The organism is Micromonospora sp. NPDC057141 (assembly GCF_042670805.1).
GTDB lineage: Bacteria > Actinomycetota > Actinomycetes > Mycobacteriales > Micromonosporaceae > Micromonospora.
The window spans coordinates 1-41,430 of record NZ_JBHUVA010000062.1 but is presented as its reverse complement, the minus strand read 5'-3'; the positions used below and the strand labels follow the sequence as shown (position 1 = coordinate 41,430).

General features: G+C 69.5%; 47 protein-coding genes. 25 read left to right on the top strand and 22 right to left on the bottom strand.

Features of this window, described 5'->3' with window-relative positions; all coding sequences use genetic code 11:
• The first annotated feature begins 133 nt into the window (after nucleotides 1–133).
• The 14 genes from ACFT41_RS24670 (at nucleotide 134) to ACFT41_RS24605 (ending at nucleotide 12,569) form a co-directional block, all read left to right on the top strand.
• Nucleotides 134–1,495, top strand: a complete 1,362-nt coding sequence (locus ACFT41_RS24670) for a hypothetical protein (protein ID WP_377587457.1) — start codon at nucleotides 134–136, stop codon at nucleotides 1,493–1,495.
• 62 nt (nucleotides 1,496–1,557) lie between these two features.
• Nucleotides 1,558–3,090, top strand: coding sequence for a type IV secretory system conjugative DNA transfer family protein (locus ACFT41_RS24665; protein WP_377587456.1), 1,533 nt, complete (start codon nucleotides 1,558–1,560; stop codon nucleotides 3,088–3,090).
• Nucleotides 3,091–3,152: 62 nt separating this feature from the next.
• The gene (locus ACFT41_RS24660; RefSeq protein WP_377587455.1) at nucleotides 3,153–3,968 is read left to right on the top strand and encodes a replication-relaxation family protein; all 816 of its coding nucleotides are present in this window, start codon (nucleotides 3,153–3,155) and stop codon (nucleotides 3,966–3,968) included.
• Entirely contained in the window at nucleotides 3,956–5,008 is a 1,053-nt protein-coding gene (locus ACFT41_RS24655) for a M23 family metallopeptidase (protein WP_377587454.1), read from the top strand. Before ACFT41_RS24660 ends, ACFT41_RS24655 begins: the two co-directional genes overlap by 13 nt.
• Before the next feature lie 432 nt (nucleotides 5,009–5,440).
• Nucleotides 5,441–6,544, top strand: coding sequence for a MarR family transcriptional regulator (locus ACFT41_RS24650; RefSeq protein ID WP_377587453.1), 1,104 nt, complete (start codon nucleotides 5,441–5,443; stop codon nucleotides 6,542–6,544).
• A gap of 84 nt (nucleotides 6,545–6,628) precedes the next feature.
• Nucleotides 6,629–7,261, top strand: a complete 633-nt coding sequence (locus ACFT41_RS24645; RefSeq protein ID WP_377587452.1) for a hypothetical protein — start codon at nucleotides 6,629–6,631, stop codon at nucleotides 7,259–7,261.
• On the top strand, nucleotides 7,258–7,830 hold the full coding sequence (locus ACFT41_RS24640; protein ID WP_377587451.1) for a hypothetical protein: 573 nt from the start codon (nucleotides 7,258–7,260) through the stop codon (nucleotides 7,828–7,830). Before ACFT41_RS24645 ends, ACFT41_RS24640 begins: the two co-directional genes overlap by 4 nt.
• A gap of 169 nt (nucleotides 7,831–7,999) precedes the next feature.
• On the top strand, nucleotides 8,000–8,986 hold the full coding sequence (locus ACFT41_RS24635) for a DUF932 domain-containing protein (RefSeq protein WP_377587450.1): 987 nt from the start codon (nucleotides 8,000–8,002) through the stop codon (nucleotides 8,984–8,986).
• 1 nt (nucleotide 8,987) lies between these two features.
• Complete coding sequence (locus ACFT41_RS24630) at nucleotides 8,988–9,611, top strand: hypothetical protein (RefSeq protein ID WP_377587449.1); 624 nt, start codon at nucleotides 8,988–8,990, stop codon at nucleotides 9,609–9,611.
• 93 nt (nucleotides 9,612–9,704) lie between these two features.
• On the top strand, nucleotides 9,705–10,172 hold the full coding sequence (locus tag ACFT41_RS24625; RefSeq protein WP_377587448.1) for a hypothetical protein: 468 nt from the start codon (nucleotides 9,705–9,707) through the stop codon (nucleotides 10,170–10,172).
• Nucleotides 10,173–10,238: 66 nt separating this feature from the next.
• Entirely contained in the window at nucleotides 10,239–10,658 is a 420-nt protein-coding gene (locus ACFT41_RS24620; protein WP_377587447.1) for a hypothetical protein, read from the top strand.
• Nucleotides 10,658–11,323, top strand: a complete 666-nt coding sequence (locus ACFT41_RS24615; RefSeq protein ID WP_377587446.1) for a hypothetical protein — start codon at nucleotides 10,658–10,660, stop codon at nucleotides 11,321–11,323. Before ACFT41_RS24620 ends, ACFT41_RS24615 begins: the two co-directional genes overlap by 1 nt.
• Entirely contained in the window at nucleotides 11,320–11,715 is a 396-nt protein-coding gene (locus tag ACFT41_RS24610) for a hypothetical protein (protein WP_377587445.1), read from the top strand. Before ACFT41_RS24615 ends, ACFT41_RS24610 begins: the two co-directional genes overlap by 4 nt.
• A gap of 209 nt (nucleotides 11,716–11,924) precedes the next feature.
• Nucleotides 11,925–12,569: a hypothetical protein gene (locus ACFT41_RS24605; RefSeq protein ID WP_377587462.1), complete on the top strand. Its 645-nt coding sequence runs from the start codon at nucleotides 11,925–11,927 to the stop codon at nucleotides 12,567–12,569.
• A 62-nt stretch (nucleotides 12,570–12,631) separates the two neighbouring features.
• Here the strand turns inward: ACFT41_RS24605 and ACFT41_RS24600 are convergent, their stop codons facing one another.
• Nucleotides 12,632–12,799 carry a hypothetical protein gene (locus ACFT41_RS24600; protein WP_377587444.1) on the bottom strand — a complete coding sequence of 56 codons (168 nt, stop codon included), beginning with the start codon at nucleotides 12,797–12,799 and terminating at the stop codon, nucleotides 12,632–12,634.
• Between the two features lie 251 nt (nucleotides 12,800–13,050).
• On the opposite strand from ACFT41_RS24600, the gene ACFT41_RS24595 reads away from it, so the two are divergent.
• A complete protein-coding gene (locus tag ACFT41_RS24595) occupies nucleotides 13,051–13,620 on the top strand; it encodes a transposase (protein WP_377587443.1) in 570 nt (189 codons plus the stop codon).
• Here ACFT41_RS24595 and ACFT41_RS24590 read toward each other — a convergent pair.
• Nucleotides 13,564–15,288 carry an IS1182 family transposase gene (locus ACFT41_RS24590; protein ID WP_377587461.1) on the bottom strand — a complete coding sequence of 575 codons (1,725 nt, stop codon included), beginning with the start codon at nucleotides 15,286–15,288 and terminating at the stop codon, nucleotides 13,564–13,566. The two genes, ACFT41_RS24595 and ACFT41_RS24590, sit on opposite strands and share 57 nt — an antisense overlap.
• On the opposite strand from ACFT41_RS24590, the gene ACFT41_RS24585 reads away from it, so the two are divergent.
• Nucleotides 15,173–16,312 (top strand): IS1380 family transposase, encoded by a 1,140-nt coding sequence (locus ACFT41_RS24585; protein ID WP_377587442.1) that lies wholly within the window; start codon nucleotides 15,173–15,175, stop codon nucleotides 16,310–16,312. The genes ACFT41_RS24590 and ACFT41_RS24585 overlap by 116 nt on opposite strands.
• 123 nt (nucleotides 16,313–16,435) lie before the next feature.
• On the opposite strand, the gene ACFT41_RS24580 is transcribed toward ACFT41_RS24585, so the two are convergent.
• The 16 genes from ACFT41_RS24580 to ACFT41_RS24505 all read right to left on the bottom strand — a co-directional run bounded on the left by ACFT41_RS24580 (nucleotide 16,436) and on the right by ACFT41_RS24505 (nucleotide 30,727).
• A complete protein-coding gene (locus ACFT41_RS24580; protein WP_377587441.1) occupies nucleotides 16,436–17,746 on the bottom strand; it encodes a hypothetical protein in 1,311 nt (436 codons plus the stop codon).
• Nucleotides 17,747–18,086: 340 nt separating this feature from the next.
• A complete protein-coding gene (locus tag ACFT41_RS24575; protein WP_377587440.1) occupies nucleotides 18,087–18,467 on the bottom strand; it encodes a DUF6907 domain-containing protein in 381 nt (126 codons plus the stop codon).
• Nucleotides 18,468–18,516: 49 nt separating this feature from the next.
• The gene (locus ACFT41_RS24570) at nucleotides 18,517–19,428 is read right to left on the bottom strand and encodes a DUF2637 domain-containing protein (RefSeq protein WP_377587439.1); all 912 of its coding nucleotides are present in this window, start codon (nucleotides 19,426–19,428) and stop codon (nucleotides 18,517–18,519) included.
• Nucleotides 19,425–22,256 (bottom strand): BTAD domain-containing putative transcriptional regulator, encoded by a 2,832-nt coding sequence (locus tag ACFT41_RS24565; protein WP_377587438.1) that lies wholly within the window; start codon nucleotides 22,254–22,256, stop codon nucleotides 19,425–19,427. The genes ACFT41_RS24570 and ACFT41_RS24565 overlap by 4 nt, the downstream gene beginning before the upstream one ends.
• 28 nt (nucleotides 22,257–22,284) lie before the next feature.
• Nucleotides 22,285–22,740, bottom strand: coding sequence for a pilus assembly protein TadG-related protein (locus ACFT41_RS24560; RefSeq protein ID WP_377587437.1), 456 nt, complete (start codon nucleotides 22,738–22,740; stop codon nucleotides 22,285–22,287).
• Nucleotides 22,737–23,198 carry a TadE/TadG family type IV pilus assembly protein gene (locus tag ACFT41_RS24555; protein WP_377587436.1) on the bottom strand — a complete coding sequence of 154 codons (462 nt, stop codon included), beginning with the start codon at nucleotides 23,196–23,198 and terminating at the stop codon, nucleotides 22,737–22,739. The genes ACFT41_RS24560 and ACFT41_RS24555 overlap by 4 nt, the downstream gene beginning before the upstream one ends.
• Nucleotides 23,195–23,674, bottom strand: a complete 480-nt coding sequence (locus ACFT41_RS24550; protein ID WP_377587435.1) for a TadE family protein — start codon at nucleotides 23,672–23,674, stop codon at nucleotides 23,195–23,197. The genes ACFT41_RS24555 and ACFT41_RS24550 overlap by 4 nt, the downstream gene beginning before the upstream one ends.
• Before the next feature lie 3 nt (nucleotides 23,675–23,677).
• Entirely contained in the window at nucleotides 23,678–23,869 is a 192-nt protein-coding gene (locus ACFT41_RS24545; RefSeq protein ID WP_018803909.1) for a hypothetical protein, read from the bottom strand.
• Between the two features lie 67 nt (nucleotides 23,870–23,936).
• A complete protein-coding gene (locus tag ACFT41_RS24540) occupies nucleotides 23,937–24,836 on the bottom strand; it encodes a type II secretion system F family protein (protein ID WP_377587434.1) in 900 nt (299 codons plus the stop codon).
• A complete protein-coding gene (locus ACFT41_RS24535) occupies nucleotides 24,833–25,738 on the bottom strand; it encodes a type II secretion system F family protein (protein ID WP_377587433.1) in 906 nt (301 codons plus the stop codon). The genes ACFT41_RS24540 and ACFT41_RS24535 overlap by 4 nt, the downstream gene beginning before the upstream one ends.
• The gene (locus tag ACFT41_RS24530) at nucleotides 25,729–27,117 is read right to left on the bottom strand and encodes a CpaF family protein (protein ID WP_377587432.1); all 1,389 of its coding nucleotides are present in this window, start codon (nucleotides 27,115–27,117) and stop codon (nucleotides 25,729–25,731) included. Before ACFT41_RS24530 ends, ACFT41_RS24535 begins: the two co-directional genes overlap by 10 nt.
• Nucleotides 27,114–27,923, bottom strand: a complete 810-nt coding sequence (locus ACFT41_RS24525) for a hypothetical protein (RefSeq protein ID WP_377587431.1) — start codon at nucleotides 27,921–27,923, stop codon at nucleotides 27,114–27,116. Before ACFT41_RS24525 ends, ACFT41_RS24530 begins: the two co-directional genes overlap by 4 nt.
• Before the next feature lies 1 nt (nucleotide 27,924).
• The gene (locus tag ACFT41_RS24520; RefSeq protein WP_377587460.1) at nucleotides 27,925–28,530 is read right to left on the bottom strand and encodes an SAF domain-containing protein; all 606 of its coding nucleotides are present in this window, start codon (nucleotides 28,528–28,530) and stop codon (nucleotides 27,925–27,927) included.
• Between the two features lie 156 nt (nucleotides 28,531–28,686).
• A complete protein-coding gene (locus ACFT41_RS24515; protein WP_377587430.1) occupies nucleotides 28,687–29,565 on the bottom strand; it encodes a hypothetical protein in 879 nt (292 codons plus the stop codon).
• A 20-nt stretch (nucleotides 29,566–29,585) separates the two neighbouring features.
• Nucleotides 29,586–29,954 (bottom strand): hypothetical protein, encoded by a 369-nt coding sequence (locus ACFT41_RS24510; RefSeq protein ID WP_377587429.1) that lies wholly within the window; start codon nucleotides 29,952–29,954, stop codon nucleotides 29,586–29,588.
• A gap of 506 nt (nucleotides 29,955–30,460) precedes the next feature.
• Nucleotides 30,461–30,727, bottom strand: coding sequence for a hypothetical protein (locus tag ACFT41_RS24505; RefSeq protein ID WP_377587428.1), 267 nt, complete (start codon nucleotides 30,725–30,727; stop codon nucleotides 30,461–30,463).
• Nucleotides 30,728–30,968: 241 nt separating this feature from the next.
• On the opposite strand from ACFT41_RS24505, the gene ACFT41_RS24500 reads away from it, so the two are divergent.
• Nucleotides 30,969–31,286 carry a winged helix-turn-helix transcriptional regulator gene (locus tag ACFT41_RS24500; RefSeq protein ID WP_377587459.1) on the top strand — a complete coding sequence of 106 codons (318 nt, stop codon included), beginning with the start codon at nucleotides 30,969–30,971 and terminating at the stop codon, nucleotides 31,284–31,286.
• 5 nt (nucleotides 31,287–31,291) lie between these two features.
• Nucleotides 31,292–31,966, top strand: a complete 675-nt coding sequence (locus tag ACFT41_RS24495; RefSeq protein WP_377587427.1) for a prepilin peptidase — start codon at nucleotides 31,292–31,294, stop codon at nucleotides 31,964–31,966.
• Nucleotides 31,967–32,322: 356 nt separating this feature from the next.
• Here the strand turns inward: ACFT41_RS24495 and ACFT41_RS24490 are convergent, their stop codons facing one another.
• From ACFT41_RS24490 to ACFT41_RS24480, 3 genes are all read right to left on the bottom strand, one after another.
• Complete coding sequence (locus ACFT41_RS24490; protein ID WP_377587426.1) at nucleotides 32,323–33,051, bottom strand: helix-turn-helix domain-containing protein; 729 nt, start codon at nucleotides 33,049–33,051, stop codon at nucleotides 32,323–32,325.
• Nucleotides 33,048–33,467 (bottom strand): multiprotein-bridging factor 1 family protein, encoded by a 420-nt coding sequence (locus tag ACFT41_RS24485; RefSeq protein ID WP_377587458.1) that lies wholly within the window; start codon nucleotides 33,465–33,467, stop codon nucleotides 33,048–33,050. Before ACFT41_RS24485 ends, ACFT41_RS24490 begins: the two co-directional genes overlap by 4 nt.
• Nucleotides 33,468–34,484: 1,017 nt before the next feature.
• Nucleotides 34,485–34,727, bottom strand: a complete 243-nt coding sequence (locus ACFT41_RS24480; RefSeq protein WP_377587425.1) for a hypothetical protein — start codon at nucleotides 34,725–34,727, stop codon at nucleotides 34,485–34,487.
• A 403-nt stretch (nucleotides 34,728–35,130) separates the two neighbouring features.
• On the opposite strand from ACFT41_RS24480, the gene ACFT41_RS24475 reads away from it, so the two are divergent.
• Entirely contained in the window at nucleotides 35,131–35,988 is an 858-nt protein-coding gene (locus ACFT41_RS24475; protein ID WP_377587424.1) for a helix-turn-helix transcriptional regulator, read from the top strand.
• Complete coding sequence (locus ACFT41_RS24470; protein WP_377587423.1) at nucleotides 35,975–36,175, top strand: DUF397 domain-containing protein; 201 nt, start codon at nucleotides 35,975–35,977, stop codon at nucleotides 36,173–36,175. Before ACFT41_RS24475 ends, ACFT41_RS24470 begins: the two co-directional genes overlap by 14 nt.
• Before the next feature lie 91 nt (nucleotides 36,176–36,266).
• Here ACFT41_RS24470 and ACFT41_RS24465 read toward each other — a convergent pair whose 3' ends face one another.
• A complete protein-coding gene (locus ACFT41_RS24465) occupies nucleotides 36,267–36,632 on the bottom strand; it encodes a hypothetical protein (RefSeq protein WP_377587422.1) in 366 nt (121 codons plus the stop codon).
• A gap of 140 nt (nucleotides 36,633–36,772) precedes the next feature.
• On the opposite strand from ACFT41_RS24465, the gene ACFT41_RS24460 reads away from it, so the two are divergent.
• From ACFT41_RS24460 to ACFT41_RS24440, 5 genes are all read left to right on the top strand, one after another.
• Nucleotides 36,773–37,822: a radical SAM protein gene (locus tag ACFT41_RS24460; RefSeq protein ID WP_377587421.1), complete on the top strand. Its 1,050-nt coding sequence runs from the start codon at nucleotides 36,773–36,775 to the stop codon at nucleotides 37,820–37,822.
• A complete protein-coding gene (locus ACFT41_RS24455) occupies nucleotides 37,819–39,198 on the top strand; it encodes a B12-binding domain-containing radical SAM protein (protein ID WP_377587420.1) in 1,380 nt (459 codons plus the stop codon). Before ACFT41_RS24460 ends, ACFT41_RS24455 begins: the two co-directional genes overlap by 4 nt.
• Nucleotides 39,195–39,626 carry a hypothetical protein gene (locus ACFT41_RS24450; RefSeq protein ID WP_377587419.1) on the top strand — a complete coding sequence of 144 codons (432 nt, stop codon included), beginning with the start codon at nucleotides 39,195–39,197 and terminating at the stop codon, nucleotides 39,624–39,626. Before ACFT41_RS24455 ends, ACFT41_RS24450 begins: the two co-directional genes overlap by 4 nt.
• Nucleotides 39,626–40,357, top strand: a complete 732-nt coding sequence (locus ACFT41_RS24445) for an SDR family NAD(P)-dependent oxidoreductase (RefSeq protein ID WP_377587418.1) — start codon at nucleotides 39,626–39,628, stop codon at nucleotides 40,355–40,357. Before ACFT41_RS24450 ends, ACFT41_RS24445 begins: the two co-directional genes overlap by 1 nt.
• Nucleotides 40,358–40,366: 9 nt before the next feature.
• A partial coding sequence (locus ACFT41_RS24440) for a hypothetical protein (protein ID WP_377614002.1) occupies nucleotides 40,367–41,430 on the top strand: 1,064 nt, incomplete at its 3' end.

Here is a 41,430-nt window from a genome sequence, read left to right as displayed (position 1 = left end):
CACGGCCGGGTCGGCGCGGGTGGCCTTCCACAGCCACGCCTCACCCGCCGAGCACGAGTTGATCGTCACTGGCCCGGTCACCGGCCGCCGCTGACCCGCCCTGGTCTCCCTCCCACCACCGATCGGAGTTTCGATGGTTATCTCCTTCACGCTGTCCGCATCCCCGCCGCCATCTCCTGCGACCCCCGCCGGGTGCGTGCCCGGCCAGGCCGGCGTGCCCGACTCGGTGGTGGGCGAGCTGCTGTGCGGTTCCTGGGGCGCCGACGCCACCAACGTCCTGTGGCCGCTCGTCCGCGACCGATGGCCGTTGCTCCTCGCCGCCCTGGCGGCGCTCGTCGCCGTGCGGGTCGGATGGATGCGGTGGCGGCGGCGCGTCTGGCGACGGCACGCCGCCGCAGCGCGGTGGCTGCAGATCATCCCGCCCGTGACCGCCACGCCGGCCGCGACGATCGGCCTGTGGCGACTGCTCGCCACCCTGCTGCCCGCGCCGCGCCGGTGGGCGCTGTGCCCGGCCCGGCTCGTGTGGGAGGTCGCCGCCGACCCCGACGGGATGCGTTGCGGGCTGTGGCTGCCACCGGGGGTCAACCCGACCGCCGTGGTGCGGCTGCTGCAACGCGGCTGGCCCGGCGTCCGTGCCGAACAGACCCGCCCACCGATCGTGCCCACCACCAGGGCCGTTGCCGCCCTCGCGGTCTGGCCCACCCAGCCGGAATGGCTACCCCTGGTCGAAGACACCACGCCTACCCACCGCCGAGGCATGGACGCGAGTGCCCCCGAAGAGGACCGGCTCCGGGGGGTCTACGGCGGGCTGGCCTCGGCCGGGCGCACCGGGGGCGCGATCCTGCAAGTCCACCTCGGCCGAGCACCCGCCCATCGCCTACGGCTGCTCCGCCGCGCGATGACCAACCCACAACGCGCCCGCCGCCCCCGAGGAACCGTCCGCGCCGCCGGGATGCTCGCCGATGGACTACGAGCGCTGATCCTCGGCGTCCTGGACGTTGTCACCCCCGGCCCGTCGAGCCCGAGGCGGCACACCAGTCCAACCGACCCGTACACCGCTGAACTGGCCCGGCAGGCGCGGGCGAAGTACGCCGACGCCCCCCACCTGCTCGTCGCCGTCCACACCGTCGCCGCCGGCCCCACGAAGGCCGCTGCCATCGCGGCGGCGGCTGATGTCAGCTCCGGGTTCGGACTGCTGTCGGCCCACTTCACCCGCCGCCGGCTCCGTTCCGGCGCGCTCGCGGCGGCCGACCGGTGGGTGTCCGAGGCCCGGATGAGCCTCGTCTCCGTCGCGGAAGCCGCCGCGCTCGCCGGGCTGCCCGCCGAACCGGCCGCCTACGGCCTCCCCGGTGCGGCGTCACGGCGTCGGCCTGCCACCCGCGAGATCTTCCGCGCCGTCCCGGCCCCGCGCCACCGGCCGCTCGCCGACCCACCAGCCCCGATGCGGCGGCGCGACGAACACGACGACCCACCGACCATCTGGAGCCCGGCATGAGCCGCACCTACACCAAACCCGTACCGGACAGGAGCGCTACCAATAGGCGCAGGCTCAATCTGGTGCCACTCGACCAGCGGCACGGCCTAGGCGGCAAAGTCATCGGCGTCGCTAACGCCGGCCCCGCGATGCGGGTCGGCATCTCCCTGACCGACTGCCGGTACCACATCCACGCGCTCGGACCGACCGGCACGGGCAAGACGACCCTGCTGATGCGCATGATCCTCGACGACGTCGAAGCCGGGCGCGGCGTGGCGGCGTTCGACCCGGCCAAGGGCGACCTCATCCGAGACCTCCTGGCCCGGCTGCCCAAATCCTGCGGTGACCGGCTCGTCCTGATCGACCCGGACGAGCGGGCCGCGCCACCGGCGATCAACCTGCTCGACCCGGCCGTTCACGGCGGCAGCGCACACGACGTGGCCGCGAACCTCACAGCGGTGATGGCGAAGGTGTGGTCACGCTGGTGGGGCCACCGCACCGCCGACATCTGCTACCACGGCCTGCTAACCCTCGCCCACGTCGAAGGCGCCACCCTCGCCCAGCTACCGCGGCTGCTGTCCGACTCGAAGTGGAGAACCGCACGGGTCAACGCTGCCACCAGCAAGCTGAACGCGTGGGAGGGCAACACCCTCGGCGAGTTCTGGGAAGGGTTCAACGAACTGCCCGCCACGCAGCGCTCCGGCCTCGTGGCCCCGCTGCTGTCCCGGCTACGTCTCGTGTTGGCGCATCCGATGGCGGCGTCGTTGTTCGGGGTGCCTGCTACCACGTTCTCCTTCGCCGACATCCTCGATGGCGGCATCATGCTCGCGCGGCTACCCAAGGGTGTCATCGGCGAGGACGGAACCCGCTTGGTCGGCTCGTTGCTGCTGGCCGGGTTGTGGCAGGCCACTACCGCCCGCGCCCGCATCCCCGAGGACGAGCGTCCCGACGCGATGATCGTGCTGGACGAGTGCCACAACTTCCTGCACCTGCCCATCGGGATCGATGACGCCCTCGCTGAGGCCCGCGGCTTGCACACCTCGTTCGTCCTCGCGCACCAGTACCTCGGGCAGTTGTCCGGGGACATGGTGGAGGCGATCGACGCCAACGCGCGCAACAAGGTGTACTTCGCCCTCGCGCCCCGCGACGCCATCGACCAGGCCCGGCACCTGCGGCCGTACCTCGATGACGGGGACCTGATCCGACTCGGCGGCTACGAGGTCGTCCTCCGTCCGGTCGCCGGTGGCCGGGTCGTGCCACCGGTCACCGCCGACACCGAGCCCCCACCACCGGCCGTGCCAGGCCGAGCCGGCGAGCTGCGCCACGCGGCCCGCGACCACACCGGCCTCGCCATCAAGGAACGTCACCGGTTGCTCGGCGAGACCGCAACCGCTGCCCCCAAAGCTGAACCCTCGGCACCCGTAGAGGACACGGCGGTGGACCTGGTGGGTCGCAACACCTTCGCTGTTCAGGGCGAGGGTTCTAACGAGAGGTCTAACGAGCGATCCAACGAGGAACGCAACGACCACGAACAGCCGGGTGAACACACCCCCTTGAACACGCCCTACGCGCACGTGGACGGGGGTGAGGAGGACCGGTGGACCGGAACCAACTGATAAGAGATATCCCTCCTACCCGCACATCTGCCACCGGCAGTCTCCGCCTCACGGCGTCCGTCGTGGCCGCCGAACTCGGCCGACTCACCCCCCGAGACCGACTCCTGCTCGACCTGCTCGACCAACACCGAACCTTCACCACCGACCAACTCGTCGACCTCGCCTTCGGCTCCGTCGGTCGTGCCCGCAACCGCCTCAACACCCTGCATGATCGAGACATCCTCGACCGGTTCCGCCACTACCAGCGGCCCGGCTCGCAAGCGTGGAGGTGGACCCTCGGCCCGGTCGGCGCGGCCCTGATCGCGGCCGGACGAGGCGAGACGCTGCCCCGTCCGGCCGTTGTACGTGACGCCACCGCCCGACTCGCCATGTCCCCGAGACTGGCGCACCTGCTCACGATGAACGGGTTCTTCGTCGCGCTCACGGCTCACGCCCGCACGCACCCCGGGGCGCGGTTGGTGCGGTGGTGGAACGAGGCACGCTGCCGTGAGGCGTGCGGCAACCTGGTACGCCCGGACGGACACGGCGTGTGGGCCGACAACGGCCCGGCGGTGCCGTTCTGGATCGAGGCCGACCTCGGCACCGAAACCCTTTCTCGGGTGGTGGGCAAGCTGACCGGCTACGCCGCACTACCGCCCCGCCGCGCGTATCCGGTGCTGTTCTGGCTACCCACCACCGCCCGTGAGACCAACCTGCACGCCCACCTACGCCGCGTCGGGGTGCCGGACGGGGTGACCGTGGCCACCGCCGCCGCCGACCACGCCGCCGCGTCCGGCGGCCCGGCGGGGCCGGTGTGGCGCATCGTGGGGCACCCCGACCGGGTACGTCTGGCCGACCTGCCCGCACCGACCGAGGACGGCGCGGCGTGGGACGGGTAGCCCTATGGGTCGCGGCCGGGGCCGCTGTGGCGCTGCTGCTGCTCACCTCGGCCACGGCCGGTGTCGTCTCGTCCGTGTTCGGCGGGGGCGGGGGCGGGGGTAGCTGCGTCGGGGCGGTCACCGCGCCGGGTGCGACTCCGGCGGGGTTGTCGGCTGAGCAGGCCCGTAACGCCTCGGTGGTCGTGACCGTGGGTGAGCGGTTACGGGTACCGGTGCGCGGGTGGGTGATCGCGGTTGCCACCGCGCTCCAGGAATCCTCGTTGATCAACCACGGGCACCTCGGTCCGAACAACGATCATGACTCGTTGGGGCTGTTCCAACAGCGACCGTCGCAAGGATGGGGCACCCCGGAACAGATCATGAACCCCGAATACGCCGCCGGGATGCTCTACGAGGCGTTGCTGCGGGTGCCTGGGTGGGAACGGCTACCGCTCACCGAGGCCGCACAGAAGGTGCAACGGTCCGCCTATCCGGACGCCTATGCCAAACACGAGACACGGGCAACCGAGATCGTCGCCGCGTACACCGGCGGAACGCTGCCCGTGTGCGACGGTGCGCCGATCAGTGCCTCCGGGTGGACCCGCTCCGTGGCGGGCGCGGCCGGCTCCGGCTTCCGCACCAGCGACCGGCCCGGCCACGACGGGGTCGACATCATGGCCCCGAAAGGCACCGTCATCCGTGCCGCGTCCGGCGGCGTCGTGGTGCGCGTCCGGTGCAACATCGGGGGCAACTCGTGGGAACCCACCGGCGGGCCGATGCCGTGCGACAGCGACGGCTACCCGGGCCTCGGCGGGTGCGGCTGGTATACGGAGATCCGCCACGCGGGCGACATCGTTTCGCGGTACTGCCACATGGTGCGACAGCCGATGGTGCGGACCGGGCAGACCGTGATAGCGGGGCAGCCTATCGGCCAGGTCGGGAGTTCCGGGAACTCGTCCGGTCCACATTTGCACTACGAGATCCACGAAGGCTATCCCGCCGCCGAGAACAACGCCGTTGACCCCGTTCCTTTCATGCGCCAAAAGGGCGTGGTCCTGTAGATTCGTGAAGTGATTTTTCGCACAATTCAAGAAGGCCCCCGTGGGTTGCCGTGAGCGCCGCGCGTCCGGTCCGCCGGGCGCGCGGCGTAGTCGTTTCAACCCGAAAACCGCGACCCCGTAAGACGGTGTGAGCGGCCCCCGTATCGCCGACCCTATGCGGCACCAGGGAGCCGCACCGAACGTGCCGCAGCGTCGGGCATGGGGCCGTCAAATGGCGTTTCGGGCTGCGGTAGCGGTTCCTGAATCGAGGACGGAAGCGGCGCGGGGCGGTCCCCGTAAAGAGTCTTGCGCGACGGGGTTGACAATCGTCGCGTGCAGAGGGTCCATGGACGTGGGCAACAAAAACCGCCCCGGCGGAACCGCAAAACAATGCGCACCACGCGCACGCGGAATCGCTATTGCCGACCCCTATTGCGCGGAGGTTTATTCGCCATGTCCACCAACGCCAACACTGCCCCGACCGCCACCGCCACCGCCACCGCCACCGCCACCGTCGCCCGGACCCTCGCCAACCACCCCGACGGCATCACCGTCCGTGACCTCGCCGCCGAGGCCGGGGTGGGACAGTCCACGGCCTCCAAGGCCCTCGCCGCGATGGAGGCCGACGGCACCGCCACCCGCACCCCCGGCCCGACCAACGGCAACCGCAAGAGCGCCGACGTCTGGCACCCCGCCACCACCGACGAGCCGACCCCGGCCGACGACACCACCGACGCGGCCCCGGACGCGACCGGCGAGGCGACCCCCGCCGACGACGCGAACGGGGGCGGCGGGGCGGACGAGTCCGCCCTCCCGGAGGCCCCCGTGTCCGGTGCGCCGGTGTCGGGGGTGCCGGTCGCCCCGCGTCAGCCTGACCTGAAGGTGTTGATCATGGCCGGTGTGTTGGGTGGGCACCCGGACGGCATCACGGCAGACGCGGCGATCAACGAGAGCGGCCTGTCGGTGGCGATGGGTGACACGATCCTCGCCGCGATGGAGGTTGCCGGTGCTGCCCGTCGCCTGCCGGTCACCGAGGATGGTGACGAGCTGTGGGTGATCGGGGACGGTGACCTCGCCACGGTGGACCCGGCCAACGCGCCGACGCACTCCACGTGCCCGACGTGCGGGCACACCCGCAAGATCCGCCGCCCCTCGGCCCGCCGCGCCACCGGCACCGGACGCGCCACGGGTGAGATCAACAGCGACGGGTCGGCCAAGTTGGGCAAGAACGAGTTGCGTAACCGGGTCGAGGCGTTCATGCGTGACCTCGGCCCCGGCCACGATGTCACCCCCGGCACCGTCGCCCGTGAGATCGGCGGACGTAGCCCCGGTGCGGTCCGCAACGGCATGGAAAAGCTGACCGGGTTCGGGGTGCTGATCCTGACCCGTGAGGCCCCGGAAACCTACGCCCTCGCCGACAACCCGCCCGCCCCGACCGCCGAGGTCCGCGCGTTCATGGCCGCGTCGCAGACCGACACCGCCCCGCCCGCCGGTGACGAGACCAGCACCGACGAGGCCGGCACCGACGAGACCACCGCCGCGCCGGTAGCGGCCTGACCTACCGCCCCGCCGGGGCCGGGCACCCATGCCCGGCCCCGGCACCCGCACGCCCACCCACCAGCCCCACGGAAGGAACAGACCATGACCACCCCCCACAAACACCCCCACGGCCCAACGGCCGCGCCGGGGTCGCTGCGCTGCCCCGAATGCGGCGAATCGGCCCGGCCCGTGCCGCCGCGTCGCTGGCCCCTCGACGGGTTCGCCTCACGCCCGGCCACGTCCCACCACGACGGCACCCCGCTATGCCCGGTGCCCGGCCCGCACGGCTCACAACCGGCGGACCCGATCAGCGCTCCGGCACGCCTGACCATGTGGCAGGCCGTACGGCAATCGTGGCTCATCCATCCTGACTGGACCGTCGCCGATCACCTCGCGTGGCTCGATGGCGAGGGCTACGACACCGGCACCCTGACCGGCGACCCGACCGAGGTGGTCGGCCGGTGGCTGACCGAACACCGCCGCACCGCCCCGGTGCCCCGGCCCGCCGATGACCCCCGCGTCTACATGGTTGCCGGGGGCGACATGGTGGCCGTGTTCGACTCGGCGGAAGAGGCCGACATCATGGCCGTGACGATGACCGCCGCGAACCTCGAACCGGTCACCCTGCCCCTGACCGAGGCGCAATGGGAACAGGCACACGCCGTACTGCGGTCACAGCTACCGCACGTCACCGTGACCGACGCCCGGTCCACCCGCGCGGACGGTGCCTCGTGACCGGCTCATCGGCCACCGGCCCGGCCGCCAACCGGCCCGACATCCCGCCCTCGCTGGCCGCGCGTCCTCACGACGCGCGGCGCGGCCTACCCATCCCGCCGGTCAACATCCACCCGGACTCCACGGGCGGCGGGTCGCACGTGGACTTCACCACGATCAACACCACCGTCTCGACCCGCCTCGCGGTCGAACGACGATGCTCGCTGTGCGGTGAGCCCATGGGCTACTGGGTGGCGTTCCTCGGCGGCCCGAGGGCCGCCGAGCTGATGCGCTACGCCGACCCGCCGGGGCACCCCGAGTGCATGACCGCCGCCCTGTCACTCTGCCCACACATCGCGCTCGGTCGGCACCGCCGCGCCCGTGCCGACCGGCCCGGGGCGGGCATCATCCCGCCAGGGTCGCACGGCGACAAACCCGACCGGTACCTGTTGGGCATCACCCGCGCCTACCAGACCCGGTTCATCCCCGAACACGGGTTCACCGTGTACCTACCGGCCCCGTTCAAAACCGTCCGCGTGTACCTGTACGGGACGGACGGGCGGCTACACCCGGCCACCGACACCCGATAGGCCACGCCGCGCGGCGGGCGTCAGATTCGCCACAGAAACCTTCATCGACTCGAACCGATCATCTTGATCGGCGGATAGAGGCAGGAAACATTGTTAGTGACGGCGCGGCCGGGGTGGCAACCCCCGGCCCGCCGCCCGCCCGAAATTACAAGCTGGAAGGGGTGCCACGATGGCACACGAACTCGAAACTCTCGCCAACGGGCAGACGGCCTTCGCCTCCGCGCGGTTGACCGCCTGGCACCAACTCGGCACCGTCACCGACGCCTGCATGACCGCGCAGGAGGTCATGAGCAAGGCGTGGCTCGGCGGGTGGGAGGTCCGCAAGATCGCCCTTCAGGGCATCGAGGTGACCGAGCGGGGGGTGACGAAGGTCGACTGCCCCGACAAGTACATGACCGTTCGCACCAACCCGGCCACCGGCGAGACCGAGTATCTCGGGGTGGTCGGTGAGGACTACAGCGTGGTGCAGAACGAGCAGGTCGCCGAGACCCTCAACCTCCTGGTCGACGCCTCCGGCGCGCACTTCGAGACCGCCGGCTCGATGCGTAAGGGCCGGTCGGTGTTCGTCACCATGAAGCTGCCGACGGCGATGCGCATTGCCGGGGTGGATGACATGGACCTGTACCTCGCGGCCACCACCTCCCACGATGGCACCGCCGCGCTTCGCCTGGACGCGACGCCGGTGCGGATCGTGTGCGCGAACACGCAGGCCCTCGCTTACCAGCGGTCGCGTAGCTCGTACACGTTTCGGCACACCTCGAACGTGACCAGCAAGATTTCTGAGGCGCGGCAGGCCCTCGGGCTGATGTGGAAGGCGTTCGACGCCTTCGAGGCCGAGGCCGAGAAGATGATCAACGAGTCGTTGACCATGGGTGAGTTCGAGAAGATCGTCGCGCAGGTGTGGCCCCTCGCCGACGACGCCTCCGACACGGCGCGCAACAACGCGAAGCAGCGCACGAACACGTTGCGGTACTTGATCCGGGACGCGGACACGCAGAAGGCGATCAAGGGCACCCGGTGGGCCGGCTACCAGGCCATCACCGAGTACATCGACCACTTCGCCCCCGCCAAGACCGACCTCGTCCGGGCGAGCCGGGCGCTGACCGGTGCCGGTGCTGACCTGAAGGCCCGCGCGTTCGAGCTGCTGGCGGTCTGAGATGCGCTGGCCATGGTTCCGACGCCAGAAGAAGAGGAACAAGCCCGGCCCCGCCACCGGGGCGCACAGCGCCACCGGCACAGCGAAAGTCCGCACCGAGCCGGTCGTCGCGCCACCACCCGCCTCGGTGCCCACCGACTCGGCCGTGATCGCGCTGGCCAACGAGGTGTGCGCCCAGTTCGCGCGGGCTGAGGTCGCCCGCGCGCTGGCCGAACACTCCACCAGCCACGCTGAACACGCCACCCTGACCGAACGCGCCGCCCGATTCGACGCACTCGTCGACGAGCGTTGGCGGGAACTGGTCACGGCGATCCGCGCGGGACTGCCCCGCGCGGCGCAGGTCGAGCGGTTCATGCCGGTCCGGCCGCTGACCAACGGCCACGTCGAGCTGCACGTGCACGACACCTCGGACCGCCGCCTCGTCGTCCTGCTCACCGGCGCGCAGGCCCTCGCCGTGGGCGCGCACCTGACCGCCAACGGGGCGATCAGCCTCGACCGAATCGGTCAGAAGCTCGAACCCGGCCTGCCGCACGTGAAGGCCGCACCCCCGTTCGCCCCTACCGGGGTCACCGGTCGGCAGGCCACCCCGGACGGTGCCGCCGGCCCGCCGGTCGCCCGTTCCTGACCATCGCCCGGTACGCCGCGCGGCCACCGATCCGACCCGGGACCGCGCGGCACACCGGGCGACGCCCCCCTCTGACTCACACGGAGTATCCGCATGAACCCAGAACGACTGTTCGACCTCGCCGCCGAGTTCGCCCAGGCAACCGGCAACGCCGAACGATTCCACGCCCGCGCGGCCTCCTGCGCCGGAGACGACCACACGGCGCACACGAAGAAGGCGTCGGACTGGCAGGCAATCGCCGCTCGCCGACGCGAGCACCTGCGCGCCGCACTGCGGGAGGCACTACGCGGGACCATGACCGCCGTACCGGACACCGACCTTCCCGTAGCCACCTGGCAACGAGGCCGCGTCGAGGTCCGCGCCACCACCCTCGACGGCACCCGCGCCGTCCGCGTGCGGTACACCCCGGCCCAGGCCCTCGCCGCCGGAGCCGCACTCATCGCCTGCGCCGCCATCACCGACGAGCAGACCGGCGGCACCCTCACCAGCATCCTCCCCGCCTTCCCACCCCACCCGGCCACCGGCGACGAGCCGGCCAGCGACGAAGGGCGGCAGGCATGACGAACCGGACGCCCTCCTCGAAGAACTCCATCCGCTGACTTTGCCCACACTGTGAACGGAGTACCGATGTACTGGTCTATGGAGTGTGGCGACACGGCCCGGGTGGTCACACCGGCCGACGCCATCGAGCAGCGCCTGGGCACCGTCACCGACGTTGTCTACTCCACCCCGCACACCACCTACGCCCTGCGCTACACCCTGCGGTTCCCCACCGGGACCGAGCGCACCTACCCGGCCGATGACGTGGTGTCGTGCACCCGCGCCGACGACCGCGCCGCCTTGGAGGCCGCGTTCACGAAGGCTGGGGTGGCTCTCCGCGATGCCTGCCGCATCGCGCACGACTACGACGCTGAATTCAGCACCGGAACGGCGAGCCTGCTGCGGCGGCTGATCGACCTCGCGAGCCTGCGCCTCGAACTGACCATCGACCTCGCCGACCCCACCCGGCCGCAGACCACCCGCCCTCAGGACGGAGGCGACCAGTAATGCCATCGCGCTCCCCGCACCCCGAGGAATCCGCCCGACTCCCCGAGGCGGCAACGCTCAACGCGAGCACGGCGCCCGTTCCGGAGTCGCTCTACTGCCGCCGCTGCCGCCGAGCCCTCAACATCCGCTACAACAACCTGGGCATCGTCGTGGAGTACCTGCACGCGGCCGAGCAGCGCGGCCAACGCAGCGACCACCGCCCCGAGCCCGCACCCATCACGGAGGTCCTCGACCCGATCATCGAGTGCGACTTCTGCTCCGCACCCGACGCCGCCTGGATCTATCGGTGCGCCAACCAGATCACCGACGCCCGCCGAGTCACCGCACAGGTCATCGCCGTAGGCGACTACCAGTCTCAGCACCACGCGGCACGGGTACGCCGCACCGACACCGAGCACGCCTTCACCCAGGCGTGGGGCGAAGGCTGGTCCGCGTGCGACGGTTGCGCCCACCTCATTGAGAGCCGTGACCTGTATGGGCTGATCGGCCGGGTGGTCGAGTCCCTGCCCCCGAAGCTCACCCGAGGCAAACACCTCATGCGCACCCGAGGACAGCTCCACGAACGGTACTCCGACGTGTTCGACACCCTCGCCCCCGGACGAGGCCGCATCGCGCCGGGTCACCCACTCGGCATCTGGACCCACCCGACGGGAGAGGCACCATGACCGACACCACGGGGCGGCACGGATGGCCCGCCCTCACGCACGCGAAGGCCCGCCGCCGAATGGGGCCGGTGTGTGGCGCAGCCGACGTGCCGCTGAGCCATGTCACCGAGGACCCGCACCTCGTGACCTGTCCCGACTGCGAAGGGCTGGCCGAGATCGACGCGCTCCCGGACGACGCGACAGCAGGTGACCCCCGCGTCATCGAGCTGCTGCGGGAGGCGAAGGGCGGCGCGTGCCGCAAGATCGACGGGGTGCTGGTGGACGCGACCACCGCCGCCGCGATCCTGACCGTGTACGACGCGCTCAAACCCGCCACCCGCGCGAAACTGGCCGCGCTCCGCATCGACCGCATGGCGCAGGTGGCCTGGAAAGTGCTGCGCCCACCGAAGTAACCGGAGTGGGTCGGTGGCCGGCGGGCACATCCGAGGGTGCGTGCAACCCCGACCGGCCACCTCGCCCACTCCGGGCCGCCCACGGATACAAGACCGCTTCTACCCGAGTCAGGGCGTGCCGCCGATCCTACGGCGAGCCATACCCGCTCGATGCCACCGCACCGGCAGCGACCCGGCACCGGAGGGAGGATAAGGGCGTGGCACGACGCATGATCGGCGCACGGATCGCCCTCGACCGCGCCGGAGTCGCCGCGCACACTGGCGCGGCATACTCCACGGTCAACCACTGGCACCGCCACCGCGCCCGGTTCAACTTCCCCGAAGGCTTCCAGCACGACGGCCGCGAGTGGTTCTGGCTCGACGACATCGAGGCATTCCACGCCGCGCACCAGGCCGCGAAACGCGCCGAGCTGACGAAGGTCGACCGCCGCGGCGACTCCGACGACCTCATCGGCTCGGGCGCGGCAGCGAGGGTCCTCGGCTACGGCTCGTACCGCAACCTGCCCGACACCCTGTACCACCACCCCGACCGAGTCGAGACGCTGCCGGACGGGCGGGTGCGCCGACTGTGGTTCCGGCGCACCGTGTGGGCCGTCGCCGACGCCCGGACGGGCCGGCAGTCCACCGGCCGCACCCCCGGCACGACCGGTGCCCGCAAGCCGCACCCGTACGCCGACGATCCTCGGCTTCCCGCCGCCATCGCGCTCCTCACCGAGGCGGACCGCGCTGGGCGTGACCGGCGCGGCCTCGGCGTCGCGCTCGCTCAGCAACTCGGCATCACCGAGCGCACGGCGCAGCGACTGCTTGCCGCCGCGAACGCGGCAAGCGGTACCACTTCCGGGCAAACGGCCTGAGTACGACAGGTGCCGCCGAGTCGGGTCAGCCCGGCCTCGGCGGCACCTGTCGTACGAGCGGTTCAGCCTTCGTCGTCGTCCTCAACGGCAGCCCGAGGCGTCGGAACCTCGATCAAGTAGCGCAGCGCACCGTTGATGTCGGTGTCTCGGCTGTCGGCGGTGCGCTTCAGCACGTCGTACACGTCGTCAGCGACCTCGATCGTACGGAGGCCGGGCGTTGTGTCGGTCATCTGTGATCCCTTCTGGCAGCGTTCGGCGTGGTGCCCGTTCGGGCAGCCGTGCCTATCCACGCTGACCTCGACGGCGCGATCAAGACCGCCGCTGATGCCAGGTTGGGACTACGACTAACCTCGGTCTTTCACGGCTGTTGTGATCTTGAGGGTTGGGAAGGGTCTGCAGAGACAGCGAAGTGCCTGCCACGTAAGGAAAACTGACCGGTGTCGAGTCGTTCAGAGTTCCACGCGCGGAAGGCACTTCGTAGGTGCAGAGTACCGATTGGTCCAGAGGGTTGTCCGTCGAGGTCGGCGGTCGTGGTGTGGTGTCGCACGCCGGGTTGGTGTTGCTACGTGTCCTCGCTGACAGGACCGGCTTGACTGGGGCGTTGTCGCAGGCGGTGGCACGGCGGGGGTTCACGCCGGGCAGGGACCGGGGTCGTGTCCTGACCGATCTCGCGGTGATGATCGCTGACGGTGGTGAAGCGATCGCCGACATCGACGTGGTCCGGCATCAAGCGGACGTGTTCGGACAGGTCGCCTCGCCAGCGACGTGCTGGCGGGCCCTGGCCGAGGTCGACAACGTACGGGTGCGGCGGATCGCCCGGGCGCGGGCGAAGGTGCGGGCCCGGGTGTGGTCGTTGTTCGACCGGTTGCCGGCCGCCCGGGCCGCGGGTCGGGACGTCGGGGCCGGGGTGGTGGTCCTGGACGTCGACGCGACCCTGCTGGTAGCGCACAGTGAGAAGGAAGGCGCGGACAAGGACTCTGCTGCCGAATTCGGTTCAGGCGGCGAGGGCGTGGTCGAGGCGTTGGAGGTTGCTGGTGCGGGCTGTTGGTAGGGGGTGTTCGGTCCACCAGGTGTGAAGCCGGACGAGGTTGACGGCGATCGCGGAGAACACGTGTTGGAGGCGGGTTTTCGGCAGGCCGCGGTAGCGGGCGTGGCGGATGCCGGTGATGTCGAGGGTTTGGTTGATGGTGCCTTCGACGCCGGCACGCAGCTTGTACTTGTCGTGCCAGCTGTCGGTGTTCTGCCGGGTACGGGCTGCGGTGAGGGCGTGGTGCAGGTCGCGGGGGTAGAAGGTGAGTTGCCGGCCGCCGCGTTTCGCGGTGGTGCACTGGGTGCGTGCCGGGCATGGGCTGCAGGTGGCGCCGGCGAACTTGATCACGATGACCTCGATGCCGCGTTGGCTTGCGGGGCTCCAGTTGGTGTTGGTCTGTCCTTGGGGGCAGGTGACCTGCCGGGTGTCGAAGTCGATGCTGAAGTGGGCCTTGTCGTAGCCGGTGCCGGCGCGGGCCTGAGCGGACTGGTCGAGCAGGGCCGGGGTGACCATGGTGATGCCGAACGTCTGTGCCGCGGTGGCGATGGTGTCGGCCGAGGGATATCCGGAGTCGAGGTAGTGCTCGCCGGGCAGTAGCCCGCGTTGGGACAGTTGCTGGTGGATGCTGGTGGTGGCTTTCACGTCGGGGACGGTGGCCGGCGTGGTGGCCACGTTGACGATCAGGTTCGGCGCCGGACGGGGCTCGGGTTCACCGTCGTGGTCGCTGGCGATGTCGGATTCGCTGTCGTGGTCGCAGGTCTCGGTCAGGTGGACCTTGTAGCCGTTCCAGAACAGGTCATCGCCTTTGGCGGCCCACCGGGTGTCGGGGTCGTATGGCGAGGTGGTCCGGTGTCTGGCGGGCGGGAGACCGTCCGTGTCCGCCTCTCGCCGCCGGATCACCTCCCGCCCCCTGCTGTCGGTGGTGATCAGATAGTTCTGCACCAGCACGATCCGCAGCGTCCGCACCGCGGGCAGCTCGGCCAGCCATGCCGGAGCCTCGGCGGCGAACACCGCGCGCAGCAGCACGACGGCGTCGGCGCCGTAGACCTGGGCGAGCCGGTCTCGCTTGGCCTGCGAGCCGGGCAACCGCCACGAATCGATACGCGGCCCGTACCGGTGCGCCCATTCGGCCACGTCGATCACGGTGGCGAGCCAGGACGGCGCGGTCACCGACAGGGCTTCCAGACAGGCCCGCACCGACTCGCCGGCCAGTTCCAGGCGGTTGAGGTCACGGACCGCGCTGATCACATGGGTGGAATCGGTGCGCTGTTTCCCACGTGCACCGATCAGGCCCTCACCGGCCAGCGCGGTCAGCATCCGGGTGAAGACCTGTTCTTCCAGGCCATGCTCGACCAGCCGGGTACGGAACTTGGACAGCACGCTGGCGTCGAAGCCGGGATCGGTCAGCTCCAGACCGAGCGCGTACTTCCAGTCGATGGCCCGGGCGACCATCTGCGCGGCCTGCCGATCGGTCAGGTTCTCCGTGAACTGCAGGGCGGTCACCAGGGCAAGGGCTCCCGGTGACTCGGCCGGGGCGCCGCGGACCCCGAACGCGGCCGTGAACTGCTCGTCGTTGAACACCACGCCCAGACGGTCACGGACGGACATCGCCACGCTGCCGTTCGGGAACGCCGCGCGGGCCACCACCACCGTCTGCTCCGGAATCCGAACCCACGACCGCGGCTGCATCGACACCCGTACACCCCATCCCGCAGCCGCCGACGGAAGGAAACACGGCCACGAACAAGAATCATCACCTCGCAACCGGCCACACAAAACGATCCCGACGGCGTGTCACGAATTCGGCAGCAGAGTCGACAAGACCTACAAACGCACCTTCGGGTTCCATCCCCTCCTCGTCACCTGCGACAACACCGGGGAGATGCTGGCCATCCAGCTTCGGCCGGGCAACGCCGGAGCGAACACCGCCGCCGACCACCTGCACGTACTGGGCGAGGCGTTCACGCAGGTCCCAGCCGCCCACCGGCGGCATCTGCTGGTGCGGGCCGACTCTGCCGGCGCCACCCACGCCGTGCTCGACTGGCTCACCGCCCAGAACGCGAAGCGGGGCCGCACGGTCGAGTACTCGATCGGCTGGTCCATCGGCGAGCCGGAACGCCAGGCGATCACCAAGGTCCCCGCCTCGGCCTGGACACCGGCGATCAACGCCGACGGTGGTGTCCGCGATGGCGCGCACGTCACAGAGTTGACCGGCCTACTCACCCTGACCGGCTGGCCGTCCGGGATGCGGGTCATCGTCCGCCGGGAACGGCCACACCCCGGCGCGCAACTGACGCTGTTCGAGGAACGCGACGGCTGGCGTTACACCGCGTTCGTCACCAACACCCGCGCTGGTGCCCTGCAGTGGCTGGAGGCCCGCCACCGCGCTCACGCCCGCGTGGAGGACCGGATCCGCTGCGCCAAGGACACCGGCCTTCGCCGGCTGCCCTCCCGCGAGTTCCCGATCAACCAGGCCTGGTGCATCCTCGCCGCGATCGCCGCCGACCTGATCGCCTGGCTGCAGATCCTCACCCTGACCGGCGACCTGGCCCGCTGCGAACCCAAGACGCTGCGCTACCGCCTGCTACACACCGCCGCGCGTCTGGTCCACGGCCAACGCCGCCGACGGCTACGCATCCCCACGACCTGGCCCTGGGCCGACCAGATCACCGCCGCGTTCACCCGGATCGCGGCCATCCCCGACCCCGGCTGACACCACAGCCGCTGCCCCACCGACCGGAGGAACCCAGGAGACCACGCCCACCGCCGCGACAGACGGCCCTTCACCATGCCCACCCACCGTCAGCATCGACCTACAACGATGGAGCCGGGCGGGTCACACCAACACGTCAACCCCGCGAACGATCGAGGTTAGTTCAAGCTGAAGCGTACGGGTCAAGGGCAGCACAGGCCGGTATGCGATGGGCACGCGTGTCATCAGCGGAGCGCTGTCCGACGGCAGACGCAGGAGACCAATCGGGAAGTTGGTGTAGGCGTAAATCATTGACGCGCGACTGATGGCCGTAAGGACACCGGGAGTCCAGGATACGTTGGCTGCTTGGTTGAGCCTCTCAAGCATCCGCCACACCTTGGTGCCGTTCACAGTCCCCTCGAAATGCCGTTCGAGCTCGGCGAGTTGAGTGAATGCCTCCTGTGGAACCTCGGGCAAGGGAATCCCGATGCCACCTCGGCCGATCGCTCTCCGGGTGACGACGAGTTCGATAGCAGCTCGTTCTGTCAGGGAATCCGGCCTCGTCCCGATCTCCAGTGACCACTTGTCCTCAGGATCAAGGGAGGGTATTCGCCGCACCCGCGACCGTGTGGCCGGGGTTAGCGCCATACGTGAGTAGCTAGCGGGGACGCCCGGCATCGACACTGTGACGACGGGCGAGAATCGCTTAATCTGCTCAGAAAATGTCTCGTCCCACCGGGCAATGGCTTCCTCTTGTGTTGCGCCCGCTTGATCGAGTGCGTTTGTCGTCGCGTTGCCCAAGAGAAGGCGGATGGCGTCCTTTACGAGTGGGTCGATCTCAGATTCGCTTCCGATTTCGGCCCACGGCCTATCAATGTATTGTCTTGCTAGCCAGCGCATCGGCAGGGCTGCCGGCGCGAGATCGAGACGTCCGGGCAGACTCGGTTCACGTCCGAGGTAAGGCTGGTCGGACAGGTGATGCCGATGAATCTGGCGCCAATGTTCGTGAAGAGATTCGTCGGACAGCCGTGAGAAACCAATTGCGGCCAACGCAAACCCAAGGCTTTTAGAGATGGGCGCGACGTGATCGAGTCGATCATCCGGACAGATCACCAGCATCGGATGCGCTGTCGTTGCTAGATTACGGATCAGCTTCTCGGTAAAAAACTTCGTCGGCATGAGGAGAATGTCATGCGAGAGATCGAGGCGCTGCAACGCGGTGATGGCATTCGCCGGCAAATCGAGCATCTGAGTAAGATCGTTCGGCAGGTGAAGACAGTACCAGAGCGCAGGCAACGCAGCCGCAACGGCTCGGTCGAGGTGGTGGGGGACGGTGCCTGGCTCATCTTCACCGAACGGTTCCGATCGCACAGGCTGATCCGAATCATCCTCTTCTGAGTCAAACAGGACGACGTAAAGCGGTCGTTGTGCCCAACCTGCCGAGTTCTTTTCCACGACTCAATTATCCTCTCTGCCGCGTCGCTGGTGGTATTCGGCCGGGCCGCCTTCGAGAAGCTGCTCAGCGACCACCTGCAAGGTGCTCGGCCCGCTCTTCGCCATACCTGCCGCGCCACAACCTTGCCTACTCGCGGTGATGGGGCAGAGACCAAGCCGGCGCTGTCAGGTCTCGAAGATTGGCACCGATCGAAAGATTTCGTGTAGACCCCCCATCACGGTTACTGCATCGGCAGAGTCGCAGGTCAAGGGATCGGCTGGGCTTAGGTCGGCTGGTGGGCCTTGCAGCCGCACCTAGCCTTGCGCTCGGAACACGTGCCGCCGTTCGCGTTTGCTTCTGCTACTGCAGGGCGTTACCCCGAAGGGCTGCGTCGGCGGCACGGAGCAGGGCGGCGGCGAGGCTACGAGCGTGCTCGGGGTTGAGACTTAGTTGTAGGCCGTCCTCGGTCGGGACGCTGAACTCGACGTAGGGGCGTTCCAGGTGAGCTGGATCGGTGCCGATCCAGCTCGGGGTCTTGTCCCAGTAGGCGACCCGTACGTGTGCCTCAACCAAGAGACATTCCTGGTCGTAGACGTGCACGGCGTCGGCCGCGCCTCGGTGTAGGAGTGCTCGGGGTGAGAAGGGGTCGGCGTCGTCGTGGCGGCAGTCGATGCACCAGGGCGGGCAGTGTTGCGGGTGGGGTGGGCGGGCGGCGCTGGCCGCGCGGGCAGGCTCGGCCACGGGTGGCCTCCTCGCGTGTCTGATCCTGCGGTGAGCTGACGTCGGCACGTTAGACCGATGCCGTGGGCCGGGTGCCGTTGACCGGCGATGTCTCCTGGCGCAGCGTGGCGAGGAGTTGTGAGACGGCGCTGTTGCGGATTGAGTGGCCGTTCTGGCGTAGCCGCCGGGCGAGGGCATCCCGGCTGACGGTGTGACCTTCGCGGGTCAGTTCGTCACGGGCCGCGCGGGCGGCGGGCAGGAGCGGCACCAGGTCCGGGGCGAGGTCGACGTCGATGTCGTCGGTCTCGTCGGATGGGTCGTCATTGTCAGGTTCCGCGTCAAGGTCAGCAGCAGTCTGGCTGCCGTCCGCTTCCTGATCGTTGTCCCGGTGGTCGGCCACGTCAGGAGTCCCGCCGTGGGCCGACCCGTCGGCATCGGCATCCGGGGAAGGAGGTTCGGACTGTGGACTCCGACCGGTTGGCCTGGTGTCGCTGGTTTCGGGCATGGTCTCGACGGGCGTCGAGTCGATGGGCTGACCGGGAGATGGTGCCGGTGGGGTCTCCGCCGTTACGGCGTGCGGTGTGTGTTCGGCTTCGCGGCGGCGGGCGGCGAGTTCCACGAGCGACACCGACGCGACGATGATCAGCCCGTCCACCGACAGTGGTAGGAGGTAGGGGACGGTGCCGGTTTCGCCGTACCGTGCGACGACTCCGACCATGTGGTGGTAGCTGATCCAGGCGGCGATGGCGGCGATGGTCGAGGCGGCGACGATCCGGATGGCGCCGAGTGAGCGCCGGTGGACGGGTATGCGGGTGACCAGCTCGACGGTGATCAGGAGGGCCAGGGGCGGCCATGCCGCGATGGTCTGGGAGATCGGGTTTGGTTGGGCGTGCAGGATGTTCGCGGTGACCGAGGCGGCTACGCCGAGGACCAGTGTGGCCCGTACTGCCCATTGCATCCGTTGGAGCTGGCGGTGGTTCACGACCGTCCTCCACCAGCGGGGGCAACGGGCCGGAGCTGGCGCTCGGCGACGCGGCGGGTGGCCTGGGACGGTTCGGCGTCGCCGAGATCCGCGAGACGCTCCTCCAACCGGCGCAGGGTGCGCCGGACGGCATCGGGCCGCTGCTGCCGGCCGTGGATGCGCATGATCCGCTGGTACAGCTCCTCGTTGACGGGGTCGAGGTCGGCGGCGTGTTCGAGGGCGGCAACAGCCTGGTCGGGGTGGTCGGGTTCGAGGATCTCGGCGATGCGGGCGTGGGCGGTGAGGATCTGGTGGCGGTAGCTGGTGGCGTAGTCGGTGGCCCAGGGGTGGTCGTGGCCTTCTGCGAAGTCACCTCCATACAGCTGCGTGGCCTGGCGTAGCGCGGTGAGCATGGCCGTTTCGTCGTCGGTGGTGGTGGCCTGGTCGATGGCGGTGAGCATCTGCCAGAGGTCCACCGTGGCGGTCTGCGGGTCGAGCTGGTATCGGCCGGTGGCCGGGTCGTAGACGATGAACATGGGTTCCTCGTGGCCGGTGGCGGCGCGGAGCACCCGCCGGGCGGAGGTGATGTCGGTGCGCACGCGTTTGACGGCGGCGGCCGGGTCGGCGTTGGGGTGTAGGTCGGCGGCGAGTTGGTCGAGGGTGCGGCCGGCGGGGTGGGCGGCAAGGACGGCGAGGGCGGTGTAGGAGCCGGTGCGCATTCCGGTGGCGATCGGACCGGCGTCGGTGGCGACGGTGACCGGGCCGAGCACCCGGAGGCGGACCAGTGCCGTCGCGTCGTCGGCCTGGGCCGGTACCGGTTCGGTCGCCTTGGTGGTCACCGCGGCCGGCGAGATCTCGGCGGGCGGGTCGTCAACGTCAGCGCCGGCCTCGGGGCGCGCTATCGCGTCGGTGAGCATGGAGAGGATGGCGGCGAGGTCATCCGCGCCGAGGGTGGACAGCCGGGTCACCGGGTGCGGTTCGTCGCCGGTGGCGGTGCCCTCGGCGCTGATCTCGATGGTGGGGATGCCGTCGTGCGGGCCGAGGATGACAGGGTGCAGGTTCAGGGCGGCGCGATGGGTGGCGACGGCTTGGAGACGGGCGGCGTGCCGAGGGCTGGAGTCGATGAGCAGCACGTACGGCGGCTGGGCCTCGGCGTGGTCGGTGCGGGCGTTGAGGTCGGTGATCGACTCAGCGTCGAAGGTGTCCAGCAGCCGGCGTCGGCCGATCATCTCCTCCTCGGCGTGGGTGATCGCGGCAGCGGTGTCGGCGAGCACGATGAGGCGTTCTCCGTCGTAGGCGGTGCCGTCGGGGTCCAGTCCGACCGCCGGGGCGTTCTCGGGCAGGAGCTGGGCGAGTAGGTCGGCGGTGGTGACCACGACCGGGCGGGTGCTGGCGGTCTCGACCGCGCCGCTGGTCAGGACGGACGCGAGGATGGCGCGGGCTGCTGGTACGGCTCCGTTGCCGTGCAGGGCGACGCCGGGACCGGGCAGGTGGAACAGGCTGATCTCGGTGCCGTCCGAGTCGACGCCGATGGGTGCCGCAACGGCGGGGCTGGCGGGGCGGTGGTCGCTGCTGGGGCTGAGGTGGCGGCTGCCGATGATGTCGACGGGGGCCAGAGAGGGCGGCATGGGGGAGCGTTGCGGGGCGGTGGTGACCGGTGCGGGGAAGGTCAGTCGGGCGCGGCGGCGGCGTTGTAGGCGTAGTAGAGCGGCTACGGCGGCGATGGCGGCGGCCAGGCCGAGGCTGATCCAGCCCTGCGCTGGCAGCGTGATTCCGGCATCGTCGGTCGGCTGGTCGTCGGATGGGTCGGTGTCCGGTGCGGGGGTGTCGACATCGGCCGAGTCGGCTGGGGTGCTGGATTCGGCGGTAGGCGGTGAAGGGCTCGGCTCCGGGGCGGTGGGGGTTGGGGTGGCGCTGGCCGTTGGCGGTGGGACGGCTGGGGCGGTCTCGTTGGCCTCGGGCGCGGTGGTGTCGGGGCTGCCAGGCGGCGGATCCTCGGTGTGGGGTGGGGTGGCTGCTGGTGGGGCCTCTCGGGCGGGAAGTGCGAGTACCCAGCCGACGTGTATCTCGTCGGGGTCGGTGAGGGCGTAGCCGTTGGCCTGTTCGTGTCCCCGGTTGAGTTTGTAGATCTCCCGCCAGCGGTGCGGGTCGCTGAGGTGCTTTGCGGCGAGGTCCCACAGGTTGTCTCCGGCGACGACGCGGTGTGTTCCGCCCGGGGCGTCTCGTGCCCAGGACGGGACGGATGGGCTGTCTCGGTGGGTGGAGAGCGGGAGCGTGGTGCTGGTGGCGGACACGCCGATGGTGAGCGCCGGGCGCGGGCCGTGCTCCACGGTTGACAGCGCGGCGGGGTGTGCCGGGGCGACGGCAACGGCCGGGCGGCGTGCGGCGGCGTCGGCGGCAGCCGCACCAGCGGTGGGGGTGCTGGTGACGGCGCGGGCGGCGTCGAACAGCACGGCTCCGACGATCGCGCCGACGAGGACAGCGGCGACCCAGCGGATCGGGCCGCGTCCACTCGCCGGTGGTCGGGGCTGACCGTGCCGGCTGGCTCTCGCGGCGGCGGACGTCTCGATGATCTCGATGGTGGTGTCGCGCAGGAACTGCGCCCACAGCACCCAGCCGATCGTGGCCAGCAGCGCGAAGACCATGTTGTCCGACCATGGGCTCGTGATCGCGGCGTGCAGGTCGGTCAGCGTGGGCACCGCGTCGGGCTGCGGCCAGCCGATCCAGTCGAGGGGCCAGCCGGCCGCGACGATCAGCAGCCATGGCACCCCGGCGGTGAAGCCGGCCAGCACGGCGAGCGCGAGCAGGGCGCGCACGGTCCGGGCGATGGCGGCGATGGTGCGGGACATGCGCGGTTGTCCTCTCCCAAGGTGCGGGTCAGGTGTTGGGGCCGGTGACGCCCTGCACGGCGGTGGCGCTCGCGGAGGCGGACACGTCGAGCTGCCGCACGCCGACGATCTGCAGGAGCTGGGTGCGGCTGGTCCGCCGAACGGTCACCGTGACCGTGGTCGTGGTCGCGGTGGCCTCGCCCGTGGCGCCCGCCGAGGCCAGCCACGCCTGCGCGGCCGACGCGGCTCGGGCCGGGTCGAGTACCGCGACGTTGCGGGTGCGGTACTGGTACAGGTCGAGTTCTTGCGCCCCGGCCCTGGCCGCAGCCTGGGCGATGTCGAGGGCACGGACCTTCTGCGTGAGGGCCAGGCCGGCGTCGAGGACCAGCCCGGCCACGGCGAGCAGGGCGACCATCATCAGGACCGCGAACGCGGTCACCTGGCCGGAGTCGTCGCCGGCACGCTCGCGTAGCCGTTGCCAGTAGCGGGCATCGGGTGGGGTCATGAAGGGCCTCCGCGCCACACATCGATGGGAGAGGTCGCCGTGGCCGTCACGACGCGGGTACCAGGGACGGAGAGCAAGGCGAGGTCGGACAGCGGGACGGTGCATTCCACGGTCACGGTGACCGCCCCGCCTGGTCGGAGCCCTCCGGTGGCGACCGTGACGGTGACCTGTCGGCAGGTGACGGAGCGGGCGGCGAGGGTCTCCCGGGCGGTGCGGTCTGCCTCGGCGCGTGCGGCGGCGTCGGTGCGGGCGAGGGAGGCGGATCGGGCTGCGGTGCTGGCGGCGGCGTCGAGGTCCATCTGTGCCGAGACCAACCTCCCGCACAGCACCACGAACAGCATGACGGCCACCAGCAGCGGGGTGACGAGGGCCGCTTCGGTGGTGCTCGCTCCCCGGTCATCGAGGGCGATGACCTGCCGCAGTCGGAGGAGTCCGGTTGAGGCTGCGGCCCGGGTCATGGCGCGGCCCCATCTGGCACGAAGCGTTCGACGGGTCGTACGACGGTGGCGCGGACGGTCCACCGCACCCCGGGGACCACCGTCGCGGTGGTGCCGGTGATCTCGGTGCGGACCTCGGTGACGGTGCGGGTCACCGACACCGACGGGTCCTTGAGGACCCCGTCGCCGATCGCGGCGATGGTCTGCTCGCCCGCGTCTCGGCCGGCGGCAGCGCTGGATTGGTAGCCGGCGGCGGCGTTGGCCGAACGGGTCGCGGCGCTCTGGGCAACGTGGGTGGCGTGCATGAACACCCCGGCCTGGATGACGAACATGACGATGAGCAGCAGCAGAGGCATAGCGATGGCCAGCTCGGCGGTCGCGGCGCCCGTGTCGGTGTGGGCGGTCCCCCGCCTCCACCGGGCGCGCAGCCGTCGGGCCGCGCCGAGCGCCGGGAAGGGCGGGCGCTCGGCGCGGTGTTCCCGGATGGTCGGCGGCATTGGTCAGCCGAGGTTGATGCTGTTGGCCTTGCTGGTGACCTTGACCGCGATGATGCCGAGGACCACGATCGCCAGGGTCACGAGAACGGCGGTGACGAGGACGGCTTCGGTGGAGTAGCCGCCGTCTTTGGTGTCGCGCACCGCCTGCCAGCGGTGCCGCAGCTCGGCGGCGAGGTAGGTGACGAGAGCGGACATGGCGTGTTCCTCCAGAATCGGGTACGGAATCTGTGTCTGTTCGGGATTGGTGAACTCGGGGTGCCTCCTACAGCCCGCCGAGTACGGCGGCCATCGCCGGATAGCCGAGGAAGATCAGGAACCCGGCGAACAGAGCGACGATGGGCAGCGCCATCCGCTCGGTCGCGGCGTTCGCCTCGCCCTCGGCGTCGGTGAGTTGCCGGGCGCGCAGAGCGATGGCACGCGAGCGCAGGGACGCACGGACCTTCGCTCCTTCGGTGCCGGCCAGCCCGATGGTGGCGGCGAGCTGCTGTAGCTCGGCGACGGCGACCCGGCGGCCGAGGGCGGCGAGGTTGTCCCACGGCGGCACCCGGGCCAACCGCGCCTCGGTCAACGCGTACCGCAGTTCGGTGTAGGCAGGGCCGGAGCCGACCTTCGCCGCGTCGTCGAGCGCCTGGTCCACCCCGGCTCCGGACGCGAGGCTGATGACCACCAGGTCCAGGAAGGACGACAGGGCATCACGGAACGCCGTACGGTGCTTGGCGGCCTCCGAGCGCACCGACAGTTCCGGGGCGAGGAAACCAGCGATGCCGAGCGCCAGCGACGCGGCGACGGGCACCGTCACGCCGGTACCCACCCCGGCGAGGACGAGCAGCGTCGCGGCGACAGGAGGCAGGAGCAGCCCGAACACCATCGCGGTCGCCTGCTCGGCGAGGTGCACGTCGACCGGCTTGTCGACGGTGGCGAGGTCGCGGCGGGTACTGGCCAGGGGAAGACCCGCGCGACGCAACCACCGCACCGCCGGGCGACCCCACCGCCCCGACCACCCCAGAGAGTGAGTCTCGGCGGTGGCGTCACCAACGCGGCCGATCCCGTACGGGGCGTCAAGGGCCTTGTCCAGCCGAGGCGGGCGGGGGAACCAGCCCACCACCACGAGCCATAACCCGAGACCGGTGCCGAGTCCGGTCAGCAACACCAGCCCGGTCATGTCGGCACCACCTCGCCGTCGACTGGTGCGGCGATTCCGGCCAGGACGCGGGCGGTGTCGCGGTCGCGCATGAGCCGGCCGAGCCAGACGAACGCGGCAGCGAAGCAGCCACCAGCGGCCAGGAGCACGAGCTGACCGGTCGCCGTGTCGAACGGGGCCAGGTAGCCCCGGTTGAGCAGTGCCAGCAATCCGGCCATGGCCAGGGTGGCACCGACGATGACCCGCGCGGAGGTGCGGTTACGTTTGCGGGCGGCGGCGATGCGGTGCCGGGAGGCGACCTTCGCCCGCGCGGACGCGGCCAGCTCGCCCAGCACGTCGCCGAGTTGCCCGGCGCTGCCCCGTGCGGCCATCACCAGCCCGGCGACCACCAGATCGGCGGTCGGGTCGGCCAGCTCGGCGGCGAACGCGCGCAGCGCGTCAGGCAGCCGCCAACTGCGCTGTAGGCGTATCGCGAGGCGGGTCACCTCTTCGCGGATCGGCTCTGGGGCTTCGATCGCGCTGGCGGTGATCGCCTGTTCCAGCCCGGCCGCGCCGGACAGGTTGTCCCGTAACGCCTCGGTCCAGGTGGCGATGGCCTCGATCCGGGCCACCCGGCGGGCGTGGTCGCGGTCCGGGCCGATGATGGTCGGTAGCATCCACGCCCCGGCCGCTGCCAGGGCCGCCGCGACCGGCCAGCGGGTCACCACACCGACGACCACGCCCACAGCCAGGCACAGGGCTACCCGACGCCGGTCGACCGGCCCACGGGCCAGAGCCAGCCTCGACAGCCGCGACTCGGTATTGGAGTCGCCGAGCCCTTCGTTGTCCCGGGGCGACAGGCCCAACGCCAGCAGGACCAACCCGAGCGCGGTTCCGGCCCCCAGCAGGGCCGCGAGGGGCACTGTCAACACCATCACGTCCACCCCCCACCCGGGGCGGTGCGGGCTTCATCGAGCAACCCTGGGTCGAAGCCGCACCGGGCCAGCGCCGACAGCAGCCCGGTCGACGGGGGCGCACCCGGGACTGCCCTGCCGTCCCGGTCGGGCCGGAAGATCTCGTTGCTGGACACGGCCAGCCCGTCAGCGCCGACCACCTCCCGCACCGACGTCACCTCCCGCACCCCGTTGTCACCGGTGAACCCCAGGTGCACGACCAGGTGAACCGCCTCGGACACCAGAAGATTGGTGGTGGCCGGGTCGAGGCGTTCCGGCGCCTGCGCGGCGTAGAGCATGAGCTTGTGAAACGCCCCCGCCGACGACGAGGCGTGAATGGTGCCCAACGAACCGTCGTTACCCTGCGACATCGCGTTGAGCATCGGGATGACCTCGTGCCCGCGGATCTCCCCGACGATCACTCGGTCCGGCGACATCCGCAGCCCCGAGCGGAACAACATGCTCATGTCGAGCGCACCTTCACCCTCGACGTTGGCCTCCCGAGACTGCAACGCCACCACATCCGGATGCACGGCCTTGTCCGCGTCGAGCGCCAGCTCGTAGGTGTCCTCGATAGTCACGATTCGCTCGCCCGGTGGGATCGCCGACGCGAGAGCGCGCAGGAGGGTGGTCTTGCCCGCACCGGTACGCCCGGCGATCAGCACGTTCAACCGCGCCCGCACAGCAGCGGAAAGGAGTTCCCGCAGCACCGGGTTGACGGTGCCGAGCTGCTCCAGATCGGCCAGGGTGACCTTCACGTAGCCGTGCCGGCGGATCGACAACGCTGGACGCCGGGTCACCGACATGATCGCGTGCAGGCGGGAGCCGTCCGCGAGTTGCAGGTTCAACACCGGGGCGGCCCGGTCCCAGCGGCGCTCCTCGGCACCCTCGCCGCCGGTCTCCGCGCGCCCGGCGTCAGCGGCCAGGCGACGGATCAGCTCCACCATCTCCGCATCCGAGTCGGCGATCGGCCCGACCTGAGCGCGACTGCCGTCGCTGTAGCGGACGAACACCTGGTCACAGCCGTTGGCGTTGACCTCCTCGATCCGTTCGTCGTTGAGCAACGGTTGCAGGCCGCCCGCGCCGAGCAGCATGTCCGCCACCGCCCGACCCACCCGCGACTCCACCTCCGGGCGCAGCGGCGCCCGCCCGGCGTTCATCTCCTCCGTCGCGTACCCGTCCAGAACCTCATTGATCAACCGCCGGGTCGTCGCCGCGCGCTCGTCGGCCGGCATCGGCGAACCGGTGGCCGTCTCGTACGCCCGCGTGGCCCGGGTCAGCCGCTCGGCGACCTCCCGCCGAACCCGCCGCACCACCGTGACCTCGCCGGACTCCCCGGCACCCGGGGTCGACAGGAAAGGGCCGGTCACGATGTCGCCTCCGTGGTTACGCCGGTGGGCTGCGGGGCCGCGACGGGCAGGTACGGGCCGAGGTCGGTCCACAGCCGCGCATAGGCGGCCATCAGAGGCAGACGACGCCAGCGCCGCCCGGCCACGAGGTTTCCGCCGAGCACCGCCGCCGCCCGGCGGTCGTCCGGCAACGGACCGAGCACGCTCACCGCCTCCGGGTCGCGGGCCAACTCCTGCCCGACGTGAGTCGCCACGACATCCGCCACGTCCGCCGCCGAGTACACGCCGCCCGCGCCGAGCAGCACCACCAGGCGGCCAGCGCCCGCGTCGACGAGGTCGCCCAGGTGCTCCCGCAGATGAGCCATCTCGTCGGCGGTTGCCCGAGCCAGCACCACCACCACATCCGCGAGCCGCACCAACGGCCACACCGGCGAACCCGGCCCCAACCGGCCGCAATCCGCCACCACCACCCGATCCGGCGCGGCCAGCACCGCCCGACCGTTACCGGTCAGCTCCGGCAACGCCGCGCGGGTCTGCGCCCCACCCGCCGGGGCGACCACCACCGGCACCACCACCTCGGCCACCGACACCGGCTGCGACACGGCGGCGAACACGTCCCCGGAACTCGCCGCGCCTCGGGCGGCGGCGGCCAGGTCCACCACGCTCGGCACCGCCGCCAACCGGTGCCGGCGCATCAGATCCCCACCCGCCGGGTCGCACTCCACCACCACCGGCCGCGCCCACTCCGGCGCGACCGCGGCCAACCCGAGTGCCGTCGTCGTCGCTCCCGGACGACCCTTCACATAGGTCACCGCCACCAGAGGCATGTCAGCTTCCCGCCGGCGAGGTCTGCATCAGCACCACACCGCCAGCTGGCGCAGCCGCCAACTGCGGCGCGTCCGAGGCAGCCAGCAGAAGCGTGATGACCGTCGAGCCCTGGCCGTCCCCGGCGAGGTCAACCCCCAACACCACGGCCGACAACCGCGCCGGGGTCGAACCGCTCGCCGTCGAGCTGGCAGCCGGAGCTGGCTGACCACCGTCCCGCGCGGCCGACACGTAGACGGACACCTTCGCACCGGCAGCGAGCCCCTGCGGATACTGACCCGGCTTCACCGCCACCGAGGCGGTCACCTGACCGCCGGGCGGAAACGCGGCATCCCCGAGCAACTCCGGCGTCAGCAACATGCCGGCCACCAACGGCACCACCGCCGTCCGACCAACCACCTCCACCGCCTGCGCGGCCGGAACCAACCGAACCCCCGGGTCACGGGCGGCGGAGACCTGCTTGAGGTCCGCAGCGGTGATCGGCTGCCCGGCCGCCACCGGCCGCGCCACCGCGAGCACCTGCACACGATCACCGAGCTGCGCCGCCCCGTACGCGTAGGCCAGCACACACACGATCACCAGCAGGCCGCCCAACGCGACGAACGGCAACCGGCGCCGCCGTCGGGCGGCCCGCCACGGCCCGCGTCCCGCACGGCCGCCAGCAGCCGCCGCACGATCGCCCAGACCTGCTTCTGGGCGCACGGAATCCAGCGCCATGACTTGCCTCCTCGGGAAACGGCGCTCGAACGAACTGACTTTGTTGGCCTAACGCACGACGGCCTGCGACTCCTGGACCCGGGTCTGCACCTGCCCGGTCGTGATCAACCCCGGCACCGTGCCGGACTGCCCAGCACCAGCCCAGGTCACCTCCCACGTGACCGTCACCGTCACGGCGTAGCGCCCACCCGGTGAGCCAGCCGAGGACCGCCGGTAGACATGCCCGCAGTCAGGCGACGCCTTCGCCGGATCGGTACCCGAGACCCACGGCGCCCCCGGCCCACCGCACGTCACCGTCACCCCGTCACCCATCGACCAACTCGCCTTCACCGGCCGCGCCGTCGCCGTGACGCTGACACCCGGAACGGAGGCGGTCGCCGACCGCGATCCCCACGACCCCCGGTCAAGCGCCAGCCAAGCCGGCAGGTTGACGAGCTGATCACCCGGCGGATTCATACGAATGACGACCCTCGGCAAATCGAGACGCGCCCGCGCCTGCCGCGCCAACACCGCCGGAGACACCACCGGCGGGTCACCCGCCATCCACACCACACCTCCGAGCGCACTGCCGTCGCCGTAGCAGGTCCGCATGTACCAACCACCCTCACCCGCCGGCTGACCCCCGAGAGCCGCAATGGTCGACGGCGACGGGTCGGTGGGCGCGTAGTAGCAGCCATCCACCCCCGCCCACGCACCGTCCCGCTCACACGGAATCTCCTGGCCAGCAGGGTTGCGGCACTTGCCGTCCCCACCCTGGCCCCCACCATTACCGCCGCCCGGATTGCTAGGCTGACCGGGAGTCCCCGCATTCACGTCACATGCCGGACGAGGGTCATCCTTGTTGCACTGCACGCCGCCGGTTCCATCGCTGGCGAGGGCTGGCGTCGACACGAGAACGCAGCCGAGTAGCCCGGCGACACCGGTCATGATCAGCGAGTGCGATCGGCCTAGCATGTCCCCGACTCCTCCAGGACGAACGAGCTGACCTTCCACGCGCCGTCGGAGACCTTGACCGTCGCGGTGGTGCGGTGCTTGCCACCGGGCTTGTCGTCCCAGAGGCCGCCCGAGACCTTGTACTCCAGCCAGTTCGTCGAATCGACGCAGTCCAGAACCCCTGCCTCAGTCGGAGTTGTGTCCGGCTTGACCCCGGTGATCTTGGGGCTGAGAGTCAAGGCGCCCTTGGTGACCTTTCCCTGTTGCCGATTGGTGTAAAGAGAGTTCACGATCAGCTTGAGCGCCTGATCGGAGGCGTACTTTCGCAAGTCGGGGGCGTCGGGGTCCGACACCGCGCCCGCTTCTACGAAGGCATCCCACATGCCTCGGTAGGCCGCGAGGGCGTCTCTTTCCGCGATGGCGCTTGGCCCCAAGCTCGGCGTGTTCGGTGGGGTTGTCGCCCGCGTCGTAGACGCCGGCTGGCCGCCGTCGTCGTCTGGGCTGCATGCCGCGCTGAACAGCGTTGAAGCCCCGACGAGACATGCTATGAACCTCCGGCTCAACACTGGCCGCGAACCTCCCGATCTTGTGGACAGCCCCGGCGGGCAGCCGGGTCTGCGACCTTGAACGCCGTCCATCGGCGGTCAACTCGTTCAAGGTCACGAGTCGTGTCTACACCCTGACCCTGCAGTGATGTCTACGTGCGTACCTGCACCTACGCGCTTCGGGTAGGGCGGGGCACACGCGCGTGCGCGTATCTACTGCGGGCAACCTGGCTCTCAAATGGGTGTAAAGCGCCCAAAGCTGTTGTCGCCTACCCGACAGGTAAGTCGGCATCAGTTACGGCCATGATTGGCTGAAAATGATTGTTCGAGGAGGATGGGGGCAGTCAATGGGCGACCAGAATCGCACAGGGCAAACGCTGTCCCTGTTGGCGCGGCGTGGTGCCATAGGGTTGCTTCTGGCGATCCATGATCGCGGCGGTGTTGCCAACTTCGGTGAGATCGCCGCCGAGTCTCCCCGGCCTGCGGCTCTGTTGCGAGCGATGGCGGTAGACGGCTTTGTGGTCGGCCATCAGGTCGGCTCGCTGGACGGCGAGCCGCTCGCCGAAGCCCGCTTCTGCCTGACCAGCAAGGGGGCGGCGATCCTCGGCCACCTTCTTCGGCTACATCAATGGTTGGCATTGCGCGCAGCGCCGGCTCCGAGGTCGGTCGGCTCCTGACTCGTTCATAGGGATGCGTTGATTGCGGAAATCATCCCGAAAGATCCCGTAATCTGTCGGATGCATTCCTGAATGGACATAAACTTCCTTGCGCTAAACACTCGCCGAACAGTTGCGCGACCTCATAGAGTGTCGTCTTGGACTGGCGCGCTCGATTCGGGGGAGGTGAGCTGCGCTGACGAGCGATCTCGATCACCTACTCAACCTGGCCAAGCGGAAGCTGTCGGTCGCGGTCCTGACCGCCCTCCACGAAGGCCCACTGCGCTACTCGAAGCTTCACCACGCGGTGTCTCAGGTCAGCTCTGATGTCGTGCACGCCCGCACGCTGACCGACACCCTGACCTACCTCCGCGCCCACGACCTCGTTGAGCACCACCAGGGCGACGACGGTGCCGACTACCGGCTGACTGATGGCGGCGCCGAGCTGCTTGATCTCCTCGGCGAGATCGATCGGTGGAGTCGGCAGCACCGCACGAGCGGTGGACAGACCTGACACCTATGACCAACGGCGTAGCCGCGATCGGCCTCGGCCTTGCGGGCGCGATGGCTGGCGTGCCGATCGCTGCCGTCGCGTACGGAGCGGGTGATTCCGGGCCGGTACGTTTGCCCGCACGGTGGTGGACCGGGAGCCCAGCTCGCCCAACAGAGGCGATCGCCACCGCTCTTCTCGCCGCCACCGCCGCCGCCGTCACCGGGGCAGTCATACCTTCCGGCATGACACTGCCGGCCTTCTGGCTCTTTGCGGTGGTGGGCGTAGGTCTGGCAATCGTCGACGTGCGGTGCCGGCGGTTGCCCCATCGCCTCACCGGCTCGCTGTGGGTGTCGTCTGGCCTGTTCTTCCTTATTGCCTCCCTCGTCGGAAGCGGTGTCGAGCCGCTTATTCGAGCTGGGTGCGCGGGTATCGCCGCAGCGGCGGTCATGCTTACCATCGCCTTGGCGTTGCCCGGTCAGCTCGGCCTCGGTGATGTTGTGTTCATCGGTGCCATCGCGTTTAGCCTCGGCTGGCTGGGCTGGCAAACGGCGATGCTCGGCCTTCTTGCTGGGATGCTCCTGCACGGCGCCATCGCTGCCCTCGCCAGAATCCGACCGACCAGCGACGCGAAGAAGCCGTTGACCCCCATGGGGCCAGCCCTCGTGGCTGGTTGGCTTCTGGCCGTGGTACTTGCCGCATAGCGATGCACGATCATCTGGCGAGGCGTCGCGGGATGCCGATGCGGAGACGGGATCAGTCGTCGTCACGCTCGTACCTGAGGGCATCGTCATCGATGGGACGGCCGCGACCGCCGACTCGGAAGCCGGTATGTGCCGGCGGTGGAACGTCCTCGAATTGCTGCGGATCAGCGCCTGCGGTCGCTATGACGAGTTCGGCGTGAAGCCGAACCGGACACGGCGCCGCCCGCCCACACGCCTTGCAGACCCTGGGCTGGCCTTCGACGACATGCCGTCGGTAGAGGGTCACCGCAACGTCGAACATGACCGACTGGCGCAGTCCCGGGATGACTGTCAACGGCCTGCCCATCGTTGTCCCTTCACCGCGCGGCCTGTGGTAAGTCGCCCCGGTGAAGCGGGGTCACCGTCGCAGGACGACCGGTTCGAGGCGCACCGGCATGGTCGGTGGACCTCATCGGCGGCATCTGAAGAATCCGCGCAAAGCGGGTCCGGGTGTCCTGGTCGGCGAGTTTGAGAAGGTCGTCGAGGGCTGCCTGCATCGCCAGACTCGGCGGTTCAGGCTGTCCGCGGTCCTCCCACGCCGCGACGACCGAGGGAGCGACGCGAAGCCGTTCGGCGAACGCCCCAAGGCTGAGCCGCAGTGCCTCCCGCAACGCAAGGACTTCCCGCTCCCTCCAACGAGCGATCGCCACCGTGCATCCGCAGCTGGGCGCCGCGATCTTGACGTTGGGTGGTGGCTTCGGCGGTACGGCTGCCTGATGGCGTAGCAGTCGTTCGTGTTCGGCTACCCATGCTCGATGCCTTCGGAGCATGGTGATCAGTTCCTGGAGCGTGTCGAACGCGTCCACCAGCGATCCTTGCGCCCGGAGTTCGCGATCGGCGCGCTCCCAGAAGCCACGGGTGATGGTGTTTCGCCCGATTTCCACGTTCGCGACCGAACTGCGGGAGTAGGCCGTCCGTTTGGCGAGGGCGGCCTGGGTCATGCCGGCTGCCTTGCGCCAGTGGGCCAACTGCCGTCCCAGCGCCTTCTGCAGGTCGCGAATCTGTTCCGGAGCGACGGGACCCGGGACGGTATCCGTTCCGATCATCTGCTCTGTCCGCCGTGAAGTGCGTACAAACGAGACTGGCCGCCGCTGTTCACGGAGGGAGCGGCGTCGGAGTCGACTGGCCCGACAGGCAGGATCTCCATGACCACCATGAACCGTGTCGGCATCGTCGCCGAGGCATCCGTTCGTGGCTGCACTGCCGCTTGCTGGTCCACGAATCGCCGCAAGCGGGCCAGCGCTCCGCCCGTCTCCAACGCCTGGTCACAGCGACTCATTACATCCAGGCTGGCCGTACGCTCGGCTTTCTCGATCTTGCCGAGCAGGTCCGGGCTTACGTACACCAGCGCCGCGAGCCTTGCCAGCGACAGCCCTCGCTGCTGCCGCCAACAGCGCAGCTCCGCGCCGAGGAAGTGTCGAGCGGACGCGTGGGGCCTCAACTCGGCCGGCTGCTGCCCCATCACGCTCGCCTGCGTGGGGCGGCGAGCGAGTACACCCGTGCCCCACTACCAGCAGCCGACGGTAGTGCCGAGAGGCCACAACGGTCGTCGGGCATCGTGGTTAGTACGACCCGGATCGGCCCGGCAGGCCCACTGTCGAGGGTGACCATGACCGCCGTGCCCGCCGCGACGCCGAGATGAACAGTGGGCGTCACCTCCATGCGGTCGTTCAGCGACGTGGGTGGCGCAGGGGCTGGCTCCGTCTTCCGAGCCAGAGAGAGCACTGTCTTCGCGGCCTCGGCCGGTCGTCCCGAGCCGTAGATGACATATAGCCCGATCGAGGCATCATTGTTCACGCCGAAAACCCCGCGTAGCCCCGCCCGGACGTGCGCCAGCGGCCAGCGGGACTCGCCACGCTCCAGCTTGCCGACATACCTGCTGTCCAGGTGGATGCGTCGTCTCTGGTGCTCCCAGATCCACGCGTTGACCGCCTCGGCAACCTCCTGCCGCGACATCGCACGACCCGACCCCGTGGGCGACCGCATGGCCAGCCGTGCGCGCCGCAGCAAGTCGTTCGGGCTACGTGGAGCCCTCATCTGAGCGCCCGATGCGCCGTTCACGATCAATACCTCTCGGAATCAGACGGTCTTTGCAAGATCAAGGTCTGCTGGTCTGACGCCAGCTCCATGGTCATAGGGTCGACCTACCTCACCGGCGACGCCTGGATGTGCGAGGGCTCGGATCCCGTCCCGATCATCTCGTCGGCCCCACTGTCCGGGGCTGATCCGAACCACGAGACCGACGGCGCAGCGCTTCCCGGTGCTGGAGTGACTCGGCGCACCCCTGAAGCGCCTGGTCGACGGCGAGGCAGAAGGCCGTATCTCATGAACGTGGAGCCAGCCTCTCGGCGGCCGGAGCACGGCTCGACCTCGCCGCACGTCACACACTCACCGGATGGTCGGACCGTTAGGTGGCGTTCAAGCTCCGCCTGGGCTCGGTCGACCTCCTCCAGTGCCACGGTCGCCAGGTAGGTCGTGCTCACGACGACCCCGACGGCTGCGCGATGCGCAGCGCACACATCCGGACGAGTGCTGGGCGAGGGTTCGGGTCGAGCTGCGTGCCGTCTGCCCGCAGCGCTAGACCTTCTACTTCCAGCCACTCGTCCTCATGGAGCCGTACCTGGTCACCGATACGAGTGACTCGTAGGACCAGGTGGCCGGTCCCGTGCATGTAGTCCTGGTCGCCGACCTCGATCACGTCGCCTAGCTGGGGAAATGTCATCGGTCTCGCCTGACCTGTTCGCGAGCAACGGCTGTGGACCCGCACTGTGGACACCATCGGTCTTTGACCTTGAAGGACACCAATCCAGCGATGTAGCCGACCACTAACGCCGCGAGAACACCGAACAGCAGCACCGTCACCACCTCAATCGAGTTGACCCCGACACGTTGGGCGAATCCCCTTACCTGGCTCGTTCGTCGTGCACCGAGGTCGTCTTGCGGACGCAGCTCTGTCGCTCCCGGGCGTGTGGATCACCGCTGGTGCGGTGCGTCCGCTGCATGGCGACCCCGCATCACAGCCATCTACTATGCTGGACAGTGTTGCAGCATCGTACGATGCTGGCAAGCATCAGGGCGCGGTGACCCCATGGGCTCGCTGGTTGCGCATGAGGGAGGATCAGGGCATGGCCGGATTCACTCCACCGACGCCTCGGTCTCGCCGTCTCGGCAGGGAACTGCGGCGGCTACGCGAGGCACGCAGTCTCACGCAGGGGGACGCGGCCAAGCTGCTCAAGTGCTCGCAGCAGCGGATCGCCCGCATCGAGTCCGGTGACATCAAGCCGCGCCCGCGGGATGTGCTGGAGATCCTCGTCGCCTACGACGTCCCGCACGACGAGGAGCACGGGCTGGCGCTCCGGAGCATGGCCGAACAACTGCGGGAGCCGGGCTGGTGGCAGCGGCTCAACACGTTGCCGGCCCGATACGCCACGTTCATCGCCTACGAAGCCGAGGCGGTCGAACTCCGTGAGTTCCAGCCGACCCTCATTCCCGGGCTGGTCCAGACCCGCGCGTACGCCGAATCGGTGATCCGCATCGGTCGGGAGACTGACCAGGAGGAGATCACCCAACGGGTCGAGGCGCGGCTCAAGCGCCAAGAGGTGCTGACGACGCGCCGGCCGCCGCTTCGACTGCACGCGATCATCACGGAACAGTCGCTGATGCTGGAGGTCGGCGACGCCGACGTGCGGCGCGAGCAACTGGATCACATCATCACGGTCTCCGCGCTGCCCAACGTCACCGTGCAGGTCCTGACGCTCGCCGCCGGTGCTCACCTCGCCGTACACGGAGGCTTCGATGTCCTGACCTTCGCGGATGGTGACCCGCCCCTTGGCTACATCGAGACCCTCGCGGGAGAATTGTTCCTGGAGTCACCAGGGGAGATCCGGCGGCTCACGGGCGTCTTCGATCACCTGCTCTCCCTGTCGCTGTCGCCCAGGGAGTCCACCCGATTGATTCAGGAGAAGAAGGATGGACTCGGTTAAGTGGTTCAAGTCCAGCCGATCCGGCAACAACGGTGCGTGCGTGGAGGTCGCCCACCTAGGTAAGGACGCTGTCGGAGTCAGGGACACCAAAGCTCGGGGCGAGGGGCCGATTCTGGAGTTCACGCAGGCAGGGTGGGCCGCGTTCATCGACGGCGCGAAGCACGGCGAGTTTGACTTGACCGAGTGATGTTGCTGGGTGCCCCGTCGAGCTGTGCGGGCACCCAGCACCGCCGATCCTTGTATGGGAGCCCGACCCGTCCCTCTGGCAACGGCCACGGCTACTCTCCCCAGTCGCACTGATCGCTGGGTACGCCCACCGAGCGCGCGTAGGCGATGGCTTCGGCGCGACCTCGATCATCGCCCCTGCCGTAGACGAAGGTCTTGTCGGGGAAGACGATGAACTTCTGATCCTCGGTGTGGAAGTCGACGTACCACCCCGGGCTGGACAAGGCCTGTGCGAACTGGTCGGCAAGCCTCATGGGGTCGCTGCGGTCCGAGGTGAAGTCCACGATGGTCCAGGTGTCCGGCTGGCCTGGCGCAGGGTCGGGGTTCCGCCAGCGGGAGATCTTGTCGACTCGTAGGTTGAGGCGTTCGAGCGTCGCGTCGTGGCGCAGACTCTCGGTGATCAGGACTCCCGCAAGCACGGGTCCAACCGTACGTGAACCTCGGTGATCAGGTGCTGACCATGTGTGTCAGTGTTGGTCGAGAGTTGTCGACAAACCCTGACACTAACCCTGCCGCCGAGAGCTTGACCCTGATGAATGCGCCCATCGACGCTTGAGGCATGGATCGTCAGGGTTCTGGCAGGCTTCTGCCTCAGTTCCGCGTCACCGTGAACTCGCGGTGCGGTCGTGCGTGCTTCTTCTGCCGGCCTTCCGGTGAGGCGGTACTGACCGCAGCGGGCACCGACTTGAACGTCGACCGCCTCATATCGATCGGTCGTCTGGTCCGTCGCGCAGGGGTGACGGGCGTGAAGCTGACGGGTGGCGACCCGGCGCTGTACGAACCGTTGGAGGAAGCGGTCGAGCGGCTGCGCGCCGAGGCAGCGTTCGGCGAGGTCGAGGTGATCTCGCGACACCCACGCATCGGTCCTCGGGCGGCCGGACTGGCGCAGGCCGGGGTGACTCAGTTCAACATGAGCGTAGACACGCTCGACCCGGCGTTACACAAGGAGATCACTGGCCAGGGCGATCACGCCGCCGTGCTGGACGCGCTGCGGGCGTGTGTGGCTACAGGCGTGCCGGTAAAGGTCAACATGGTGGTCATGGCCGGCGTCAATGACGACGAGGTGGCGGACCTGGCCGCGTTCTGCGCGCGAGAAGGCGTCGCGACGCTGAAGCTTCTGGACGTCATCCAGGACCTCGACGCAGGAGCCGAGTCGTTCGCGAAACGGCTCGCGCGCCAGCGCGCCGGGCGGGTGATCCGGGACCTGTATGTGCCGTTGGAGTCGATCACGGCGCAGTTCGCTGCGGACGCCATGGAGATCTCGACGCGGACGCAGGGCGGGCTGGGGCACCCGATGACCGTCTTGTCGTTCGCCTCCGGGTTCGAGGTAGTGGTGAAGGACAGCACTGCCGGTGCCTGGTACGGATCGGTCTGCGACACCTGCCCGTTGTTCCCATGCCATGACGCGTTGATGGCGCTGCGGCTGACGGCCGACCTTCGGTTGCAGTTCTGCCTGTTGCGGGAGGACATCACCGTGCCGTTGGCCGATCTGTTCAACAGCGACGGCGGTGAGCTGGAATCGACCGTACAACGGGCTCTCGACGTGTACGCGGGGGCGACGTTCCGTGCTGTCGCACCCAAGGCGTCGGTGGCGGAGGTGCTGTCATGACGGTGCTGTTGCCGTCTCCGGCCCGGCGTCGGCTGGTGATCCTGGTCTACCCTCGGGTGGAGCATGAGAAGGACTATCTGTACCACTGGATGCCGTTCTCGCTGTTGACGATCGCGCAACGCCTTCTGGCTGACGGCGAGGTCGACGTGGTGATCTTCGACGGGAATCAACGCACCGCGCAGCAGTGGACCACGTTCCTGGACGAGCACCTCGACCGGGCCGTGTGTATCGGGGTAAGCATCATGACCGGCGGTGGGCAGATCCGGCACGCCTTGGACATGGTGCGTGAGGCGAAGCTCCGATCCGGCTGTCCGCCGGTGGTGTTCGGCGGTCCGCACGTCAACGTACTCGGGGAGCAGACCGCCACGCACGAGCTGGTGGACATGGCGCTGGTTGGCCCGGGACAGCGGTCAATGCCGGAGCTGGTGCGCTGCCTGCTCGGGTCTGGCCGGCTCGATGAGGTTCCCGGGCTGCTGGTGACGCGCGACGGGCATCTGGTGAGGGGGCCGGTAAACACGCCGAGGACGGAGATGATGGCCCAGTACCCGTGGCAGTTGCTCAACGTACAGGAGTACGTTCGCGATGATCCGACGGTGGCGCCTCGGACGCTGAACTACGTCTCGTCGCAGGGCTGCGTCTACAAGTGCCAGTTCTGCTACGAGCTGACCTATCAGCGGGCCTGGTCGTCGATGCCGGCCGATCCGCTCGTGAAGGACATCGCCGAACTGGTCGAGGCGTACGACCTCAGCGGGGTCAAGTTCTACGACGCCGACTTCTTCGTCCAGCCCCGCCGGGCGGTCGACTTCTGCCAGGCACTCACCGCACGCCAGCTCGGGATCAGCTGGGCGGCCTCGATCAACCCGAACGATGTGCTCCGCTCCCGCAAGCAACGACTTGATCTGCTGGGCGGCATCGCAGGCTCCGGATGCCGGCGGCTGCTGATGGGGATCGAGTCGGGCTCAGACCGGGTGCTGCGGGAGATCGTCCGTAAGGAGATTACCCGGGAGCAGGCGTACGACGTGGCGGCCGACATCGCCGCGCACGGCATCCTCGGCTGCTACACGTTCATCGTCGGGTTCCCCGGCGAGACCGATGCCGAGGTGGACGAGACATACGACCTGCTGACCGCAATCAGCCAACTGCATCCACGGCCCGAGACGCGGGTACACCTGTTCGGCCCGTTTCCCGGCACGCCGCTGTTCGACGACGCGCTGCGCCACGGGTTCGAGGCACCAGACACGTTGGAGGGCTGGGCCGACTTCGACTACTACGACTCGCAGACGCCGTGGACGTCGGCGGCGACCGTGGCGCGTGCCCGCGCCCACACTCGCCTGGTCAAACAGCCCGGGGCAGCACGAGCGGAGGTGCCGGCATGAAACCCGACCAGGCGGTTGAGGACTCGGAGGGGACGATGCGTGGCCTGGTGCTGATGGAGAGCCTGACCGACAGGCAGCTACCCATGCCGTTGCCGGCGGTTGTGGTACGCCGGTATCCGCACCTGCTAAGCGGCACCCTGCCGGTGCAGATCGCCGAACTCGCCGTGACCCGCCACCGCGTCTTGGCGGTCGCCATGCAGGTAGCCCAGGTGCTCCTGCCGAAACGGTTCTACGCGCACTTCCTCGACGACGAGCGGATGTACGTGGCCTTTCCGAACTGCGTGGTGGTCATCGGCCGTGACGACCCCGCCTCGGCGGACACTGCACGCGCGGTCGGCGCGCTGTTTGACATCCCGGCGGTCCAGATGCGGTTCGAGGAGATGTTCGTCAACGACCATCCCGACTCGCCGCGCGCCGAGGCGGCCTGATGAGCGGCAGGCAGAATCTCGCGGTGGTGGTCGGCGGGTCCGGTGCCATCGGCCGGAGCGTGGTGACCGAGCTGCGCAAGCGTGGGCTGGGCGTGATCGCCACCCATCACGGGCAGCACCCCGGCGATACCGACGCCGGTACGGGCTGGGTGCCGTTCGACGCGGCCAGCGGCGACGCCAGCGGGCTACGGGCGGCGGTGGACGCTGCCCCTGACCGGCTGGCCGTGGTGGTGTTCACCGTCGGGGTGGCGTCCTCCAAACGGCCGGTGGCGGAGACGCCCACTGAGGAGTTCACCCGGCTGTTCGCGGTGAACGCGCTCGGCCTGGTCACGGCCTGGCAGGTGCTCGCCGGGCGGGCACGTGCCGGGGCAGCCCGGCTCGTGGTGGTCAGCTCGGACACCGTGCGTGTGGCCGGGGCCGGCAACGGCGCGTACACCGCCTCGAAGGCGGGGTTGGAAGCGCTCGCGCTGACCCTGGCCAAGGAGGAGGCCCACCACGGCGTGCGGGTCAACGTCGTCGCGCCGTCGCTGGTCGCCTCCCCGCAGGCCGAGCAGATCCTCGCCATGAAGGGCGTGACCGACGTCGACGCGTACTACGCCGGCCTGCCCGCTGGCCGGGCATTGACGGTGGAGGAAGTAGCGGGAGTGATCGCTGGGTTGGGCTATGACCCGGCATGGGACTACGCCACCGGCACGGTGGTGCGGCTGATTTTCGACAGCGGCGCGCGGTAGGAGGCGACGATGACGGTCGGATACATGCGCTGGCTGGCCGATCTCGAACGGCCAGACTTCGCTGGCGAGCCGGAGAGCGAAGTCTTCGATATCAGCTTTGTTCCGAACGGGGCGAAACTGCCCGGGTTGGCGCTGCTGGTGCAACGGCTCGCCGCCAGGCTCGGGAACGTGCAGGAACACCCGCTGAGGGTCACGGTCGTCGTGACGGCGGCGTTGGAGGCCGCGAGCGCGGTGTACGCCAACGCTAGCCAGGCCGAGACCACGCTGACCGCCGAGCTGCGGGAACTGCTGTCCGCCCTTGACTGCCGGTCGCGCCCCTTGCTGGTCCAGACCCTGCCCTATGCCGACCCGGAATCGGCACAGGCGGTAGAGGCTGCGAACGCGGCTGTCACCGAGACGACGACGGACGCCGGTGCGGTAGTGATACCAGTGCACCAGGCGGCCGACCTCGACGTGCTGACCGCCGGCGAGGACTTCCCGGCGGTGGCCGCCACGCTGGAGGTGCTCGGCCGCCACGACCGCGTCGGCTACCTGTGGAACCGCCTGCTGGACCTGGCCTGGACGCACTGGCAGGCACTCGCCCCGCACCTGGCAACCGCACCCAAGGTGCTGCTGACCGACCTCGACGGAGTGCTGTGGCCCGGCACATTGGCTGAGGACGGCCTCCGAGCAGCATTCACGGCCGGTGGGGTCGTCGGCCAACTCAGCCACCGTGTGTGGCGACAGCATCTCACCGTCCGTCAGCAGCGCGGCGCTCTGCTGGCAGGGATCAGCAAGAACGACCCGGCCGAGGCGCAGGCTGCCCTCGCTGGCATCGATCCGGCCTTGCCACTAGCGGAGTTGTGGGCAGCACAGGACATCGACAAGACCGCCGCGACCACGTGGGCCTTGAGCTACTTCGACAACATCTCCGTGCAGCACGCCGTGTTCATCGACGACAACCCCGGCCAGCAGGAGCGCCTCCGTGCCGCATACCCGGCACTGCATGTGCCCGCGGTGGCCGCCACTCCGCTTCTCGTCACCGATCTGTGCCGCCAACTACACCCCGGCAGCGACCAGCCGCCCACGACCTC

Bases quoted from the DNA above. Each gene is read 5' to 3' on its own strand.
- ACFT41_RS24670 (WP_377587457.1), top strand. From the start codon at position 134: ATGGTTATCTCCTTCACGCTGTCCGCATCCCCGCCGCCATCTCCTGCG.
- ACFT41_RS24650 (WP_377587453.1), top strand. From the start codon at position 5,441: ATGTCCACCAACGCCAACACTGCCCCGACCGCCACCGCCACCGCCACC.
- ACFT41_RS24645 (WP_377587452.1), top strand. From the start codon at position 6,629: ATGACCACCCCCCACAAACACCCCCACGGCCCAACGGCCGCGCCGGGG.
- ACFT41_RS24635 (WP_377587450.1), top strand. From the start codon at position 8,000: ATGGCACACGAACTCGAAACTCTCGCCAACGGGCAGACGGCCTTCGCC.
- ACFT41_RS24630 (WP_377587449.1), top strand. From the start codon at position 8,988: ATGCGCTGGCCATGGTTCCGACGCCAGAAGAAGAGGAACAAGCCCGGC.
- ACFT41_RS24625 (WP_377587448.1), top strand. From the start codon at position 9,705: ATGAACCCAGAACGACTGTTCGACCTCGCCGCCGAGTTCGCCCAGGCA.
- ACFT41_RS24620 (WP_377587447.1), top strand. From the start codon at position 10,239: ATGTACTGGTCTATGGAGTGTGGCGACACGGCCCGGGTGGTCACACCG.
- ACFT41_RS24615 (WP_377587446.1), top strand. From the start codon at position 10,658: ATGCCATCGCGCTCCCCGCACCCCGAGGAATCCGCCCGACTCCCCGAG.
- ACFT41_RS24610 (WP_377587445.1), top strand. From the start codon at position 11,320: ATGACCGACACCACGGGGCGGCACGGATGGCCCGCCCTCACGCACGCG.
- ACFT41_RS24605 (WP_377587462.1), top strand. From the start codon at position 11,925: ATGATCGGCGCACGGATCGCCCTCGACCGCGCCGGAGTCGCCGCGCAC.
- ACFT41_RS24600 (WP_377587444.1), bottom strand. From the start codon at position 12,799: ATGACCGACACAACGCCCGGCCTCCGTACGATCGAGGTCGCTGACGAC.
- ACFT41_RS24590 (WP_377587461.1), bottom strand. From the start codon at position 15,288: ATGCAGCCGCGGTCGTGGGTTCGGATTCCGGAGCAGACGGTGGTGGTG.
- ACFT41_RS24565 (WP_377587438.1), bottom strand. From the start codon at position 22,256: ATGTCCCGCACCATCGCCGCCATCGCCCGGACCGTGCGCGCCCTGCTC.
- ACFT41_RS24560 (WP_377587437.1), bottom strand. From the start codon at position 22,740: ATGACCCCACCCGATGCCCGCTACTGGCAACGGCTACGCGAGCGTGCC.
- ACFT41_RS24555 (WP_377587436.1), bottom strand. From the start codon at position 23,198: ATGACCCGGGCCGCAGCCTCAACCGGACTCCTCCGACTGCGGCAGGTC.
- ACFT41_RS24550 (WP_377587435.1), bottom strand. From the start codon at position 23,674: ATGCCGCCGACCATCCGGGAACACCGCGCCGAGCGCCCGCCCTTCCCG.
- ACFT41_RS24545 (WP_018803909.1), bottom strand. From the start codon at position 23,869: ATGTCCGCTCTCGTCACCTACCTCGCCGCCGAGCTGCGGCACCGCTGG.
- ACFT41_RS24540 (WP_377587434.1), bottom strand. From the start codon at position 24,836: ATGACCGGGCTGGTGTTGCTGACCGGACTCGGCACCGGTCTCGGGTTA.
- ACFT41_RS24525 (WP_377587431.1), bottom strand. From the start codon at position 27,923: ATGCCTCTGGTGGCGGTGACCTATGTGAAGGGTCGTCCGGGAGCGACG.
- ACFT41_RS24515 (WP_377587430.1), bottom strand. From the start codon at position 29,565: ATGACCGGTGTCGCCGGGCTACTCGGCTGCGTTCTCGTGTCGACGCCA.
- ACFT41_RS24510 (WP_377587429.1), bottom strand. From the start codon at position 29,954: ATGTGGGATGCCTTCGTAGAAGCGGGCGCGGTGTCGGACCCCGACGCC.
- ACFT41_RS24495 (WP_377587427.1), top strand. From the start codon at position 31,292: ATGACCAACGGCGTAGCCGCGATCGGCCTCGGCCTTGCGGGCGCGATG.
- ACFT41_RS24490 (WP_377587426.1), bottom strand. From the start codon at position 33,051: ATGATCGGAACGGATACCGTCCCGGGTCCCGTCGCTCCGGAACAGATT.
- ACFT41_RS24485 (WP_377587458.1), bottom strand. From the start codon at position 33,467: ATGGGGCAGCAGCCGGCCGAGTTGAGGCCCCACGCGTCCGCTCGACAC.
- ACFT41_RS24480 (WP_377587425.1), bottom strand. From the start codon at position 34,727: ATGACATTTCCCCAGCTAGGCGACGTGATCGAGGTCGGCGACCAGGAC.
- ACFT41_RS24475 (WP_377587424.1), top strand. From the start codon at position 35,131: ATGGCCGGATTCACTCCACCGACGCCTCGGTCTCGCCGTCTCGGCAGG.
- ACFT41_RS24470 (WP_377587423.1), top strand. From the start codon at position 35,975: ATGGACTCGGTTAAGTGGTTCAAGTCCAGCCGATCCGGCAACAACGGT.
- ACFT41_RS24460 (WP_377587421.1), top strand. From the start codon at position 36,773: ATGGATCGTCAGGGTTCTGGCAGGCTTCTGCCTCAGTTCCGCGTCACC.
- ACFT41_RS24455 (WP_377587420.1), top strand. From the start codon at position 37,819: ATGACGGTGCTGTTGCCGTCTCCGGCCCGGCGTCGGCTGGTGATCCTG.
- ACFT41_RS24450 (WP_377587419.1), top strand. From the start codon at position 39,195: ATGAAACCCGACCAGGCGGTTGAGGACTCGGAGGGGACGATGCGTGGC.
- ACFT41_RS24445 (WP_377587418.1), top strand. From the start codon at position 39,626: ATGAGCGGCAGGCAGAATCTCGCGGTGGTGGTCGGCGGGTCCGGTGCC.